Annotated in this window: 58 protein-coding genes and 1 pseudogene (2 of these 59 cut by a window edge); 25 read left to right on the top strand and 34 right to left on the bottom strand. The window is 52.3% G+C overall.

From position 1 onward, the window contains the following. Together G163CM_RS13110 and G163CM_RS13105 are read right to left on the bottom strand one after the other, a co-directional pair. Positions 1-259 carry the beginning of a heavy metal sensor histidine kinase gene (locus tag G163CM_RS13110; protein WP_231825270.1) on the bottom strand. It extends 1199 nt beyond the left edge of the window, so only the first 259 of its 1458 coding nucleotides appear in the window; the start codon lies at positions 257-259; its stop codon lies off the left edge, out of view. A gap of 15 nt (positions 260-274) precedes the next feature. Continuing rightward, complete coding sequence (locus G163CM_RS13105; RefSeq protein WP_023320379.1) at positions 275-955, bottom strand: heavy metal response regulator transcription factor; 681 nt, start codon at positions 953-955, stop codon at positions 275-277. Between the two features lie 262 nt (positions 956-1217). Between G163CM_RS13105 and G163CM_RS13100 the strand changes: the two genes are divergently transcribed. Then, complete coding sequence (locus G163CM_RS13100; RefSeq protein ID WP_420851083.1) at positions 1218-2267, top strand: alpha/beta hydrolase; 1050 nt, start codon at positions 1218-1220, stop codon at positions 2265-2267. Between the two features lie 187 nt (positions 2268-2454). On the opposite strand, the gene G163CM_RS13095 is transcribed toward G163CM_RS13100, so the two are convergent. The 4 genes from G163CM_RS13095 to G163CM_RS13085 all read right to left on the bottom strand — a co-directional run bounded on the left by G163CM_RS13095 (position 2455) and on the right by G163CM_RS13085 (position 5106). After that, entirely contained in the window at positions 2455-3657 is a 1203-nt protein-coding gene (locus G163CM_RS13095) for a multidrug effflux MFS transporter (protein WP_231825269.1), read from the bottom strand. Positions 3658-4042: 385 nt separating this feature from the next. Further along, positions 4043-4183 (bottom strand): putative zinc ribbon protein, encoded by a 141-nt coding sequence (locus G163CM_RS23610; RefSeq protein ID WP_476748433.1) that lies wholly within the window; start codon positions 4181-4183, stop codon positions 4043-4045. Between the two features lie 6 nt (positions 4184-4189). After that, positions 4190-4396 carry a helix-turn-helix transcriptional regulator gene (locus G163CM_RS13090; RefSeq protein ID WP_231828373.1) on the bottom strand — a complete coding sequence of 69 codons (207 nt, stop codon included), beginning with the start codon at positions 4394-4396 and terminating at the stop codon, positions 4190-4192. Between the two features lie 101 nt (positions 4397-4497). Continuing rightward, complete coding sequence (locus G163CM_RS13085) at positions 4498-5106, bottom strand: rolling circle replication-associated protein (protein ID WP_231825268.1); 609 nt, start codon at positions 5104-5106, stop codon at positions 4498-4500. Between the two features lie 800 nt (positions 5107-5906). Here G163CM_RS13085 and G163CM_RS13080 point away from each other — a divergent pair. Beyond that, positions 5907-7046 (top strand): hypothetical protein, encoded by a 1140-nt coding sequence (locus tag G163CM_RS13080; protein WP_231825267.1) that lies wholly within the window; start codon positions 5907-5909, stop codon positions 7044-7046. Between the two features lie 97 nt (positions 7047-7143). After that, complete coding sequence (locus G163CM_RS13075; RefSeq protein WP_231825266.1) at positions 7144-8031, top strand: GTPase family protein; 888 nt, start codon at positions 7144-7146, stop codon at positions 8029-8031. An 83-nt stretch (positions 8032-8114) separates the two neighbouring features. Here G163CM_RS13075 and G163CM_RS13070 read toward each other — a convergent pair whose 3' ends face one another. Next, positions 8115-8501, bottom strand: coding sequence for a hypothetical protein (locus tag G163CM_RS13070; protein ID WP_231825265.1), 387 nt, complete (start codon positions 8499-8501; stop codon positions 8115-8117). Here G163CM_RS13070 and G163CM_RS13065 point away from each other — a divergent pair. From G163CM_RS13065 to G163CM_RS13020, 11 genes and pseudogenes are all read left to right on the top strand, one after another. Then, positions 8500-8937 (top strand): hypothetical protein, encoded by a 438-nt coding sequence (locus G163CM_RS13065; protein WP_231825264.1) that lies wholly within the window; start codon positions 8500-8502, stop codon positions 8935-8937. The genes G163CM_RS13070 and G163CM_RS13065 overlap by 2 nt on opposite strands. 8 nt (positions 8938-8945) lie before the next feature. Beyond that, positions 8946-9374, top strand: a complete 429-nt coding sequence (locus tag G163CM_RS13060) for a hypothetical protein (protein ID WP_231825263.1) — start codon at positions 8946-8948, stop codon at positions 9372-9374. Positions 9375-9446: 72 nt separating this feature from the next. Further along, positions 9447-9998 carry a DUF4234 domain-containing protein gene (locus G163CM_RS13055; protein WP_231825262.1) on the top strand — a complete coding sequence of 184 codons (552 nt, stop codon included), beginning with the start codon at positions 9447-9449 and terminating at the stop codon, positions 9996-9998. A gap of 118 nt (positions 9999-10116) precedes the next feature. Beyond that, positions 10117-10935, top strand: a complete 819-nt coding sequence (locus G163CM_RS13050) for a DUF932 domain-containing protein (RefSeq protein WP_231825261.1) — start codon at positions 10117-10119, stop codon at positions 10933-10935. A gap of 363 nt (positions 10936-11298) precedes the next feature. Continuing rightward, positions 11299-11760, top strand: coding sequence for an antirestriction protein (locus tag G163CM_RS13045; protein WP_231825260.1), 462 nt, complete (start codon positions 11299-11301; stop codon positions 11758-11760). Positions 11761-11771: 11 nt separating this feature from the next. Next, positions 11772-12251, top strand: a complete 480-nt coding sequence (gene radC / locus G163CM_RS13040) for a RadC family protein (protein WP_231825259.1) — start codon at positions 11772-11774, stop codon at positions 12249-12251. A gap of 20 nt (positions 12252-12271) precedes the next feature. After that, a complete protein-coding gene (locus tag G163CM_RS13035) occupies positions 12272-12493 on the top strand; it encodes a DUF987 domain-containing protein (RefSeq protein WP_231825258.1) in 222 nt (73 codons plus the stop codon). A 25-nt stretch (positions 12494-12518) separates the two neighbouring features. After that, positions 12519-12875: a type IV toxin-antitoxin system YeeU family antitoxin gene (locus G163CM_RS13030; RefSeq protein WP_231825257.1), complete on the top strand. Its 357-nt coding sequence runs from the start codon at positions 12519-12521 to the stop codon at positions 12873-12875. Between the two features lie 19 nt (positions 12876-12894). Beyond that, positions 12895-13263, top strand: a complete 369-nt coding sequence (locus tag G163CM_RS13025; protein ID WP_231825256.1) for a TA system toxin CbtA family protein — start codon at positions 12895-12897, stop codon at positions 13261-13263. Positions 13264-13745: 482 nt separating this feature from the next. Next, a complete protein-coding gene (locus G163CM_RS23450) occupies positions 13746-13874 on the top strand; it encodes a hypothetical protein (RefSeq protein WP_255689002.1) in 129 nt (42 codons plus the stop codon). Positions 13875-13895: 21 nt separating this feature from the next. Beyond that, positions 13896-14213: pseudogene (locus tag G163CM_RS13020) on the top strand (GNAT family N-acetyltransferase); the annotation flags it as partial. A gap of 110 nt (positions 14214-14323) precedes the next feature. Here G163CM_RS13020 and iutA read toward each other — a convergent pair. Together iutA and G163CM_RS13010 are read right to left on the bottom strand one after the other, a co-directional pair. Beyond that, complete coding sequence (gene iutA / locus G163CM_RS13015; RefSeq protein WP_231825254.1) at positions 14324-16525, bottom strand: ferric aerobactin receptor IutA; 2202 nt, start codon at positions 16523-16525, stop codon at positions 14324-14326. A gap of 309 nt (positions 16526-16834) precedes the next feature. Beyond that, positions 16835-17227: a hypothetical protein gene (locus tag G163CM_RS13010; RefSeq protein WP_231825253.1), complete on the bottom strand. Its 393-nt coding sequence runs from the start codon at positions 17225-17227 to the stop codon at positions 16835-16837. A gap of 431 nt (positions 17228-17658) precedes the next feature. Here G163CM_RS13010 and G163CM_RS13005 point away from each other — a divergent pair, with 431 nt between their 5' ends. Further along, the gene (locus G163CM_RS13005; RefSeq protein WP_231825252.1) at positions 17659-18003 is read left to right on the top strand and encodes a hypothetical protein; all 345 of its coding nucleotides are present in this window, start codon (positions 17659-17661) and stop codon (positions 18001-18003) included. Positions 18004-18064: 61 nt separating this feature from the next. Here the strand turns inward: G163CM_RS13005 and betA are convergent, their stop codons facing one another. Genes betA through betI form a run of 3 tightly spaced genes read right to left on the bottom strand, consistent with a single transcriptional unit; the run spans position 18065 to position 21816 of the window. Further along, complete coding sequence (gene betA / locus G163CM_RS13000) at positions 18065-19729, bottom strand: choline dehydrogenase (protein WP_231825251.1); 1665 nt, start codon at positions 19727-19729, stop codon at positions 18065-18067. A 13-nt stretch (positions 19730-19742) separates the two neighbouring features. Continuing rightward, positions 19743-21215: a betaine-aldehyde dehydrogenase gene (gene betB / locus G163CM_RS12995; protein WP_231825250.1), complete on the bottom strand. Its 1473-nt coding sequence runs from the start codon at positions 21213-21215 to the stop codon at positions 19743-19745. Between the two features lie 13 nt (positions 21216-21228). Continuing rightward, positions 21229-21816, bottom strand: coding sequence for a transcriptional regulator BetI (betI, locus tag G163CM_RS12990; RefSeq protein ID WP_231825249.1), 588 nt, complete (start codon positions 21814-21816; stop codon positions 21229-21231). Positions 21817-21944: 128 nt separating this feature from the next. Here betI and betT point away from each other — a divergent pair, with 128 nt between their 5' ends. Continuing rightward, positions 21945-23978 carry a choline BCCT transporter BetT gene (betT, locus tag G163CM_RS12985; protein WP_231825248.1) on the top strand — a complete coding sequence of 678 codons (2034 nt, stop codon included), beginning with the start codon at positions 21945-21947 and terminating at the stop codon, positions 23976-23978. A 38-nt stretch (positions 23979-24016) separates the two neighbouring features. On the opposite strand, the gene G163CM_RS12980 is transcribed toward betT, so the two are convergent. Next, positions 24017-24409, bottom strand: coding sequence for a YdeI family stress tolerance OB fold protein (locus G163CM_RS12980; RefSeq protein ID WP_015965708.1), 393 nt, complete (start codon positions 24407-24409; stop codon positions 24017-24019). 140 nt (positions 24410-24549) lie between these two features. Here G163CM_RS12980 and G163CM_RS12975 point away from each other — a divergent pair, with 140 nt between their 5' ends. The 3 genes from G163CM_RS12975 to G163CM_RS12965 are packed head-to-tail and all read left to right on the top strand — an operon-like array spanning position 24550 to position 26042. Continuing rightward, the gene (locus G163CM_RS12975) at positions 24550-25053 is read left to right on the top strand and encodes a hypothetical protein (RefSeq protein ID WP_231825247.1); all 504 of its coding nucleotides are present in this window, start codon (positions 24550-24552) and stop codon (positions 25051-25053) included. A gap of 10 nt (positions 25054-25063) precedes the next feature. Then, on the top strand, positions 25064-25510 hold the full coding sequence (locus tag G163CM_RS12970) for a DUF421 domain-containing protein (RefSeq protein ID WP_015965706.1): 447 nt from the start codon (positions 25064-25066) through the stop codon (positions 25508-25510). Between the two features lie 10 nt (positions 25511-25520). After that, on the top strand, positions 25521-26042 hold the full coding sequence (locus G163CM_RS12965; protein WP_231825246.1) for a 2-oxo-tetronate isomerase: 522 nt from the start codon (positions 25521-25523) through the stop codon (positions 26040-26042). Between the two features lie 88 nt (positions 26043-26130). On the opposite strand, the gene G163CM_RS12960 is transcribed toward G163CM_RS12965, so the two are convergent. Next, positions 26131-26313, bottom strand: a complete 183-nt coding sequence (locus G163CM_RS12960; protein ID WP_231825245.1) for a con-10 family general stress protein — start codon at positions 26311-26313, stop codon at positions 26131-26133. A 440-nt stretch (positions 26314-26753) separates the two neighbouring features. Here G163CM_RS12960 and G163CM_RS12955 point away from each other — a divergent pair, with 440 nt between their 5' ends. From G163CM_RS12955 to arsC, 3 genes are read left to right on the top strand one after another with little or no spacing between them, the layout of a single operon-like run. Next, on the top strand, positions 26754-27089 hold the full coding sequence (locus G163CM_RS12955) for a metalloregulator ArsR/SmtB family transcription factor (protein ID WP_015965702.1): 336 nt from the start codon (positions 26754-26756) through the stop codon (positions 27087-27089). A 55-nt stretch (positions 27090-27144) separates the two neighbouring features. Continuing rightward, positions 27145-28434, top strand: a complete 1290-nt coding sequence (locus G163CM_RS12950; protein ID WP_231825244.1) for an arsenic transporter — start codon at positions 27145-27147, stop codon at positions 28432-28434. A gap of 12 nt (positions 28435-28446) precedes the next feature. Next, positions 28447-28875: a glutaredoxin-dependent arsenate reductase gene (arsC, locus tag G163CM_RS12945; RefSeq protein WP_231825243.1), complete on the top strand. Its 429-nt coding sequence runs from the start codon at positions 28447-28449 to the stop codon at positions 28873-28875. Positions 28876-29072: 197 nt separating this feature from the next. On the opposite strand, the gene G163CM_RS12940 is transcribed toward arsC, so the two are convergent. Continuing rightward, the gene (locus G163CM_RS12940) at positions 29073-29957 is read right to left on the bottom strand and encodes an SDR family oxidoreductase (protein ID WP_231825242.1); all 885 of its coding nucleotides are present in this window, start codon (positions 29955-29957) and stop codon (positions 29073-29075) included. A 376-nt stretch (positions 29958-30333) separates the two neighbouring features. Here G163CM_RS12940 and G163CM_RS12935 point away from each other — a divergent pair, with 376 nt between their 5' ends. Continuing rightward, positions 30334-31887 (top strand): peptide MFS transporter, encoded by a 1554-nt coding sequence (locus G163CM_RS12935; protein WP_015965697.1) that lies wholly within the window; start codon positions 30334-30336, stop codon positions 31885-31887. A 501-nt stretch (positions 31888-32388) separates the two neighbouring features. On the opposite strand, the gene hxlB is transcribed toward G163CM_RS12935, so the two are convergent. The 8 genes from hxlB to G163CM_RS12895 all read right to left on the bottom strand — a co-directional run bounded on the left by hxlB (position 32389) and on the right by G163CM_RS12895 (position 38367). After that, on the bottom strand, positions 32389-32949 hold the full coding sequence (gene hxlB, locus G163CM_RS12930; protein ID WP_231825241.1) for a 6-phospho-3-hexuloisomerase: 561 nt from the start codon (positions 32947-32949) through the stop codon (positions 32389-32391). Positions 32950-32964: 15 nt separating this feature from the next. After that, complete coding sequence (locus G163CM_RS12925) at positions 32965-33717, bottom strand: SDR family NAD(P)-dependent oxidoreductase (protein WP_231825240.1); 753 nt, start codon at positions 33715-33717, stop codon at positions 32965-32967. Positions 33718-33814: 97 nt separating this feature from the next. Then, positions 33815-34459 carry a ribulose-phosphate 3-epimerase gene (gene rpe, locus G163CM_RS12920; RefSeq protein WP_231825239.1) on the bottom strand — a complete coding sequence of 215 codons (645 nt, stop codon included), beginning with the start codon at positions 34457-34459 and terminating at the stop codon, positions 33815-33817. Positions 34460-34484: 25 nt separating this feature from the next. Then, the gene (locus G163CM_RS12915; protein WP_015965693.1) at positions 34485-35738 is read right to left on the bottom strand and encodes a PTS transporter subunit IIC; all 1254 of its coding nucleotides are present in this window, start codon (positions 35736-35738) and stop codon (positions 34485-34487) included. A gap of 20 nt (positions 35739-35758) precedes the next feature. Then, positions 35759-36052, bottom strand: coding sequence for a PTS sugar transporter subunit IIB (locus G163CM_RS12910; protein ID WP_015965692.1), 294 nt, complete (start codon positions 36050-36052; stop codon positions 35759-35761). A 17-nt stretch (positions 36053-36069) separates the two neighbouring features. Further along, a complete protein-coding gene (locus tag G163CM_RS12905; protein WP_015965691.1) occupies positions 36070-36519 on the bottom strand; it encodes a PTS sugar transporter subunit IIA in 450 nt (149 codons plus the stop codon). A gap of 270 nt (positions 36520-36789) precedes the next feature. After that, positions 36790-37755, bottom strand: coding sequence for a sugar-binding transcriptional regulator (locus tag G163CM_RS12900; RefSeq protein WP_015965690.1), 966 nt, complete (start codon positions 37753-37755; stop codon positions 36790-36792). 186 nt (positions 37756-37941) lie between these two features. Next, positions 37942-38367, bottom strand: a complete 426-nt coding sequence (locus tag G163CM_RS12895) for a DUF1398 family protein (protein WP_231825238.1) — start codon at positions 38365-38367, stop codon at positions 37942-37944. Positions 38368-39233: 866 nt separating this feature from the next. Between G163CM_RS12895 and G163CM_RS12890 the strand changes: the two genes are divergently transcribed. Further along, positions 39234-44894, top strand: a complete 5661-nt coding sequence (locus G163CM_RS12890) for an autotransporter outer membrane beta-barrel domain-containing protein (protein WP_231825237.1) — start codon at positions 39234-39236, stop codon at positions 44892-44894. Between the two features lie 144 nt (positions 44895-45038). Here G163CM_RS12890 and G163CM_RS12885 read toward each other — a convergent pair whose 3' ends face one another. The 7 genes from G163CM_RS12885 to G163CM_RS12855 form a co-directional block, all read right to left on the bottom strand. Continuing rightward, entirely contained in the window at positions 45039-45800 is a 762-nt protein-coding gene (locus tag G163CM_RS12885; RefSeq protein WP_420851444.1) for a heme ABC transporter ATP-binding protein, read from the bottom strand. A 10-nt stretch (positions 45801-45810) separates the two neighbouring features. Next, on the bottom strand, positions 45811-46803 hold the full coding sequence (locus G163CM_RS12880; RefSeq protein ID WP_231825235.1) for a FecCD family ABC transporter permease: 993 nt from the start codon (positions 46801-46803) through the stop codon (positions 45811-45813). Next, positions 46803-47624, bottom strand: coding sequence for a heme/hemin ABC transporter substrate-binding protein (locus tag G163CM_RS12875; protein ID WP_231825234.1), 822 nt, complete (start codon positions 47622-47624; stop codon positions 46803-46805). The genes G163CM_RS12880 and G163CM_RS12875 overlap by 1 nt, the downstream gene beginning before the upstream one ends. Further along, the gene (gene chuS / locus G163CM_RS12870) at positions 47621-48649 is read right to left on the bottom strand and encodes a hemin-degrading factor (RefSeq protein WP_231825233.1); all 1029 of its coding nucleotides are present in this window, start codon (positions 48647-48649) and stop codon (positions 47621-47623) included. Before chuS ends, G163CM_RS12875 begins: the two co-directional genes overlap by 4 nt. A gap of 46 nt (positions 48650-48695) precedes the next feature. Then, positions 48696-50681, bottom strand: a complete 1986-nt coding sequence (locus tag G163CM_RS12865; RefSeq protein ID WP_015965683.1) for a TonB-dependent hemoglobin/transferrin/lactoferrin family receptor — start codon at positions 50679-50681, stop codon at positions 48696-48698. Between the two features lie 76 nt (positions 50682-50757). Further along, positions 50758-50937, bottom strand: a complete 180-nt coding sequence (hemP, locus tag G163CM_RS12860) for a hemin uptake protein HemP (RefSeq protein WP_015965682.1) — start codon at positions 50935-50937, stop codon at positions 50758-50760. Between the two features lie 277 nt (positions 50938-51214). Further along, positions 51215-51472, bottom strand: coding sequence for a hypothetical protein (locus G163CM_RS12855; protein ID WP_231825232.1), 258 nt, complete (start codon positions 51470-51472; stop codon positions 51215-51217). Positions 51473-51641: 169 nt separating this feature from the next. Here G163CM_RS12855 and G163CM_RS12850 point away from each other — a divergent pair, with 169 nt between their 5' ends. Then, positions 51642-52631 (top strand): lysozyme inhibitor LprI family protein, encoded by a 990-nt coding sequence (locus G163CM_RS12850; protein WP_231825231.1) that lies wholly within the window; start codon positions 51642-51644, stop codon positions 52629-52631. Between the two features lie 54 nt (positions 52632-52685). On the opposite strand, the gene G163CM_RS12845 is transcribed toward G163CM_RS12850, so the two are convergent. The 4 genes in view from G163CM_RS12845 to fliQ are tightly spaced (at most 6 nt apart) and all read right to left on the bottom strand, a layout consistent with a single transcriptional unit that may run on beyond the window. After that, complete coding sequence (locus tag G163CM_RS12845; RefSeq protein WP_231825230.1) at positions 52686-54782, bottom strand: flagellar biosynthesis protein FlhA; 2097 nt, start codon at positions 54780-54782, stop codon at positions 52686-52688. Beyond that, positions 54769-55905 carry a flagellar biosynthesis protein FlhB gene (gene flhB / locus G163CM_RS12840; protein ID WP_231825229.1) on the bottom strand — a complete coding sequence of 379 codons (1137 nt, stop codon included), beginning with the start codon at positions 55903-55905 and terminating at the stop codon, positions 54769-54771. Before flhB ends, G163CM_RS12845 begins: the two co-directional genes overlap by 14 nt. Then, entirely contained in the window at positions 55905-56678 is a 774-nt protein-coding gene (gene fliR, locus G163CM_RS12835) for a flagellar biosynthetic protein FliR (protein WP_231825228.1), read from the bottom strand. Before fliR ends, flhB begins: the two co-directional genes overlap by 1 nt. 6 nt (positions 56679-56684) lie before the next feature. After that, on the bottom strand, positions 56685-56835 hold the 3' portion of the coding sequence (fliQ, locus tag G163CM_RS12830; protein WP_042289150.1) for a flagellar biosynthesis protein FliQ. 122 nt of this gene lie beyond the right edge of the window; only the last 151 of its 273 coding nucleotides appear in the window; its start codon lies beyond the right edge, outside the window; it ends in the stop codon at positions 56685-56687.

The following is a 56835-nucleotide window of genomic DNA, read 5'->3' as shown; positions in this document are numbered from 1 at the left end:
TCCAGTAGCGAACGCGCTCGCCTTCAGAATTGGTTAATAAGGTGAATTTATTGGCCAGCGTCGACCAGCCGTCAGCCGAGGTTCGGGCGGTGATCCACGGACTCATTAATGATTCTCGGAACAGCAGTTCGTTGTGCATCTGCTTTTGCAAAGAGTCATGCAAGGAGCTTCTGAGCAGGATGCCGATAACGGACACAATCAGCAGCGCGGATAAGGCAAACATCAGCGCCAGGTGAACGGAGATGGAACGCTCAGGCATGTTTATCCCCTTCATTTATTCGGACCGTACTTCGAGGACATAACCCATGCCACGAACGGTATGCAGCAGTTTGACATCGAACGGCGCATCCACTTTGGCTCGCAGGCGTTTAATGGCCACTTCAACCACGTTGGCATCGCTATCGAAATTCATGTCCCATATCTGCTCCGCAATCATCATTTTTGACAGAATCTCCCCCTGATGCCGGGCCAGAAGGCTCAGCAGGGAAAACTCTTTCGCAGTCAGTTCCAGTCGCGTTCCGGCGCGAAATACCCGGCGAGCCAGCAGGTCGAGATGCAGATCGTGAATCTGCAACTGAGTGATGTCTGCGCCATCCGTAGCGCGGCGACGCACCAGTGCCTGAATACGCGCCACCAGCTCAATAAGCGAGAAGGGCTTGGGGAGGTAATCATCCGCGCCAAGGCGAAGCCCTTTAACGCGTTCATCGACCGAGCCGCGAGCCGAAAGCATTAGCACCGGCGTCTGTTTGGCTGCTCGCACACCCTCGAGCACCCGGTAGCCATCCATCCCCGGCAGCATCACATCCAGTATTATCGCGTCGTAGTCGAACTCCAGCGCGTAATGAAGACCTTCAGCTCCGTCTGCAGAGACATCTACCGTAAATCCGGACTCACTCAACGCACGGTTGAGATAGGTTGACGTTTTTTCTTCATCTTCGACTAACAACAGGCGCATAACGGGACTTCCTCTTAACATTTCAACGGTACTTCAATGCCTGAACAACCCTGTTACTGAGACCATTGTGCCTTCTGATTGCCAACATAAAGCTGACGGTTACCTGACAGCGTTGTCAGAAATGCTTCCCCATCCCAGTCTGTTTCCTGACAAAAATGTTATTTCCCTGTCACGATGCTGACAGCCCTCTCCACCTAACCTGAGTCTGCAAATTTGATTCCGCGAGCCTGAATAATCAGGCCGACACTCATCGGGAGAGACCATGAAATTCACGCTTATCAGTGCAATGCTACTCACGGCAATGGCCGGGGTGACCTCAGTCAATGCGGCTGATTACAAACAAAATCCTTTCACACTGGCCTATGACGGTGCCATCACCGAGAACGTCAAAGGCAAGGTCAACATTCATTCGGTAAAATACGATCTGCATGGCATTCAGATTGCCGCAAATGTCTATACCCCTGCTAACTACGATCCCGCCAAAAAATACCCTGCGGTGGTGGTTGCACATCCCAATGGCGGCGTAAAAGAACAGGTCGCCGGGTTGTATGCCCAGCGTCTCGCCGAACAGGGCTACATCACTATCACCGCCGATGCGGCTTATCAGGGCGCTAGCGGCGGAATGCCACGCAGCGTGGATAAACCTGCTAATCGCATCGAAGATATCCACGGGATGGCTGACTACATCAGCCAGTATCCTGGTGTTGATACCGCCCGCCTCGGGCTGCTTGGCATTTGCGGTGGTGGCGGTTATTCACTGGTTGCTGCCGAAACAGACAAACGGTTCAAATCGATTGCAACCATCAGCATGTTTAATTCAGGACTTGTGCGCCGCAACGGTTTTCAGAATTCACAGCTGGATAGTATCCAGCAGCGTCTTCAGCAGGCTTCTGACGCTCGTGCTCAGGAAGCAGCCGGAGGCGAAGTGCTTTACTCCGGCGATGCCAACCTGACTGATGAACAGATTGCTAAGTTACCTTTTGCCTTATATCGCCAGGGCTACGAGTACTACTGGAAAACCCACGCACACCCGAACTCCACGTTTAAATACACCACCAGCAGTCTTCTGGATTTGATGAGCTTTGACGTAACGGACCATATCATTCTCATCAATAAACCACTGCTGATGATTGCCGGTACAAAAGCCGATACGCTCTATATGACTGAAGATGCGTTCGCTAAAGCGACCGGTACGAAGGACAAAGAACTCTTCCTGATCGATGGTGCTACCCACATTGAGACGTATTGGGTGCCTAAATACGTTGACCAGGCGATGCAAAAGTTAGACGTCTTCTTCGATAAGAATATTTAGTTAGCCTCCGATGACACCCCAGCCGTGTAGGCTGGGGTGTGCCTATCTGTTGTAGCCAGTTTCCGCTGTGTTTCACATTGCATATTCACGCGATATATTCAGATTAACGAAGTTGCGGTTAAAGATAATTACGCAGCTTGAATAGGCGCTATGAGCTAAATTCATAAACGTGGCGGATATGTGGTAGTCATTTTTTTAGTTGAACGGTCAGAGCCATCAGGGCGCTGGCTGCTGTAAACAATGCAATTATCCAGCCCATCGTCCATGGCGTGCCATCACTGAACAGAGCAAGAAGAAGTGAAGAGATGATGCCGCTGCCGTATTGTAACGCGCCCATTAGCGCCGACGCAGAGCCAGCCACATTAGGCACTGTGTCCAGAGCGCAAGCCGTAGATGTCGCCGCGATGATGCCATTCATAGAGAAGAACACGAACACAGCGCCGACAATCACGGTAATTCCACCTACACCCAAGCCGGTGGTGACCGCCAGCACTATTGCGGCAATTGTGGCGATGAATACAGCATTCCTGAGCAACGCTTCCAGTGGGTAGCGGTGAACCAGACGTCTGTTAACCATGCTCACCGCCATTAGTCCAACAATGTTTACTGCAAACAGCCAACCGTAGTGCTGCGGATCAACGCCGAAGTAAGTGATGTACACAAACGGGGAGCCGGTGATAAAGGCGTAGGCTGCAACGTAGTAGAACGTCAGGCATAACGTAAAACGCATGTATTTGGCGTTAGTTAGCAAGGCATAGTAGTTTTGGAAAGCTTTGGTTACGGAAGTTTGTGAGCGTTTTTCGGCAGGTAATGTTTCTGGTAACCAGAATAAAGACATCAGCATTAATGTTCCGATAATCGCCAGCAGCCAGAATATGGCATGCCACGAGGTGACTTTAATCATCTGCCCGCCGATCAAGGGCCCGGCAATCGGCGCGATAGCCATGATGATCATCAGTGTCGAAAGCATTTGTGCTGCGCGAGTGCGGCTAAACAGGTCACGGATCATTGCTCGTGCCAACATCGGCCCAGTACAGGCACCTAACGCCTGAAAAACTCGCCAGAAGACAATTTGTACAATATCTGTTGATAACGCGCAGCCCACCGAGCCGATGATAAATAGACCTAAACCGATAAACAGCGGTAGACGGCGTCCATAACGATCGCTAATTGGTCCCCAAATCAGTTGTGCAATGCAAAAGCCGATAAGGAACCCTGTGATCGTCAGCTCTGCATCACCCTGCAAATCCTTTGCCATGACGGGCATAGCTGGAAGATAGATGTCGGTTGATAACGAAGTAACAGCCATTAATGCGCTGAGAATGAGTACAAAAGTAAGTCCGGTATTCTTCGTCATTTTACTTGCCAAAGGCGTTTTAGAATCGAGCATAGCCATCTGTCTGAACACTCATAGGAAAGGACATATTAGCGACTTCGCTCTTGGAGATAATGCCAGGATGCCGGGTAGGCTCTATGAACCTGATTCATTAATATGCTTAGCCATATGATCGATGAAAAAACGTATGGCTTTTTACGGTGTGGTATCAAAAGCGAACCTAATGTTGCTTCAGGGGATGTGGAGAGCGTAATGCGGTTCTGGCACCGGTCAGGCGACCAGCACTGTTGCGGGCCATGAATGATTTTGCGTACATAGTAATAGTCCTTACCGCCATATGACACGCAGGCACAGGCCGTCCCGGTATGGGCAGCGTCATGCGCGGTAACTGGCGGGGTATAGATTTACGTGTATGAGTGGGTAATGCTGAGGGGATGGCTCAGTGAGCTGTGGCGGCTATCACATTGACTGTGCTGTAGCAGTACGGACACATACGCTCACCACAGTACTGGCGATGACACTGCAGACAAATCCAGCGTACCGGGGCCTGCCATGTCTTACGGGTATGTTTCTTCGTCATGCGTGTTCAGCCCCGTGATTCAGCGATACGCAGCTGTAACCAGGCTTCCACTTCGCTTTGTAGCCAGCGAGAGCTTCGTCCCAGTTTGATAGGCTTAGGGAATGCCCCATCCTGAATAAGCTTGTAGAACCATTTATCCGTTAAGCCGGTTAACCGGGTAATAAACTTCATGTCGACGAACTGGTCATTCAGGACAGGGACATCGGTATTCATCATCTTGTTCTCCGTAAAGTGAATGGAGAAGGAATTACGAATGAGATGTGATTCCTTCAGATGATGAGTGCGGGATGTAACTTTTGAACATCCTGTATTAACTATCTACAACAGAGTTGTTGAAGTATATTTTCTGTCTTACAGTATTTCCTTGGCCGACCACGTCCACTGTTTGGTGGAACTATGCTGGTGCCGTAAATAAGTTCTTCAAATTCCTCTTTCTGATCTCCCTTTGCCATATAGCTGAGGATGTACTCAATTTCCCTCTGGCGGGCTCTGTCGTTATGGTGAATCATCTTCGTACCACTTACCTGATGATAGGATTTTCTGTTCGCTATATGGAAGGTCCCTTCATCCTCTGTTTTGGCTATCCACCTCTCACCAATATATCTTGCTATTCGATAACTACTTTTAAAACTCTGACCATCGAGATAGAACATGGCATGGAAATGAAGTCTCTTGCGGGGTGAGTATTCCATCACCCATGAATAACCCACTATTTTTCCATCACGCATTAGCTCCTCAGCAAGGCGATACATATCCCAGTCATCCGGATAACGGTAGAGATCTGTACGTCGATATCCGAAGTCCATACGTAACGGGATCACCTTTGAATATTTGGTAAGTAGTCTGTAGAAGTGTTCGACTAGATCACTGAGTATCTGTTCGTTCATCTGGTATTTGCCATTGGTCTCTATTTCGTAATGCATCTTCTGCTCCTGAGTGTTAGGTAACATCAGAAGAGCGGTGTATGTAATTTATGAGTTTCACGGGAATAGGTGGGAGTATTGATTGTATGGATAGATGATCTGATAAACTAGGTAGGCGATAGTCTGATGGTATAGACTTGTGATATCACTCAAGGAGGTAGATAGCTGTATTGGGTTGATGGCATGTATGAGATAAGCATGGTGATGTATTGTAGGATTAGTAATGAACTGGGAGTTATGATCTTGGATTTAAGAATTGCACTTCCTTATAGTTATATAAATATACCTTATTTAAGACCATCACTAATGTATCTGAACTGATGGCTTAATACATGTAACACCATAGAAGCTTTAACAAAGTACTACCACCTTGAATTTCTTTAATCTACTGTATCTGAAAAGTTTGACATAGATATCATGTCAGGTCATTATTTTTGAGCGAGGTGATATAAATCAGTAGAAGGTCGATAAAATCGTAGAGGTGTCAATCCAGTCAACTCAGGTAACCATATCAGGCCAGAAAATGTCTTCCTGTGCTGGAGTTGTTTTCCGTAGTTTCAGATATCGACCTTTCATGATCAACATCGATACGGGATCTTCAGGTCCGCTGAAAGTGACGTTCAGAAGCTAAAAAAAAACATCAAAAAACATACGTATTTTCAATAAAATATGTATGTTTTAAGACAAAAAACACCACGATTTTGCTTTAAAATACCCCATAAACTCGTTAAGGTTTTACCTCATATGGATAGTAATCTCATTGCCAATGAGAATCATTACTTTTTGAATGGGGTGGCAGGATGGTGGGTAAAAAAAGACAATTAGACATGATGAAGGATTTCATCGCATTTAATTTACGTAAGGAGGATTACGGGTATGAGGCGAAACTAAAATATTACGGTGATATTAGTGAACGATATACTTTAGTTGATCTCAATAGTTCAGGAACATCTGATAAGTCAGTGAGTTTGTCAAATTTGCTCGATGATATCTACGATCTACAACTTAACCCACCATCCTTTCCCCGCAGAGGAAATCCTAATTATCGCTATAGAGATCAAACCGAGATTTTAGTAAGTTTGCCCATTGAACAAAGTAACGGGCGATCAAAATATCTGAGAGAACGTTTGGTTAAATCGATTAAAGACAAAGAAGATACTGAGCAATCTTTGAATGAACATTATCAGCGATTAACATCTCAGCATGGAAGTTTATCCTTATTGCCATTTGCTTTTTATCTTTCTTACGAGTGGGTTGAACAGCATAAAGATCTTGAAAAAAAATCCCCACAGGAGGCTTTGAAATTATCAACAGAAGAACTAAAGCGCCGCTTTGATAAAATCATAAAAAAGATGAAATCCAATAAGAGATACACACCAGTCTGTGGATACTCTCGCCTTATTTTAGTGGATGAGGATTTTCGTCCTTTTTATCTGGTTAATTTTTTCTTTGAGGGTGGTGATTTAAATCATCTGCTTGTTTCTGATATATGGAATCAATGGCTGGAGTCAAGACCAACTAACGAAAGGGAAGATGATCAGTGCGGATGCTTTTATTATTTTGAGTCACAGCACAAACCTTGTAGTGATGATGTTCCCGGATTGATAATGCGCAGCCCGGGAAATAGAATAAGACATTTTGAAAATGAGAGAGATATACTTATAGATGAATTTCCAAGTTTAGTAGGTAGCTATGTATCTAGTTTTAAAAAACGTATAGTAAAGGCTCTAACAAATACACCAAAGGGACACAAGGCATTTTTTCAATTACAAGCAATGCGATTCAATACATTGGGTAATATTCGTGCTATAAGTTTCTCCGATGACTTAACTTATCGTACAGCTAAAGAAAAAAAAGAGAAATCTGAAAAACGAAAAGCAAAGAAAGAAGATGTTACTAATACAGGAATAAAAAAGAAAAACAAGGTAGCTCGGGATTAAAAAAATCTCATGTATATATTACTTTATTGAATAACAGCATAACTTATTCATCAGGCTATCCTCCGGGATGGCCTGTTTTATTTCTGAGGAGTATTCAATGAAACAACCATCCGGATATCAGATTATCCGCCGCCATTTACGCCGCTATCCCCGTACATTACGCCACACGCTGATTAAGGAGCTCAGCCAGCTTATTACTTACGAACCTGTCATTGGTATTATGGGAAAAACAGGTGCAGGTAAATCGTCGCTCTGCAATGCCCTGTTCCGCAGCGAAGTCTGCGCAGTTAATGCCGTGGAGGCCTGTACCCGTGAACCACAGCGTGTACGTCTGCGATTTGGTCAGCATTACCTTACGCTGGTGGACCTGCCTGGCGTGGGTGAAAACCTGCAGCGGGACACTGAATACCGTGAGCTCTATCGGGAGCAGCTCCCGAAGCTGGATATGGTGCTGTGGGTACTAAAGGCGGACGACCGGGCATTCTCCGTGGAAGAGACGTTTTATCAGTTCATTCAGGCCCGGTGCGGTAACACCATGCCGCCGGTACTCTGGGTGCTCAATCAGGTGGATAAAGTAGAGCCATCCGAGCAGTGGAACCAACACACTGCGATGCCATCGCCCGGCCAGCTTGAACACATTAAACGTAAACAGCAGGCCGTCGCCAGTCAGTTGGGTATACAGGAAGATGCTGTTATTCCTGTTTCAGTGAAGGGGCGTTATCACCTGGCCCACATCGTGGAGCAGATGATAAATCGCCTCCCAAAGCAGGTACGCAGCCCGCTGCTGCCTCATCTGCATCAGTCATATCACTCCGCGCCCGTCAGGGAAACCGCCCGCAGCAGCTTTGGCGACGCCGTTGTTGATACCCTTGACTACGTCATTGACAGCGCACCACTGCCACTGCTTGTCCGGCAGGCCCTGCAGGCTGTGACACACACCGTTGCCCATGTGGCCCGCAGCGTCTGGTCCTTCTTTTTCGATTAGTTTTGCACGTCCAGCGATAAAGAGTTTTGCTTGTTCATGATCGATTTTGTCGATCGTTCCGATCTGTTTTATTCATTATCCCTTCACTCACCCGGGTTATAAACTTGAGCTGAAATGCTGCTATCTGATTGAAATAAAACAGATATGGAGACGCACATCCAAACATTGTAAGGAGATGACATGCCACTGGTTTTGTTATGGATTTTTCTGGCCATTGTGCTGGGGTTTCTGGCCAAAGGTGCCGGAAGGTCATTCTGGGGATGGTTTATTCTCGCGATGATAATTGACCCGATTCTTGCCGGGTTACTCTTCTTTCTCATTGTCAGAGACTGAGGTTCCCGATGGCATTCCCGCACCGGCTGGCACGGAAAATCTTCCGCTGCTTCATCATCAACGTTCTGCTCACGATATTCATCGTGTTCGCCATGATTTTCCTCGTCGATACCTTTGCCCCATAAGGAAATAAACATGAAGAAACTGACCCTGCCTGCACTGGCACTTCTGGCTCTCTCATCCTCACCGGCTATGGCCGACGGAGACTGGGGATATGCCAGCGGAGAGTATTACTACACGATTAACCGAAACAGCACGTTTTCCATGGATGACACGCCTGGATATGAATATATCCAGGTGAAGACCAATGAGAGAAACAAGAAGACCTGCCAGACGCCGGAGGCTGAGAGCGTGACACTGACGCTGAATGAACACCCGGTTCAGGGGGAGCGGCATATCTGGCAGAAAAAAGGCGAATGCCAGATATCCCTGATTATTCGGGGTAAAGCCACTCAGCAATGGCTGGTGAATTATCTGCGTGAATATGGCCATGTCGTCACGCTCTCTGATATTACCGGCAAGTTTAAAATCAGCGGGCGTGGCTTTAAAGAGTTCTGGGACGCCAATCAGTGAGGTGAATAATGAAAAGTTTAATGAATGTGGTGTTGAGTGCCGCGATATTGCCCCTGGCAATCCCTGCGGTGGCCGCCACCATCACAACCCAGGTCAGTATCCCTGACAGCACCTATACGCTGGCCAGCACCGTAAACGGGGATGGTCTGTGGTGCAATGGCTGCGGCGGAAAACAGGAGTGGGTCCATATCGACAGCGATGAAATGATGACGCTGGGCGCAGGAACGTCTGTCGCAGCCTCCGGAGGCAAATTCGCTATTCTGCATACCGATATGGGCATGTCCTGCCCGGCAGGCAATATCGCTGTCCTGAACCTTGAAACCGGAAAATACGTCGGCCCCGAAATTGATGAATGTAATGACGAAAAAGTTGATTACAAAATCAGTAACGGTAAATGGTGGGTGAAAGTCCGCAACCACATGTACTCCGGAAAATAACCCGTCTCCATCTGACTGAATACCGTCTCTTTTACTTCCGCTTGTGAAACTTCAACCTTTTAAGGATAAACCATGCCTGCCATTACCGACCTCAGCGCCCGACTGAACACAAAAACGCTGAATTTTGTCTTACTCTCTTTCGTTACCTTCGGTATCTATCCACTAATGTGGCTCTACCGTAAGCAAAGCATCATTATTGATACCACTAAGGTCCCGTTCTCTTCTGACCTTTATGTGCTGTGGATAGCCATCTGCTACGGCATTTCGCGCCAGCTCAGTGTAATGGGCACCACCGACCCGGAACTCTATGGTTATGACCCGACCATGGATGCCATTGCCATGCTCGGCGGCGTGTTATCTATTGCCAGTGCCGTGATGTACATCATCTGGGCATTTAAAGCCCGAACAGCACTGCAGAGTTATGTACTGAACACCTTTAAGTTCGAACTGAAGATGAATGTGTTCTACGTCATTATCTTCAATGTCTTTTATATCACTTACTGCATCAATGCGATGCCGGAGGCTTTTGCTAAACACAAAATTATCCAGGGGGGCTTAACGGCTACGCCTGCTGAAGCCACTTTACCGGCAGAGAATAACCCAACCAATACGGATCCGAAGTAACCACGCGGTAACTTTTGCTGTCACTACAGAATCCCGCCGTTCCCTGATACACCCTCTCTGAAGCCCTGCTCATACGAGCAGGGCTTTTTCGTTTATGTCATCCACAAAGGTAAACCCCATGAAATTAGCCAGCCGCTTTGGTCGCGTTAACCTGATTCGTCGCGACCGTCCCTTAACCCATGATGAACTGATGCAGCATACCCCCAGTGTGTTCGGTGAAAACAAGCATGCCTCCCGCAGCGAGCGGTATGCTTATATCCCCACCATCACCCTGCTGGAGAGCCTCCAGCGCGAAGGTTTTCAACCCTTCTTTGCCTGCCAGACCCGTGTCCGTGACCAGAGCCGCCGGGAACACACGAAGCATATGCTGCGCCTGCGCCGTGCCGGGCAAATCACCGGTCAGCAGGTCCCGGAAATTATTCTGCTCAACTCGCATGACGGCTCCAGCAGCTACCAGATGCTGCCGGGGCTGTTCCGTAGTGTCTGCTGTAACGGCCTGGTCTGCGGGACGTCCTTCGGTGAGGTTCGCGTACCGCATAAAGGCGATGTGGTGGAAAAGGTCATTGAGGGGGCTTATGAGGTGCTCGGCGTATTTGACCGGGTGGAGGAGAAGCGTGATGCCATGCAGTCTCTGTTGCTGCCTCCCCCGGCGCAGCAGGCGCTGGCGAAAGCAGCCCTGACGTACCGTTTTGGAGAAGAGCATCAACCGGTCACAGAGACGCAGATTCTGGCACCACGCCGCTGGCAGGATGAGCAGAACGACCTCTGGACGGTCTTCAATCGTCTGCAGGAAAACCTACAGAAAGGCGGGTTATCCGGTCGTTCCGTACAGGGCAAACGCAGCCGCACGCGGGCAGTGAACGGTATCGACAGCGACATAAAGCTCAACCGCGCGCTGTGGGTGATGGCTGAAGAGATGCAGCAGGTACTGAGCTGATGCCCGTTCTCCCTGAAAATATCCACAAGGCCGGCGTTTATCCTGGTTCCCTGAGCGATGCTGCTTTCTGCCGTTCCATCTCCGATGATGACCTCTGTGCCTGGTGCGCATACCTGCCTGGCGAACTCAGCTTGTGCAGACTGGCAGATATCGGTGGCGTATGGCCCTGCCTGAGCGACATCGATGGTTATGCACATTCGTGTCCCCGGTTATGTCTGCTGTTAATGCCAGACTGACGCGCTGCGGTTTCTTTCTGCACAGCACATCTCCACATATCTGCTCTTCTCCCCCTGATTTTCATTATTACTCACGCCACCGCCCTTCTCTGAACGGCGTACTCACACTCTTACACAAGGAACACCCATGAACATGAATCATTCGTCCGTGACAGCGGACACAGAACAGGTCCCGACCATCACCGCCACGCTGCTGCCTGATACACAGCGACTTCATTTCTGGCCGCAACATTTTGCCGGTATCCCGCAGTGGATACTGCTGGAGCCCCGCATCTTCGCGTGGATGGACCGGCTCTGTGAGGATTACCACGGCGGCATCTGGAATTTTTACACACTCAGCAACGGCGGCGTGTTTATGACTCCGGAGCCGGATGGTGACACCGGTGATAAATGGACACTGTTCAATACCATGAATGGCAACAGTGCTGAAATGAGCGCTGAGGCAGCGGGTATCGCGGCCTGTCTGCTGGAATACAGTCACCATGCCTGCCGCACGGAGTGTGATGCCATGACTGCTCACTATTACCGGCTTCGGGACTATGCACTGAATCACCCCGAATGCAGTTCCATTATGCACCTCATCGATTAAAGGGGATGACCATGAAACAGCAGCTATCGCTGTTTGCCTGTGAATTACCTGCCTCTGCACAGCGAACCATCCTGGAAGCGCTGGCTTTACTGGAGAGACAGTTACGTGAACCTGGCGCGGCCTTTACTTCCAGTCACGCCGTCCGCGACTGGCTACGCCTGCAGCTTGCCCCACTGGATCGCGAGGCATTCACAGTCCTGTGGCTGGACAATCAGCACCGGCTTATTGTCGATGACATACTGTTCCTCGGAACCATCAACAGCATAAGTGTGCATCCACGCGAAGTGGTGAAGGCAGGCCTGAAGCATAACGCAGCAGCGGCCGTACTCGCACATAATCACCCCTCTGGGCATTCAGAACCCAGCGATGCTGACAGACGAATCACAGAACGTCTTAAACAGGCATTGGATCTGGTAGATATCCGGTTGCTGGACCACCTGGTGGTTGGTGGAATGGATATCGTCTCATTTGCTGAACGGGGCTGGCTGTAATTTCAGAGGAAAGCAATAGCATGAAAATTATCAGCAAACGTCAGGCGATGGCGATATACCGTCAGCACCCTAGATCCCGGCTGTTTCGCTTCTGTAAAGGCAAATATAAATGGTCAGGCAGTATCTGCCATTATGCTGGCCGCGAGGTGGAAGATATACGCGGCGTTCTGGCCGTATTTGCTGAACGTCGTCAGGATCGCAATGGTCCCTATGTCATTCTTCGAAGTGTCACTCTCAATTAATCCTTCCCTTTAATCAGGAACAATAATGAATAATCAATCAGAATCCGTTAACAAACCGGAGAATCTTACCTGCCAGCAGTGGGGACTAAAGCGCACGATCAAACCCTGTTTTGGCGCTCGTCTGGTACAGGAAGGCAACCTGGTGCATTTTCTCGCTGACCGAGCTGGATTCAAAGGTGCTTTCAGCGACGATGACGCGCTACATCTGGATCAGGCCTTTCCGTTGATACTTAAGCAACTGGAACTGATGCTCACCAGCGGAGAACTCTCTCCCGGGCATCAGCACTGCGTCACGCTCTATCACAATGGACTCACGTGCGAAGCCGATACTCTTGGTAGTTGCGGCTACGTATACATTGCCATTTATCCCTCTCAATATTAATTAATCTCGCGAGAACAAAATGAAATATCAACCTGCAACAACCCTGCGGGCTGCGAAGCCATGCTTGTCGCCCGTGGCTGTCTGGCAAATGCTACTCACGCGTCTGCTGGAACAACATTATGGCCTGACACTGAACGACACGCCGTTCAGTGATGAAACTGTTATTAAGGAACATATTGATGCTGGTATTACCCTGGCCGATGCAGTTAACTTCCTGGTAGATAAGTATGAACTGGTTCGTATCGATCGCAGAGGATTTAGCTCACAGGGACCAGCATCATATTTGACCGTGACAGATATCCTTCATGCCAGGAGAGCATGCGGATTAATGAACAGTTATTCGTATCGGGAAGTAAGTAATATTGTTCTTAGCCGATCGCGGCAGTGAGGAAGACTTCAAGGGCCGAGAAAATTAGCACGGTCAGTGAAGAAATTGGTGATATTGGCGACTCAATGAAACCTCATTGAGTCGCATGAAAAACAAGCCGGGGGCACAAAAGGGGGCATTTATAAAGATGAAACAAGAGAATGTGTATATTTATCAATGGTTATATGGGTTGTGTTATGTTCCTATTATCGCACCATTTCAAACTCTTTCACCGCGCTAACGCCCCCTCAAAGCCTGGCAACAACCTTTTGTCATTTTTTGTTCCCTTCCGTTAGCCATAACAAATGGCAACAGTCTGAATCTCTGGCAAAGAATTATTTATCTCTTACTCCCGATTGAGTAACAATAACGTGCCGAGAGATACATTCTTGAACTCAATGAGTGCTTGAAATGTATTTATATTTTATATTTAAAACATACTTGTCGGTGCTGTATTATTTTTATTAATTGTTTCAGGTTTTACCGTTATAAAAGGAATTTACATGCTAATTAGAGCCATCGAAACCTCTGATAGAGAGCCCCTGCTTGATATGTTAAACAAAAGTGGTCAATTTGATGATGAAGGATTGCTGCTCGTTCGGGAAACGCTCAATAATTATTTATCTGGTTAATCGGATGAGTTATGGTTTAGTGCCGATCAACAAGGCCTCGCGGGCGTTGCGTACTGTGCTCCAGAGGTGATGACCAGTGATGTCTGGAACTTATTGATGCTCTGGGTGAGTCCTTCTCATCAGCGTCAGGGGGTTGGCAACGCCTTAATTAATCAGGTTGAGAATGTGTTGAAAAATAAACACGCCAGGCTATTGATCGTCGAGACGTCGAGTCTTCATGATTTTAGCGCGGCGCGTGATTTTTATAGCAAGCAGGGTTTTATTAAAGAGGCCAGAATACGTCATTACTATGGTATTGATGAAGATAAAATAATCTTCACAAAAAATATGAAAAAATAATAACGTAGCGGTTTCTGACTAACCCATATTGCTGGAAGCGATATAATCGTGATAACGCCTCACTTTGAATAACAACCAGCCCGGCAAATGCCGGGCTGGTTGAAGAACAATCAAAACAGTAGCGAGTAGCTCAGGCCAAAAGTACGGCCCCGGCCTTTGTAGTCGTACAGTGTTTCCGGCCCATATCCCGGGCTGTAATAGAGGGGAGCCCGTTGACCCCAGACGGTGGTGTAATCACGATCGAGAAGATTCTCGACGCTGAAACTGAGTTTTCCGACGGGGAGTTCATAGCTTCCGAGCAGATCAACGGTGGTGTAACCCTCGATTTTATTCCCCTGATCGTCACTCACGTCAAAGGAGGACGTGCTTTGTAGTCGCAGGCTCCAGGGATCGGGTGCCCAACCGATGTAGGCCGTCGCTTTCGACGGGCTTGCGACTTTAACATCGTACTTTTCCCAGCTACCGTTTACTTTAGACTCGGTTTTCAGCACGTTAAAGTTTGCGCCGGTGCTCCAGTTACTATTGGGAATAAAGTAGTCGACCGCACCTTCTACGCCATAAATACGGCGTTTGTCATCGACCACGCTTATTGTCAGGTCTTTATTTGCCTGCACGCTTTTGTCAGATATCGAGTAGTAAGCCGCGATTTGTGTGCGTAGGTTATCGCCGGTAAAACGCCATCCCAGTTCATAGGAGTCGACCTTAACGCCTTCCAGCTCGCTGTCGTTAACGTTTACGCTGTTGATCAGTGGAAGATGCCCATTGACGGCTGCGCCATAGCTGCCGCGCCCATAATATTTTCCTGGGTCCGGGAGTTCCACGCCCTGAGAGAAGTTAAACCAGGCCTGCTGGCGTTCAGTCAGGTGCACTAACAGACCCGCATTAAACAGGAAGTTGTCATAATCGACCGAACCGCCAGGGATCGCATCGGCGGACAGGGCCTTCCCGGCGGCAATCTGCTGTTGCTGCGCATAGCCGATGAAATCATCAATCTTGTTCTCTGTGTACTGGTAGCGTACGCCGCCGCTAAGCGTGAAGATATCGTTGATGTCGTAGCTTGATTGCAGGAAGGCGGCCAGGTTGGTGATGTCATAGGACGGATAGCGTCCGGTGGTATAAATGTGCTTGTTGTTCATCCCGCCAGAGGCATTTGCCTGTGCCAGATCGAAAAACATCTGATTCGACGTAAAGCGCTCGTGATCCGCATCCAGCCCATAGGTCAGTTGCCAGCCGTCCAGCGGTTGACTATTCAGCGTCAGTTTTGCGCCGTACTGGTCTGTGTCCTGCTGAGAGGCCGAGAACGCGGTCGCTTGCTTGTTGGCATTCACGGTCGGGAAGGGATAAAACGTGAGAGACTCATCGCGATAATAAACCTGACCGACCAGTTCCTGACCGAGGAAGTCGCTGTTTGAATATTGCAGGCTAATAAGGTGACGTTCTGTGCCCGGAATACGGTCTGAACTCAGGCCGCTGCTGACGTAAGGCTTGCTGGTACCGCTAATTGCTGAAAAATCTTTGCCGAGGTTCAACCCATAGTCATCGTCACCCTGGCTTTTATAATATTGAGTGACCAACTGAAGCTGTTGGGTATCATCAATGTTCAGCGTACCGGTGCCCATCACATCCAGACGGTCAGAATACTGAAGTCCTGTCTGGGTGTTATCGAGCAGGGTTGCGTCACCATTACCATCAAACCAGCCGCCAAATTTTTGCCAGGCCACCGATGCGCGCCCGGAGATGCGATCGTTCCCGCCTGAAATCGCGCTGGCAATACGTTCATCGTGATCTTTACTGCTGTTAAAGCCGCTTTTGATCCCCGTCTCAAACTCCATCTGGGTATCCGGCTGGCCTTTCTTTGTCACGATATTAATAAGGCCACCCGTGCTGCCGCCACCGTAGAGTGCAGTGGCGCCAGAGATGACTTCAACGTGGTCGATATTGAACGGATCGATAGAGTCCAGCTGGCGGCTGTCAGTGCGCGACGAGTTCAGGCGAACGCCATCAACCAGCACCACCAGTGGACGGCCACGCACGTTCATACCGTAATTGGTACGGCTCTGGCTACTCACATCGAGCCCTGGAATTAATTGCGCCAGTGCGTCTTTCAGCTCTTTGCCGCCCTGAATCTGTTGTTCCAGTTCCGCATTTTCAATCACCCAGGTGGTTTGGGCCATTTCCGCCACCGTTCGGTTAGTGCGGTTGGCGGAGACCACCAGGGTGTCGTCGGTGGTCTGTTGTGCCATCGCAGGAGCCATGATGGCGAGAAGCAGCGGGTTGAGAGTCCAGAGTGTATGCTTTTTGGCTATCATCATTATTCCTTTATGCGGGCAAAAACTATCAGCCCAAAGATGCAGGTGGTCTGTTAAAGGGCAGCCTCTGGCTGCTATTGATAATGCGAATTCTGCCGATATAACTTCTCATTATCAATAACAATTGCTGATATTTGTAATAATAATTTTACAAATAAACATGTTTTGTAATGTTATTTACCAGGGCAGAGCGCGTTTACGCCAGCTTTCGCTGGCGCTACACAGGGGGGAAGGGATGCTGAAGACTGTGGAGAGTGTTTACGAAATCAAAAGGGGGAGAGCCCCCTTCTGAAATGAATGTTTTGCTTTGACTTATCCGTGAGAGAGTTCTTCGGCCAGCTTTTCTATCTTCCGGCTGGAATACCTGAAAGCGCCTGCCGCGAACAATAGCGCAAACGCTACGCCAGCCATTGGCGATACAAAGTATCCTACCGTAAAGCCGCCAACAATATTCAATATGCAGGCTAGCCAGAAACCTCTTCGTTTGAAGCGAAGCGTTTTGCAGGTCCCCATATAAATAAGATAGATTATTGAGAAGGTGGTAATGAAAATTGCGATAGCAGAGAACGTATGTTTCATGTCTTCGGCGTTATGCACCCCGATAACAGGAATCATTAATATCAAGAAAAGACAAAGTGCGAGGCTAACGGATAACTTCACCCACAGTTTGACACCTAGCCAGAAAAATCCTTTTTTATTCATCATTAAAGAGTCCATGTGAAAGTTAACTGCGCTGTTTGATTTCTCATCACTGAGTTGTGTTCAAACGATGAAGCTATTATAGCGTTGAGCCTGTCATAACCAGGTCAATGCCGTGAAAACTACTGTAAACAATTCTCAGTCACTTTCCGCGTTCGCTCTCATTCATCATCAATACGGGATTTTGTAATTATAGTTAGCGTGCTAATCATCATGACGGGGAGGTAAAATAGTCTTCAGAAAGCGAGCTTAATGAAGAATATAAGAGATCACGCTTTTCTTCTCTGATAGAAAGCGTGCGTAAATTAGTTGATTTTGCTAACAGTTAACCATTCTAATAATGTTGGGTGAAAGGCATTGTCGAAAGAAAATATCGGTTAATTATTAACAAATCCAACTATTAGGTATGAAGCAGTATCATAGCGGATGACCATATTATGGATAAATTATTTGCAGTCCTGAGCCTCTGGCTTCTCTTTGCCGTGTTAACGGTGGTTGTTGATTTTCTGTTCTATAAAAATGCCAGAAAGCGTGACTTAACCCTGGTCTATCAACCTGTCGTTAACCACCCGTTCAGCGTAATTTTTTACAGCGTGTTTTCGCTCATCGCCGCCTATATAACATTTATAGAGAATGTGCCGTATCTCATTTATTTGATGGTCCTGGCGCTGATTTGGTTAATTTCTCGTGAGTATATTGCTCTTAAGCGAGCTGTTTTTCATGAGCGTCAGAAATGGGTGATGTATTACAGGGGAAACGAGGTCTCGAATAATAAATTCTGAGGTGGCAGAGCCAGGAGGATGTCACTATCTCTCCCCCTGCACACGGCAGGGGGAGTGTGGGTTACCGCCTCACCGGCATCCCATTCGCCACAAAATAGGCCGCCAGACTTCTCGGCAGCGCTTCTTGCCCGCGAATCATATCCGCCATTTTCTCGCCAATCATAATGGTCGTGGCGTTCAAATTGCCGGTGATAATCTGCGGCATAATTGACGCATCCACCACGCGCAGGCCTTCCAGCCCATGCACGCGGCCTTCGCCGTCAACCACGGACATCTCGTCGTAACCCATTTTGCAGGTACCGCACGGGTGGAAGGCGGTTTCGGCGTGGTTACGCACGAACTCATCGAGCTGCTCATCCGTCTGACATTCCGTGCCGGGGCTGATTTCGCGGCCACGATACTGATCCAGCGCCGGTTGATGCATGATCTCGCGGGTGATGCGAATTGCGTCGCGGAACTCCTGCCAGTCCTGCTCGTGCGACATGTAGTTAAACAGAATCGCCGGATGCTGATGCGGGTCGCGGGATTTAATCCGCACATGCCCACGGCTTGGCGAGCGCATCGAGCCGACGTGGCACTGGAAACCGTGCTCCTTCACCGCATTCGAGCCGTTATAGTTAATCGCTACCGGCAGGAAGTGATACTGAATATTCGGCCATTCAAATTCCTCGCGGCTGCGGATAAATCCGCCCGCCTCAAAGTGGTTGCTGGCACCAACGCCGGTGCCGCCAAACAGCCACTCCGCACCGATTTTCGGCTGGTTCCACCACTGCAGGGCAGGGTAGAGGGAAACCGGTTCTTTGCACTCATATTGCAGATACATCTCCAGATGATCCTGAAGATTTTCGCCGACGCCGGGTAAATCATGCACCAATGGAATATCAAACTCCGCCAGCAGTTCGGCGTTGCCGACGCCAGAGCGTTGCAGAATTTGCGGTGAGGCAATCGCGCCTGCACATAACAGCACTTCTTTGTTCGCCGTCGCGCGGGTCGGAATGGTGCTGTCGCCTTCCAGCCACTCGACGCCCACCGCGCGTTTGCCGTCAAAAATGATGTGATCGGTCATGGCGTGAGTACGAATGGTCAGGTTCGGGCGCGATTTGGCCTGATCGAGATAGCCGCGCGCGGTGCTGGCGCGACGACCCTGCGGCGTCACGGTGCGATCCATCGGGCCAAAACCTTCCTGCTGATAGCCGTTGAGATCGTCCGTGCGCGGATAGCCCGCCTGCACGCCCGCTTCAATCATCGCTTCAAACAGCGGATTGACGCCGGGTTTGGAGGTGGTGACGCTCACCGGGCCGTCGCCGCCGTGGTAGTCGTTTTCACCAATATCGCGGGTCTCGGCCTTGCGGTAGTAGGGCAGGCAATCGAGGTAGCTCCAGTTCTCCAGGCCGGGTTCTTTCGCCCAGTTGTCGAGATCCAGCGCATTGCCACGGATGTAGCACATGCCGTTGATCAGCGACGATCCACCCAGGCCTTTACCGCGTCCGCACTCCATGCGGCGGTTATTCATAAACGGTTCCGGCTCGGTCTCATAGGCCCAGTTATAGCGTTTACCCTGTAGCGGGAACGCCAGCGCGGCGGGCATCTGGGTGCGGAAGTCAAAGCGATAGTCCGGGCCGCCCGCTTCAAGCAGCAGCACGGTGGTGTTCGGATCTTCAGTCAGACGGGTAGCGAGGACGTTGCCGGCAGAGCCGGCGCCGATAATGATGTAGTCAAATTGCAAATAAACCTCCTGGTTAGAATATGGACTGGAAATTACCCATCTCAACCTGGATGGACTTCACCTGGGTGTAACTCTGGAGCGTCATCACGCCGTTCTCGCGGCCAATACCGGAGTGTTTGTAGCCGCCAACGGGCATCTCTGCCGGGGATTCGCCCCAGGTGTTGATCCAGCAAATACCCGCTTCCAGCTGATGAATGACGCGATGCGCGCGGTTCAGGTCTGCCGTCACGATACCCGCTGCCAGACCGTAGTCGGTATCATTGGCGCGGCGAATGACTTCGTCTTCCGACTCGTAGGTCAGAATGGACATTACCGGCCCGAAGATCTCTTCACGCACAATGGTCATCTCGTCGCTGCAATCGGTGAACACGGTCGGTGCAACCCATGCGCCGTTATCGAAGCCAGCACCTTTCAGTACATCGCCGCCGCACAGTACGCGCGCGCCTTCCTCTTTGCCTTTGGCGATATAGCGCAGCACGTTATCGCGATGCGGGAAGCTGACCAGCGGGCCAAAATTGGTTTGAAGGTCGAAAACGTCGCCCGCGCGAATGCGCTCAACGCGCGCCAGAATCTTTTGCTCAAATGCGGCTTTGCATTTCGCCGGAACGAAGACGCGGGTGCCGTTGGTACACACCTGGCCGGAGCTGAAGAAGTTCGCCATCATGGCGATATCGGCGGCGAGATCGAGATCCGCATCGTCGAAAACGATCAGCGGTGATTTACCGCCCAGTTCCATGGTCACTTCTTTAAGCGAGGAAGCCGCCGAGTTAGCCATCACTTTTTTGCCGCTGGCGACGCCTCCGGTAAACGACACTTTGGCAATGCCAGGATGCTCGGTCAGATAGTGCCCGGTCTCTGCGCCCACGCCCGGCAACACGTTAAATACGCCGTCCGGCAGGCCCGCTTCGCTGTAAATTTCAGCCAGCTTTAACGCGGTAAGCGGGGTGACTTCGCTCGGTTTGAAAATCATCGCGTTACCCGCCGCCAGCGCGGGGGCGGATTTCCACAGGGCAATCTGGATCGGGTAGTTCCATGCGCCAATCCCTGCCACCACGCCCAGCGGTTCGCGTCGGGTATAAACAAATGATGTCTCACGCAACGGGATCTGGCTGCCTTCCAGCGACGGGATCAGCCCGGCGTAGTACTCCAGCACGTCCGCACCGGTAACGATATCGACGGTTGAGGTTTCCGAATACGCTTTTCCGGTGTCGAGGGTTTCCAGTTTGGCGAGTTCATCATTGCGCTCGCGCAGAATATCGACGGCCCGACGCAGAATGCGCGAGCGCTCCATGGCGGTCATCGCCGCCCAGATTTTTTGCCCCTGCTGGGCGCTTTTCACGGCGCGATCGACATCCTCGCGCCCGGCGGCCTGCACGGTCGCCAGCACGTTACCGTTGGCCGGGTTAATGGTCTCGAAGGTGCGACCGCTGGTGGCGGAGGTATAACCACCATGTATATAAAGCTGCTGTTCTGCCATTCGGGACATCACGTCTCCTCGGTTAATCGGTGGGTAGATGCTGAGTGATAAAGTGGCGGGTCAGGGAATTAGCGCGGGTTTTATCCAGCGGTTTGCCGCTCAGAGCCGCGCGCAGCCATAATCCATCAATCAGCGCGGCCAGGCCGTAGCCCGCTTCCTGTGCCTGTTGGCGCGGTAACTCGCGGCGAAATTCGCTCACCAGATTCGACAGCAAACGGCGACTGCTGACCTGCTGTAAGCGATACAGCATCGGCTGATGCATGCTGCTGGCCCAGAAGGCCAGCCAGGCTTTCATCGCCGCGCCGCTCACCTGGGTTTCATCGAAATTCCCGCCGACGATCGCCTGTAGCCGCTGCTCGGCGCTGCCATCAGGAAGCGCGTGCAAGCGGTTCAAAACCGCGTCGCGCAGCTGGCTGGTGATATCGCGCATGGTCGCTTCCAGCAGACCATTTTTGTCCTTGAAATAGTGGCTGATGATCCCGGTGGAAACGCCCGCGCGGCGGGCGATCTGCGCGATCGTCGCATCGTGCATGCCCACTTCATTTATTGCTTCCAGCGTGGCGTCGATCAGTTGTCTGCGCCGGATCGGCTGCATCCCCAGTTTGGGCATTTTTGCCACTCCATTCATCAGCGTTGGTTATACATTAAAGCGGTTTTTGATTGGACGTTCAATATAAAATGTGTCTTAATTGTTGCGGATTTTGTTTTTAATAGTTACAAAAACAGTGGGGATACTGGATGACAGACCTTTCACACAGCAGAGAAAAGGACAAAATCAATCCGGTGGTGTTTTACACTTCCGCCGGACTGATTTTGTTGTTTTCCCTGACAACGATCCTTTTTCGCGACTTCTCCGCTCTGTGGATTGGCCGCACGCTGGCCTGGGTCTCTAAAACCTTTGGTTGGTACTATCTGTTAGCGGCAACGCTCTATATTGTCTTCGTGGTCTGCATCGCCTGTTCGCGCTTTGGTTCGGTGAAACTCGGGCCCGAGCAGTCTAAGCCTGAGTTCAGCCTGCTAAGCTGGGCGGCGATGCTGTTCGCCGCCGGGATCGGTATCGACCTGATGTTCTTCTCCGTTGCCGAACCGGTGACACAATATATGCAACCGCCGGAAGGCGCGGGGCAGACGATGGAGGCCGCGCGTCAGGCGATGGTCTGGACGCTGTTCCACTACGGCTTAACCGGCTGGTCGATGTATGCGCTGATGGGCATGGCGCTTGGATACTTCAGCTATCGTTATAATTTGCCGCTCACCATCCGCTCGGCGCTGTATCCGATTTTTGGTAAACGAATCAACGGGCCGATAGGTCACTCGGTGGATATCGCGGCGGTAATCGGCACCATCTTCGGCATCGCCACGACGCTCGGCATTGGCGTGGTGCAGCTCAATTATGGGCTCAGCGTACTGTTCGACATCCCCGATTCGATGGCGGCGAAAGCGGCACTGATTGCGCTGTCGGTGATCATCGCCACTATCTCGGTGACGTCCGGCGTGGATAAAGGCATTCGCGTGCTGTCGGAGCTGAACGTCGCCCTGGCGCTGGGGCTGATTCTGTTTGTGCTGTTTATGGGCGACACCTCGTTCCTGCTCAATGCGCTGGTGTTGAATGTTGGCGACTACGTGAATCGCTTTATGGGCATGACGCTCAACAGTTTCGCCTTCGACCGTCCGGTTGAGTGGATGAATAACTGGACGCTCTTCTTCTGGGCGTGGTGGGTGGCGTGGTCGCCGTTTGTCGGCCTGTTCCTGGCGCGTATCTCGCGCGGGCGCACCATTCGCCAGTTCGTGCTGGGCACGTTGATTATTCCATTCACCTTTACGCTGCTGTGGCTCTCGGTGTTCGGTAACAGCGCGCTGTATGAAATCATTCATGGTGGCGCTGCCTTCGCGCAGGAAGCGATGGTGCACCCGGAGCGTGGCTTCTACAGCCTGCTGGCGCAGTATCCGGCGTTCACCTTTAGCGCCTCCGTCGCCACCATTACTGGCTTGCTGTTTTATGTGACCTCGGCGGATTCCGGCGCGCTGGTGCTGGGGAATTTCACTTCGCAACTGAAGGACATCAACAGCGATGCGCCAGGCTGGCTGCGCGTCTTCTGGTCAGTGGCGATTGGCCTGCTTACGCTCGGCATGCTGATGACCAACGGGATTTCCGCGCTGCAAAATACTACGGTTATCATGGGGCTGCCGTTCAGCTTTGTGATCTTCTTCGTGATGGCAGGGTTGTATAAATCGCTGAAAGTAGAGGATTACCGCCGTGAGAGTGCCAATCGCGATACCGCGCCGCGTCCGTTGAGCGTTCAGGATCGCCTGAGCTGGAAAAAACGTCTCTCGCGCCTGATGAACTATCCGGGCACGCGTTACACCAAACAGATGATGGAAACAGTCTGTTATCCGGCAATGGAAGAGGTGGCGCAGGAGCTGCGGCTACGCGGCGCGTATGTCGAACTGAAAAGCCTGCCGCCGGAAGAGGGCGAACATCTGGGGCATCTGGATTTGCTGGTGCATATGGGCGAAGAGCAAAACTTTGTCTATCAGATTTGGCCACGGCAATATTCGGTGCCGGGCTTTACCTACCGCGCGCGCAGCGGGAAATCGACCTACTACCGCCTGGAAACCTTCCTGCTGGAGGGCAGCCAGGGTAATGACCTGATGGATTACAGTAAAGAGCAGGTGATCACTGATATTCTCGACCAGTACGAGCGACACCTGAACTTTATTCATTTACACCGAGAAGCGCCGGGCCACAGCGTAATGTTCCCGGATGCATAAAGAAAAAAGCAGGATCTTATCGATCCTGCTTTTCCCCATTATTTTTGCAACATGTCAACTCGCACGACCGGCGGGTCCACTTTTTTGTCCAGGCTACCGTTAATACTGATCATGTTATCAGGTTTCACCGTACGACCATCGAACACGGATTGTGGAATAATGGTGTGAATAGTTCCGGTTTTATCACGGAACACAAACCTGTCATTGCCCTGATCGTCAATAAGATTCCCGCGTAGCGAAATTGTCGCGCCATCATGCATGGTCTTTGCGTGATCCACTGTCATAATCCGCGCGTTCTCCGTTCCGCGATATCCCTCTTCCAGCGCATGGGGGGCGGGAGGTGCGGCATCTTTTTCCAGGCCGCCTTTTTCATCGGCAAAAGCGGAGGGAATCAATAATGTGCAAACGAGAGGAACAAGAGATATTTTCATACTACACTCCCTGCGTGTGATTGGCTTGACATATTAAGCGTGGTTGCTATTCCTTAAACTGGCAACGCGATGAATCTTAAAAGGGGTTTTCTTTAAAAATCATTGTTCTGCTAAAAATAAGCGAAACGGTGAGGTGCGAAATGTCAAAAGACAAACCACAACTGGAAGGCATTCAGGAGAGTGAACGCGCGTTAAATTTTGAAGCCGCCTGCAGAAATGGAGGGTTATTTCTTCTGTTGCTCATTATTTTTCTGGCTATTGGTGGCTTGTTTTCTAAAGGTTATTTGAGTCAGGCAGCAAGGGAGTCTCCTGACCAAAAGTTGCAGATTGAATATGAACGTTTTGGTCGATTACAAACGGAATTTGCATTAAAAATATCAGCAAAATCAGGACCTGGAGGATTATTCATTTTCAGCCTGCATGGTCACTATAACAAGGATTTTGAAATCGGCAATGTTTGGCCTAAGCCAGATAAAATGTACAGCCAGAATGACACGCTATTTTTTGTATATCATACCTCACAGCAGCCACATCCCTTTACCGTCTGGTTATACGCGACTCCACAAAAATTCGGCTATGTCCATAACTCGCTTAGGTTAAACGCTGGCTCAGAAATAGACTTCTGGCAGTTTATCTATCCTTAGGAGATAAAGAATGGAGATGATATTTCGCGCACTTGCAATCTATCTGATTTTATTGGTTGTCTTCAAAATAGCAGGGCGCAGAGCCCTGTTACAGATGACCAGCTTCGATCTGATATTATTATTGATTATCAGTGAGGCAACGCAGCAGGCATTATTGGGAAATGATTTTTCTGTCACCGGTGCGATGCTAACAATAATCACGCTGGTGGTGGTGGATATGCTCTTTGGTATTATGAAAAAGTATTTCTCGGGCGCGGAGTCAGCGCTGGATGGTTCGCCGGTTATTCTGGTTGAAAACGGTACACTGTTGACAGAAAAGCTTAAAAAGGTGGATGTCTCTTGCGATGATATACTGGTCGCCGCGCGCCAAAATCAGGGCATTACAGAGCTGGAGAAAATTAAATATGCCATACTTGAACGCAATGGGCATATCTCGATTATCCCGTTAGAAAAATAAGGAACAGCTGATGGAAGAAACCCTTTATCACGACTCAAAAACCACCGGTGAGCTAACCCAACTGGCTGCAAATGCTCTGCTGGAGCGTGGCTGGCGCTTAACCACCGCCGAGTCATGTACGGGGGGCAACCTTGCTGCGGCACTCTGTGCAGAAGAGAATACCGCAGCATTTTATGATATCGGGGTGGTGACTTTCAGCGATGAGGCAAAGCAAAAAATGCTGAATGTTCGGGCCAGCACATTGGAAAAGTGTAGTGCTGTTAGCGAGCAATGCGTGCGGGAAATGTCTGCTGGCGCACTGGCTCAGGCTGAGGCTGATGTCAGTATCGCGATTAGCGGTTATGCCGGCCCGGATGGCGGAGACGATGGTACCCCGGCGGGGACGGTCTGGTTTGCATGGAACTTTCGTGGCCGAATAGAAACAGCACGGGTAATGTTTACCGGCGAATGCCAGGATGTCGTCGAAAAAGCGGTTCGCTACTCTCTTGCCATTTTGGTTGAACAACTCTCCCTTTCGACGTCATCCCGGTGATGAGGGGGTTAAGCGCCTTTTACCGAATAATAAAAAGCCACGAGTATAAGACTCGCGGCTAATTACTCTTATTTATTAATAAGCGAGATTACTTTTCAGCCTTGCGTCCACCGCTATGGCTATTCTGGCCGCCTTTTTTACCGGCTTCAGACGCACGCTGCGGGTCATTTTTGAAGTTACCGCCGCTTTGCTGACCACCTTTACGGCCTGCGTCAGAGGCTTTATCTCGATCTTCTGCGAAATTACCGGAACCACCACGATGCTCTGCCATATTCAATACCTCATATTTTGCTATGTCAGGATGATGCAAAATTTTATTTCGCATCTCATGTTGTTCAGGAGTTAACTCTAGTGGTTACTCGATAAAGATCAAACGATATTACTGGATTGTAACCGTACATTATTGTTTTATCATCAAGGCTTACGCTTCGCTTAAATGTTAATGTTTCCCCTGGAAATGCGATTAAATTAGAAAGATAGAAGCGTGTGCTTATTTTACTATTAGGTATTTTATCCGAATTTATAACGTGGGAGGTTTACCGTTCTTTACGTTTATTTTTTGTTCGCATCGCTGTTTATTAAAAAGACATAAGCTTAATCTGGGGAAATATCCTAAATAAAAATATGCTAATAACAAATGTGGTTTTCCATATGTATTGTTGCTTTTTTATCGATAAAGCGTAGTCTTACCCCTATCTGACAGGAGGATGAATGCCTTTAAACGCGCTAACTGTTTTCAAACTACTTTCCGACGAAACGCGGCTGAATATCGTTCTGATACTCAGGGAGTTAGGTGAGCTTTGCGTCTGCGATCTCTGTACCGCGCTCGAACAATCACAGCCAAAAATCTCGCGCCATCTGGCTATGCTGCGTGAATGCGGCCTGTTGTTAGATAGGAAGCAGGGAAAATGGGTGCACTACCGTCTTTCTCCCCATATTCCGGCGTGGGCGGCGCAGGTGATTGAACATGCCTGGTCAAGCCAGCACCATGAGATCCAATCTATTTCACGAAAACTGACAGCAGACGGTGCAGCTCACTGTTGCTGAAAAATTTTAGCTTAACATATCTGTTTTTTCATATGTATTTATTCAGGGAGGTTGTATGTTACTGGCAGGCGCAATTTTTGTCCTGACCCTGGCTTTGGTTATCTGGCAGCCAAAAGGGTTGGGCATTGGCTGGAGCGCAATGCTTGGCGCGGTGTTGGCGTTGGGGTTTGGCGTGGTGCATGTTGATGATATTCCGGTGGTGTGGAATATCGTATGGAACGCGACGGCGACCTTTATCGCAGTGATTATCATCAGTCTGCTGCTGGATGATTCGGGCTTTTTTGAATGGGCCGCTCTACACGTTTCGCGCTGGGGCAAGGGGCGCGGGCGTTTGTTATTCACGTATATCGTACTGCTCGGCGCGGCGGTGGCGGCACTGTTCGCCAATGATGGCGCGGCGTTAATACTCACGCCGATCGTCATTGCTATGCTACTGGCGCTTGGATTCAGCAAAAGTACAACGCTGGCATTTGTGATGGCCGCAGGTTTTATCGCCGACACGGCCAGTTTGCCGCTGATAGTCTCTAACCTGGTCAACATCGTTTCAGCCGATTTCTTCCATCTGGGCTTTAGCGACTATGCTTCGGTGATGGTGCCGGTAGATATCGCCGCCATTGCTGCCACGCTTGGGATGCTACATCTGTTTTTCCGCAAAGATATCCCGGCTAGCTACGACCTTGAACGCCTGAAAGAACCCGCTAAAGCGATTAAAGATCCGGCAACGTTCCGCACCGGCTGGGTCGTCCTGCTTTTGCTACTGGCTGGTTTTTTTGTGCTGGAGCCGATGGGTATTCCCGTCAGCGCTATTGCGGCCGTTGGGGCGTTAATTCTTTTTGCAGTAGCGAAAAGGGGCCATGCGATTAATACCGGGAAAGTGCTGCGCGGTGCGCCGTGGCAAATTGTTATCTTCTCGCTGGGCATGTATCTGGTGGTCTACGGCTTACGTAACGCGGGGCTGACGGAATACCTTTCCGGTGTATTAAATGCGCTGGCGAATAATGGTCTTTGGGCGGCTACGCTTGGAACGGGCTTCCTGACCGCGTTTCTCTCCTCGGTTATGAACAACATGCCGACGGTGCTGGTCGGCGCGCTTTCTATTGATGGCAGTAGCGCATCCGGCGTCATTAAAGAGGCGATGATTTACGCCAACGTCATTGGTTGCGATCTGGGGCCAAAAATCACCCCCATTGGCAGCCTGGCGACGCTGCTGTGGCTGCACGTTCTTGCGCAGAAAGATATGACGATCGCATGGGGGTATTACTTCCGCGTCGGAATTATCATGACCTTGCCAGTGCTGTTGGTGACCTTATCCGCATTGGCATTGCGTCTCTCACTCACACTGTAACGAGATACTGAAATGAGCAATATCACCATTTATCACAACCCGGCCTGCGGCACGTCGCGTAATACGCTGGAGATGATCCGTAACAGCGGCACAGAGCCAACCGTTATTCTTTATCTCGAGAATCCTCCTTCGCGTGATGAACTGAGCAAATTGATTGCCGATATGGGTATCTCCGCACGGGCGCTGCTACGTCAAAATGTGGAACCGTATGAAACGTTGGGTTTGGCAGAAGAAAGGTTTACTGATGCTGAACTTATGACGTTCATGCTGCAATACCCTATTTTAATCAACCGCCCGATCGTGGTGACTCCGCTGGGAACGCGCCTGTGCCGCCCGTCCGAAACGGTACTGGATATTTTGCCGGATGAGCAGAAACACGCCTTCAGTAAAGAGGATGGTGAAAAGGTGGTTGATGAACAGGGTAAGCGCCTGAAACCCTAAATTGTCCGGTTGTGTCGGGTGGCGCTTGTCGTCGGGTGGCGCTGCGCTTACCCGACCTACGGATTATCTACGGTCCGTAGGCCTGATAAGCGCAGCGCCATCAGGCAACGGCGCTTGTCGTCGGGTGGCGCTGCGCTTACCCGACCTACGGATTATCTGCGGTCCGTAGGCCTGATAAGCGCAGCGCCATCAGGCAATTACAGTGTTCCGGTTCCGCCATCTGAACACCATACCTGCCCGGAAGCATACGAACACTCGTCGGAGGCAAACAGCACATACAGCGGCGCAATTTCCACCGGTTGCCCAGGACGTCCGAGTGGCGCATCCGCACCAAACTGCTCTACTTTTTCCTGCGGCTGCCCGCCGCTGGTTTGCAATACCGACCAGTATGGCCCCGGCGCGACCGCATTCACCCGAATACCGCGCGGCCCCAGCTGCTTCGCCAGCGATTTGGTCAGCGCCACCAGGCACGCTTTGGTTTGCGCATAATCGACCAGAATGGGGCTGGGTTTGAACGCCTGGACCGACGTGGTATTGATGATAGACGCGCCCGCCTTCAGGTGACGAAGTGCGGCTTTGGTCAGCCAGAAAGCAGCATAAACGTTGGTTTTGAACGTGGCGTCAAACGCTTCGGTAGTGAGATCTTCCAGTGATTCACAATACTGCTGTCGCCCGGCGTTGTTCACCAGAATATCCAGTTTACCCAGTTGTTCTACCGTCTGTTCGATCAGCGAATGACAGAAATTTTCATCCCGCAAATCACCCGGGATCGCCACCGCTTTTACGCCTTCCGCTTTCATGACTTCAATGGCGCTTTTTGCGTCTGACTCTTCTTCAGGCAGATAGTTAATAACGACATTCGCGCCTTCTCGGGCGTAAGCAATGGCTACCGCGCGACCAATCCCGGAATCACCGCCGGTGATTAAGGCACATTTACCTTTCAGACGTCCGTTACCGCGATAGCTTTTTTCGCCATGATCGGGTTCAGGGATCATTTTCGAATCAAGGCCTGGCGGTTGCTGGGTTTGCGTCTGGAAAGGGGGGCGTGGATATTGCGGGTTAAGTGTGTCGCGATCGGCCATAATTATCTCCTTATCGCTCTGTGTCATTGTGGGTGTTTGAACGTGTCCCTGTGGCATGCAGGGAAAATAAATATCTCGAACTATTAAGGGTATACGCTATGCAGACTTCTTAATTGGGTTTCAGATATTTCCGGTCTTTACGCCGCATGGGTGTCAATCCCCTTATAGGGATATTGCGACATAAAATCTTTAAAACTAGACAGTTGTCGAGTTTTTATCTTAAAGTTTTGTGTTATCAGCCGGACAAAATTAGTATCCGGTTGCTAAATAGTTAAATAATATTTTGCCTTATGTAAATGACTGACCCGTCTGATAAAGGGCCAGCGAGCATGACGGCGCTTGCAAGCAAGACAACACACCTCTTTTGGGAGAATCTATGCGTTCCTCTGTGAATAACACTGAAAGCCGAACTTTCTTCGGTCATCCTTATCCGCTCGGCTCACTCTTCTTTACGGAGATGTGGGAGCGTTTCTCGTTTTACGGTATTCGTCCGCTGCTGATTCTGTTTATGGCGGCAACCGTATACGACGGTGGGATGGGGCTGGCGCGTGAAAACGCCTCGGCGATTGTGGGGATTTTTGCCGGTACCATGTACCTGGCGGCATTGCCGGGCGGCTGGCTGGCGGATAACTGGCTCGGCCAGCAAAAAGCGGTTTGGTATGGCTCGATTCTGATCGCGCTGGGTCACCTCTCCATCGCGCTGTCGGCGTTTATGGGCGACAACCTGTTCTTTATCGGCCTGATGTTTATTGTGCTGGGTTCCGGCCTGTTCAAAACCTGTATCTCGGTGATGGTCGGCACGCTGTATAAAAAGGGCGATGCGCGTCGTGACGGCGGCTTCTCGCTGTTTTATATGGGCATCAACATGGGCTCGTTTATCGCGCCGCTGATTTCCGGCTGGCTGATTAAGTCACACGGCTGGCACTGGGGCTTTGGTATCGGGGGCATCGGGATGCTGGTGGCGCTGATCATCTTCCGCGTCTTTGCCGTTCCGTCGATGAAACGTTATGACAGCGAAGTGGGCCTGGATTCCACCTGGAATAACCCGGTGGCGAAGAAAAATGGCGTAGGTGCGTGGTTGCTGGCGCTGGCGGTTGGTGTGGCAATTATCATCACCCTGATTGCGCAGGGTGTCATTGTGATTAACCCGGTTGCGGTCGCCAGCGTGCTGGTGTACGTCATTGCCGCGTCGGTTGCGCTCTACTTTATCTATCTGTTCGTCTTTGCGGGCCTCAACCGTAAAGAGCGCGCGCGCCTGCTGGTGTGCTTTATCCTGCTGGTTTCCGCGGCGTTCTTCTGGTCTGCTTTTGAGCAGAAACCGACCTCGTTCAACCTGTTTGCCAACGACTACACCAACCGCATGATCGGCGATTTCGAAATCCCGGCGGTATGGTTCCAGTCAATCAACGCCCTGTTCATCATCCTGCTGGCCCCGGTATTTAGCTGGGCGTGGCCGATGCTGGCGCGCAAAAACATCCGTCCGGGCAGTATCACCAAGTTTGTGATTGGTATTCTGTGTGCGGCAGCGGGCTTTGGCCTGATGATGCTGGCGGCGCAGAACGTGCTGAGCAACGGCGGGGCGGGCGTATCACCGTTCTGGCTGGTGGGCAGTATCCTGATGTTGACGCTGGGTGAACTGTGTCTGAGCCCGATTGGCCTTGCGACCATGACCCTGCTGGCCCCGGAAAGAATGCGCGGCCAGATGATGGGGCTGTGGTTCTGTGCCAGTGCGCTGGGTAACCTCGCGGCGGGTCTGATTGGCGGCCATGTGAAGGCCGACCAGCTTGATATGCTGCCCGATCTCTTTGCACGCTGTTCCATCGCGCTGCTGATTTGTGCGGCGGTTCTGATGGTGCTGATCGTGCCAGTGCGTCGTATGCTGGCGAATGCCCAGACACCCAATGAGCAGAAACCGGCAACCAACGCCTGATTCTGTAGGCCCGGTAAGCGCAGCGCCACCGGGCATTGTGCGCAATTGCCGGATGGCGGCGTAAACGCCTTATCCGGCCTACGACCTGCCTTTTGTAGGCCCGGTAAGCGCAGCGCCACCGGGCATTGTGCACAGATGCCGGATGGCGGCGTAAACGCCTTATCCAGCCTACGGCCTGTCTTCTGTAGGCCCGGTAAGCGCAGCGCCACCGGGCATTGTGCGCAATTGCCGGATGGCGGCGTAAACGCCTTACCCGGCCTACGACCTGCCTAATGTAGGCCCGGTAAGCGCAGCGCCACCGGGCATTGTGCGCAATTGCCGGATGGCGGCGTAAACGCCTTATCCGGCCTACGACCTGCCTATTGTAGGCCCGGTAAGCGCAGCGCCACCGGGCATTGTGCGCAGATGCCGGATGGCGGCGTAAACGCCTTATCCGGCTTACGAACTGCCTTGTGTAGGCCCGGTAAGCGCAGCGCCACCGGGCTTTTTTAACACTTAAAGCTACTCAAAATCCGCATGACGTTTAAACATGCTCTCGCTGGCTTCACCCAATTCTGACATCAGCTCCAGCACTATCGCGTCATAGGCGATGAAACAAAGCTGCTCAAACGCCGACCCCATCGGCTGCGAAAAGGCGTTCGCGTCGCGAGCGTTATCGTCCTTTACGGTGCCGGGCAGGACCAACACGCTTTTGGCTAATTTACCGATAGTGGAATCCGCCTTCATGGTTACCAGCGCCACATCCACGCCGCTGTCGACCGCTTTTTGCGCCAGGCTTTTCAGGCTGCCCGTTTCACCGCTTCCGGAGCCAATAATCACCAGATCGCCCGGTTTAGAGCGCGGCGAAGAGATTTCACCCACAATACTCACCGAAAATCCCAGGTGTAATAGCCGGTTGGCAAAGCCTCGAATGGCAATACCACTACGCCCCGCGCCCTGTAAAAAGATGTGCTTCGCGTTTTTAATCAGCGCAATAAATTGCCCGGCCTGCCCGTCGTCGATTTTTAACGCGTTATGCTCCAGCTCTTTTAAAATATTGACCGTGTTTTCCTGAATGCTCATTTCTCGTCTCCCTGATTACGCAATGGTGCGCCCGCCGTCCATCAGAATGGTTTGCCCCTGAATATAGGAGTTGGCTTTGTCGGCTAAAAAGATGGCCAGATTCGCCACGTCATCAATGGTGCCGAGACGGCGGACAGGGATTTTTTCCAGCACCGCATCCAGGTCAGCCTGGGTCGGGTAGTTGACGCGCATCATCTCGCCGGTATCAATCAGACGCGGGGCGATAGCATTAACGTTAACGCCTTTCGGCCCCAGTTCTTTTGCCAGCCCGCGAATCAGACCTTCGCCGCCCGCTTTACTGGCCGGGTAACTTACGCCGCCACCGGTGCCGGCGAGCGCAGAGCCGGAAGAGATATAGACGATGGACCCCTGATTAGTGAGGAAGTCAGCGTAGAACGATTTCACCGTATTGAATAAACCGGTCAGGTTAATCGCCAGCGTTTTGTTCCACTCTTCAAATGTGATGTCATTCACTTTATTTGCAAACGCGACGCCCGCGTTCAGCACCAGAATATCGATGCGACCAAACGTAGCAAATACCTGCTCACGGACGTTATCCAGCGCTTTTGGATCAGAAACGTCGGTTTTAACAAACAGCGATTTCACGTCGCCGAAGGTCAGTTCCGCCGCCGTTTTTTTACCGTTCTCTTCGTTATAATCGACAATTACCGTATGCGCGCCGCGCTCGGCAAACTGTTTGGCGATGCCTTTGCCAATGCCATGCGCGCCGCCGGTAATTAATGCGACTTTTCCTGTGAAGTTACTCATTATTTTTCTCCTGACTTTTCCTGTTTTGAGAACGCAGTTTCCCTCCCGACGATATGTCGGAAACTACGTTCTCTTTTGTCTTTTATAAGGTAGTTCGTTATTGCACGACAGCTTTTAAGGCCTGATAGCTCTCTTTTGGTGTGCTATTAAATAACGCACCGCCAACCACAATAAGATCTGCCCCAGCCTCTTTTACCTTTTTGGCAATTTCAATATTTACGCCGCCATCTACTTCAATTTGAATATTTCGCCCGGCGACCATTTTTTTAGTATTGCGGATTTTCTCCAGACTTTTCTCGATAAAGGTTTGCCCTGGCTGACCGGGGTTAATGGTCATAATCAACACATAATCAATACCATCAAGCAGATATTCGATAACGCTTTCAGGTGTTCCGGGGTTCAGCACCACGCCGGCTTTGCGTCCGGCCTTTTTAATTTTCTGCAAAATATAGTGCACATGCGGCGTCGATTCATAATGTACGGAGATCATCTCTGCGCCGGTTTTGATGACATCGTCAATATGTCGTTCCGGGTTCGCCAGCATCATGTGAACATCAAATACCATAGCGCTGGCCTTTTTCATGGCGGCAATCTGGTTGGGGCCGAAAGCAATATTACTGACGTAGGTACCGTCCATTAAATCTACGTGTAATATTTGTGTTTGCTCTTGTTCTAAGAAAGTAATTTCATCTCGCAGACGTAAAATATCTGCACCAAATATTGATGGTAATATCTGTGCCATTTGAGTACCGCTCCATTAAAATTGACTAGTGAAATACTGTGCTTAACCAGTAGGTGAGAATTTCCCAAGGTCCGGTTAAGACAAAATCGGTTCCCTGGCCGTTTAAGCCAACACCTGCGCCGTTGAGGAATTGGGTTGCGCCGGGAGCGACATAACCGCCTAAATACATCACCACAATGCAGAACAGCAGGGTGGAAATAATTGAGCGAATCACGTTACCATTGCTGACCATGACCGTCATGGTGGTCATGTAAATAATCGACATCAGCACGCCAATCGGGAAGATTTTGATATCCGGTAGCACCAGCGCGCACAGCATGGTTAACGGAATAGTAATCACTGTGACGGTAACCGTTGCCGGGTCGCCAAGGGCTAGCGCGCAGTCCATACCGATATTCAGCTCAGCATCTTTCCCCATCTGCTTTTGCATAATCTCTTTTGCGCTTTTGCCAATGGGGTTCAGGCCTTCCATCAGGATGCCAACCACTTTTGGCAGCAGCACCATGACCCCGGCGATGCCCATCGCCATCGGGACAATTTTGGTGATGTCTTGTTTGGTCAGTAATCCGAGCAGTGCGCCGACAATCACGCCGATAATCGCCGGTTCGCCGAATACGCCTAAGCGTTTTTGTACACTCTCCAGGTCAACGTCCAGTTTGTTGAGGCCCGGAATATAGTCGATGACTTTATTGACCAGCCAGGCGAAGGGCAGCGTCCAGCCGATGTGGATCATGGTGGTACAGGTTGTGCCTTCCAGCCCGTAATATTTTTGCCAGCGTGGGGCAATCAGGTCGCCAATAAACAGGGCGATGACGCTCAGGGCAACTGCGACGCCAAGGCCAATAAAGAAGCTATCAAATACAAAGTAAGCCAGGGCGCCGGGAACTAAGAAGTGCATGTAGTTCCAGATATCGACGTTTAATGTTTTGGTTAATTTCAGTCGCACCAGTACAAGGTTTAAGATAATCCCAATCGGAATAACCATCGCGGCGAATGGCGCTACCCATGCAGCAGCGCCTACCGCAGGCCATCCGATATCCGCAACGGTAAAACCACTGCCGATTTTTGAATAGTATTCAATGGCTGGGTGCAGTGCCGTATTCAACAGGCCGACGACTAATCCGAGGCCAATAAAACCGATTCCGACAGTGATACCGGATTTAATCGCCGCACCGACCTTCATGCGAAAAACCAGACCTAAAATAAAGATCACCAATGGGAGAATGGCCGTCGCTCCCATGCTGGTGATGGTTTCCATTATACTTTTTAATGTTTCCATCTCTGCTGCCCTCTCAGGTTTTACGCGTTGGCCAGACCCTGTAACAACTCGCCTAATTTCTTACGCAGCGCGCCTTCATTAATGCCGGTAATAAATCCGGCAACGCTCATATGCGGTTTGCCGATATCACCTTTGTAGTTGTTGGTGGTTAACACCACGTCGGCATTCGCCATCTCTGAAGAGAGTTCGCTCATGCTGCATTTATTAATTTTGTACAAGGAAATACCGTACTCTGCACAAACGGATTTCACTTCATCAGCAGCCAGTGTGGAGGTGGCAACGCCGCTACCGCAGGCAACGAGAATATTGATCATAAAACGCTCCGAAAGAGTTAGTGGATGATGGTGGAAATAAACAGCGCTTCGGCTTCCTTTGCAGGAAGGTTCAGTAGTTTCTGATAGAAATCTTCTATCTGAAGATGGTTAAAAAGTGATTTCAGCATTTGCAGCTGATCCGCCGGATCGGTCACCACCAGGCTGATGATCAGATTTACCCACAGCTTGCCGTCGCCATCGGCTTCATCAACCTCTACCGCTTCCGGTACCCGGACAATAAACACCGCGGGGCGGTTGGCGTTTTCGCTGGCGCAGTGGGGGATGGCAACCGCATACCCATCAAGCGCAATCCCGGTGGGATACTCCGCTTCGCGTTCGCGCAACGCGTCCAGCCAGGAGGCTTTCACGATGTCTTGCTCACGAAGGCTGTTAAAGATGAAGGTCCGAACCTCGTCATAGTTTTTGCACGATGTTCCATCCGTCACGCTGATAGTAAATTCGCTCACCGCTTCTCCTTACCGTGTAACCAGTTGCTCATATGAGCGTTAATGTTGTTCATATGAGTATGGTATAGCGCAGCGCATCAGGCGCGAAAACGGGCAAGATCCAGAAGTGAAATCCGGATCACAGAAAACATCATTAGGGCGAAAATATTCTCGCTCATATGTGCAAACGTTAAAATTGAAATGAATTAAAGGCGATCAAGCAGGATCAAAGCAGATGGCAAAATACCGGGTGGTCAGCCCGGTATTATTGATAACAGGAATGGCTGGTGGTTAGTCGAGAAGCTTAATTGCGGTGTCGAAATCGGTGATCAAAACATTAAGCAGGCCCGAGCGCAGCGATGCGACGATGCCATCATACTTCTCTTCGCCACCGGCCACGCCGATGACGGTTTTGGTTTTGCGTAGCTGATCGGCGGTGATCCCAAGGCCGAGACGATTCATCGGACTGGATAACACATCTCCTTTGCTGTTCACCAGCGTGATACAGATATCGGCGGCGATATCTTGCTTGTAAAGTGTCTCGCACCACGATTCGGGAAAGATTTTACACAGACTGGATGAGCCAGATTTCCACGCACCGATCCCGGTGATCACCACGTCCAGCTGTGGGTAGTATTGGCGCGTATCGACCACCGCAGGATCCTGCGCCAGTTTGTTCGCCAGGCTTTCGTCTTCCACCCACATCGGCACATACATGGGATGTGCTTTCCCCTGCGAGATGGCGGCAATTTTATGAATGATATCAATTGGGCCCTGGCTAAACTCAATGCCCGGATGTACGCCGGAGAGCTGAATAACGTCCAGGGGAGGAAGTGAAGTGAGCTGGCTAACCGTCTGTGACAGCACTTTGCCCCACGCGATACCCACCTTCATTCCCTCTTTAAGCGTTTCACTGAGAAAGGAGGCGGTGATGCCGCCCAGCTTTTCGTTCAGCTCATCCTGACCGGACCACGACTCTGAAACTGACAGTACAACCGCGCTTTTGAGCTGATATTTGGTACACAATTTTTGGGCGATCTCTTCATCCAGCGCCTGCTGTTTTGGGAAGATGAACTTCACATACTCTTTCTCAATCGCCTCATCAATCAGACGAGCAACTTTAAAGCGCGAGACGCCAATCTCCTCGGCGATTTCGATTTTTGTTTTCATTTCAGCGAAATAGCGACGTACGACGAGAGAGTAGATGATGCGAGGGTCAGCATTAAGCCATCGGTTATGCTTGTCTGTTTTGGTCATGCTTTTTCCATGCGACGTTAAATGAGTGCCCACAGAGCCGGAGAAACAGGTTCTAATCTCATAGGAGTATACATTTATACGCTCATAAGTAATGCGTAAGATCTCGCTTTTACCTATTCTTTGCAAAAAGAGGCAAGCTCCACGCTTTCGCAGTGAAGCTCACACACGCATGAGGGTGAAAAAGTGCTACTTTTCCAGTTCGGTCTGAAGCGTTGCTTTGGGGACGGGAAGAACATTTTCGCAGTAAAGCAGCCGGTTATCCTTTGACCAGTAAAATCGCATATTTTCATTTAAATCAACGATCCACTTAAACACACCCGCGTTCGCTAACTCTAAACAATACTGTTCATACGATGTTCTTCCCGCGAAGTGTCTTTTCGCCGCCACGCGTGTTAAAAATTTACTGGCATTTGCGCTTATTTTGATAATCCCCTGGCGACCTTCAACGGATACGTAATTATCTGATGTCGTTATCACCTTGACGTTTCCTGTCGCCACAAAATAGATGTAGTAGGAAACGTTATTGCGCTGGAGCTCTGTTAAAAAAGTAAGGAAATCTGACTTGCATCTGACCTGCTCGAAATACGATTTGAGCATTACCCTAAATTCCATTTTGCCCCTGCTATAAGTTCGTAGTCTTAAGTGTTGTTTAAGTGTTATGGGTTGTAAAATAATTGATTAGTTAACTAATTAGGATTCTTATAGTTAACAATGCGCATCTTAAGTGCAATTTAAGAATGGGAATAGCATTTCATTTGTTACTGAATATTGCTAACAACCCAGGAATGGCGCGCTCTGACGGTAAGCGGGCGGTGGCAAGATTGCGCAATGTTGAAATCTGTCTGCGCAAACAAACATTTTTACTCGGAAGCTAATGTTTCTGTAATTCGAAAGTCGCAGAAAAGCGACTCATTCTCATGACTAATCAATAGTTGGTCGTTAATTCGCCATATTTAGCAATTTGTGCTGTTGGTAAATGTTGTGAAAATAGTATTTTTAGGTGTGTAAATCCTAAATGCGCATTTAAATTTCTGAGTGCTAGTTGTAGCGATTAATGTGCTAAACGCAGCGCTTGCTTTTTATAAAAGTGAAGGATGAGAATTTTTCTTCTAAATGGTTTCTTAATGTTATTAATTCAATGTTTTCTTCGTTGTGGCTATGTTGACAGCTTTTTTTGACGATGTGAAACTGGGTCGTCATTTTTATTAACAGGTTAAGTAAGTCGCCGCCTTCTGAGGGGGAGGTTTCGTATTGAACTGAAATAAAAATCTCACCACTCTGGAATGAGTATTAATACTCGTTCTTTCTTATTGTCTTATTTTGATGTGGCGTATTTATAAGATAAATAAGTAAAGGGAATGAATGCATTGCACTGAAATATAACGCTTTTAAGCGTTTTCGGCTTCTGCTCGCCTGTCAAAAGGTCAGTGGACTTGCTGGTATTGCCTGTGAGAGCAACAAAACAAGGAGTAATAATAATGAATAAGATCTACCGCGTTGTCTGGAATTGCACCTTACGTGTTTATCAGGTTTGCTCGGAGCATACTCGGCGACTGGGTAAAACCACATCTGTTCAGCAAGCAGTAACAGTTTCACCGGGATACGCTGCGCTGAGCGTTAAATCTTTTCGTCCTCTGTCACTGCTGGTCATGCTGGCGCTATCCGGCACAGTGCAGGCTGAAGTTCTCACGATCGATAATGGCGATAGTCACACCTATAGCGATGCCCTGACGGTTGAACGTGTGGTTGTCGGAAGTAATAGCGCCGGGACAATGACCATTAATGATAACGGTGCCATAACCAGTATTAACGGCTCTTCTACTATTGGGGCAAATGCCAATGCAGTTGGCACAGCGACGGTAACTGGCTCAGGTATCTGGGAGCTGGGGCAGAATGAGTTTTCCATTGGTAATAGCGGCACCGGAACGTTGAATATCCTTAACGGCGGCACGGTAAGCGCAGGCCGAACTATCCTGGGATATCGTGACGGAGGGAATGGAACCTTAAACGTTAATGGAAAGGGCTCCCAACTTAATACCGAAGCGATGATTATTGGTTGGCAAGGCAACGCCATGATGAATATTCGTAATGAGGGAAATATAACCTCTGCGCAGAATGTCATTATTGCGTCTGAGGCTGACGTCACGGCGCTGGTTACCGTGACGGATAGCGGCAGCTGGAATCTGATTAACGATGCGAGTCAATTACAAAGCCTGAATATTGGTTATAACGGTACGGCGAATCTGGATATTCATTCAAACGGCAGCGTTACATCAGGTGTGATGACACTTGGAAGCTTTGAGGATGGCAAGGGCACAGCCACCGTGTCGGGGAGCGGTTCCGTACTCACAACCACCTCCCTGCGCGTCAGTGATTATGGCGAGGGTGAACTGACCATTTCCGATTCCGGCGTTGTCTACAGCAATGGCAACAGCACTATTGCCCGCAGCGCAACGGGAACGGGCACTGTGACGGTGTCAACCGGCGGCGAGTGGGAGGTGCTTAATAACCAGCAGTTATTAGTGGGGGAGCGGGGTTACGGCACGCTCAACATCAACAGCGCAGGGAAGGTCATCGCGGGAAATACCTTCATTGGCTCGCGAGCCGACGCGCAGGGCATCGTTACCGTTGACGGCGAAGAATCGAAAATGACCACCGCCGAACTGGTTGTTGCCGATTCTGGAACAGGCAACCTGTCTATCTCCAACCTTGCCGTCGTGCAGAGCACTGGCGCAAGCGCGATCGGGCTTAATGGCGATTCTGTCGGCGTAGTCAGTGTTACAGAGAACGGTCAGTGGAATCTGACAAATGCTAGCGACAGCGCGCAAACGCTGGTCGTCGGCACTGGCGGCAACGGTACGCTGAACATTGCCAGCGGCGGTAAAGTGGATGCCGGAGACGTCTCGCTGGCGCGCTGGGAAATGGCCACGGGGAAAGTGGATGTCAAAGGCGAAGGCTCCCAACTCAATACCGCTGAAATCATCATCGCCGAGAGAGGCGCTGGAACCCTCAATATCAGTGATGCCGCTGAAGTGAACACGTCCTCGACGGCGACCATCGGCGATGTGGATGACAGTGTCGGCGTCGTGAACGTGGGCACCCAAGGCCAATGGAATGTCGTCTCGGCGGGTAACAGCCCGCAAACCCTGATGATAGGTGATTGGGGGAACGGCACGCTCAATATTGCGAGCGAAGGCACGGTTACCGCAGGCGGTACCACTGTGGGGGTCAATAATACCGGGGTCGGACTGCTGAATGTGAACGGCGCGGGCGCGGTGATGAACTCTGCTGCTTTACGTGTGGGCCATGCGGGGCAGGGAACCCTGAATATCACCGATGCTGGCGTCGTTAATACTGCTTCTACCGGGCAGGTCGCAACCTATTTTGACGGCACAGGCACGGTCAACGTGAATACCAAGGGACAGTGGAACGTCGCGAGTAACTTACAGATAGGTGTAACGGGCAACGGCACGCTCAATATTGCCTCGGGTGGCCAGGTTAACGGCGAAGATGCGATTAGCGTCGGGACTAACGATCGTGCTTTGGGCCGCGTGAATGTGGATGGCGAAGGTTCACTGCTGCGAGGCACCACCATCGATATCGGCGCACACGGCGATGGCGCAGTGACGCTCAGCAATGAAGGCACGCTGGCGTTGACGAATGGAAGCGTCTTGCTGGGTTTGGCTGAAGGAAGCACCGGCTCGCTCAACATCGGCGCGGCGCATGAGGATATCGCGGCGGTCGCCGGGCATCTCACCGGCACCGACAGCGTTGAGTTTGGTGACGGCAACGGTTCGCTGGTCTTTAACCACACCGATGATTCTGCGACGGGCTATGTCTTTAATCCGCTGATCTCAGGCGAGAATGGCGCGGTCATTCAGGACGCGGGTCACACTGTCCTTACCGCTGAAAACAGCTACGGCGGGCGCACGCAGGTGAACGGCGGCACGCTTACCGTGGCCTCGCACTCCAGCACCGGCAACACCGGGCTGGGCAGCAGCGCGGTGAATATTGCCGACGCGGGTACGCTATCGGTGACGGGCGCCAGTGAAGCTTCTGGCGACTACACCCTGAGCAACGCGCTTACCGGCAGCGGCCTGCTGCAGGTTGACCTTGCCAGTGCGGATAACGCCTTTAACTTCGCTGATACCACCGGCAATGCGTATACCGGTACGGCAGAACTCAAAAACAGCACCTTCGATCTTTCTGGCGATAACACTCTGGCGCTGACGCAGGCGACGCTGAAGCTGGATGCGGGTAACACCACCACCGTCGGCGACGGCGTGCAGCAGATTGGCGGCCTGCATCTCAACGGCGGCAAACTGATTTTCAACACTGAAATCCCCGCCAGTACCCAGGCGCAGGGCGCGATTCAGACCGGCATGTTGACGGCGGATACGGGCACGGTACAGGTCACGGTGGCGAACCCGTGGAACGATCCGGGCGCGGCTAACCCGGATACCACGCTGAATCTGCTGGAGCAGGATGACACCAATGTGAGCGTGCTGCTGGTGCATGCGCAGGAGGTGACCGGCTCCGGCGGTGCGCTGACGCTGACGGACCAGAACGGCGACCCGGTGGCGGAAGATGAACGCATCGCCATTGCGCAGAACGGTGATGTGGTGGCGGACGGGGATTACGGTTTCCGCCTGACCACCGCGCCGGGCGATGGCCTGTACGTCAACTACGGCCTGAAGGCGCTGGATATCCATGCCGGGCAGACGCTGGTGCTGGCAGAGCACGCCGGGGCGCAGGGGGCGGCGGCAGATATGTCGGCGGCTATCTCCGGTGAGGGGAATCTTGGCATCAATACCGCCGGGCTGGTGTCGCTGTCGAACGCGAGTAACCGCTACAGCGGCGAAACGCAGGTGCAGGCGGGCACGCTGCGTACCGATGCGGACGGCGCGCTGGGCAACACCTCGGCGCTGGTTATCAGTGACGGTGCTCTTGCCGACCTGAACGGCACCACGCAGACGGCGGGCAGGCTCACCGGAGAAGCAGGCTCCACGCTGGCGCTCAACGGCGGCAGCCTGACGCTGCAGAACGGCGGCACCAGCCAGGGCAGCCTCACCGGGGCGGGTAATCTCGGCGTGGCGGGCGGCGTGCTGACCATTGACGGGGCGAACGCGGGTCTGAGTGCCACCACCACCATCGAAAATGCAGCGGAAGTGGTGCTGAACGATGCGCAGGGCGTGGGTAGCGGCAACGTGATTGATGACGGCACCCTGACGCTGAATGGCGTCACCGGGACGCTGCTCAACAGCCTGAGCGGCGCGGGCATTGTTGACGTGGCGCAGGCCTCGGCTGTGGCGGTGTCCGGCGACAACCAGAGTTTCAGCGGTCAGTTCCGTATCGAGGCGGACAGCGCCATGACGGTCACGGACGCGGCGAACCTCGGTACGGCTGGCGTTACGGATAACGGCCTGCTGACGGTGGCTACCGACAGCAACTGGACGCTGAGCCATGCGGTCTCCGGCAGCGGCAATCTGAATAAACAGGGCAGCGGTACGCTGACGTTAACGGCAGATTCGGCGGCGTATTCCGGCACCACGGACATCGCCGGCGGCGTGCTGGCGCTCGGCGCGGATGCAGACGGCGCAGTGGCGATGGCGAGCCAGCAGGTGAATATCCACGACGGGGCGATGCTCTCGGGCTTCGGCAGCACGGCGGGGGATATGGATATCCGTCAGGGCGGCACGCTGGCGGTGGCGCAGACCACGGTGGGCGGCAACCTGCATAACGGCGGCACGGTGCTGATGAACCAGCCTGGCGCACAGCCGGGCAACCAGTTGGTGGTGAACGGCAACTACACGGGCAATAACGGCCTGATGGCCTTCAATACCGAGCTGGGCGATGACCAGTCGGCCACTGATAAGCTGACGGTGAAGGGCGACACTTCAGGAAATACCCGCGTGCAGGTGAACAACGTCGGCGGCCTGGGGGCGCAGACGACCAACGGTATTGAACTGGTGAACGTGGGCGGCAACTCGGCGGGTAACTTCGCCCTGACCACCGGCACGGTGGAAGCGGGCGCATGGGTGTACACGCTGGCGAAAGGGCAGGGCGATAACGCCGCGAACTGGTATCTGACCAGTAAGTGGAGCGGCGTCACGCCGGCACAGCCGCCGATTGTCGACCCGACCGGGCCATCGGTACTGCGCCCGGAAGCGGGGAGCTACATCAGCAACCTGGCGACGGCCAACAGCTTCTTCACGCACCGTCTGCACGACCGTCTGGGCGAGGCGCAGTACACGGAAGGGCTGCATGACGAGGAGAGCTTCGCGGGCAGCCTGTGGATGCGTCACGTCGGCGGGCATGAACGTTCGCAGGCGGGCGACGGTCAGCTGAAAACGCAGAGCAACCGCTACGTGTTACAGGTGGGCGGGGAAGTGGCGCAGTGGAGCACCAGCGGGCAGGACCGTTTCCACCTGGGCGTGATGGGCGGCTACGCCAACGCGCACAGTAACACCCGCAGCGATCGGGCGGGCTATGACTCTGACGGGCGTATCAGCGGCTACAGCGCCGGGGTGTACGGCACGTGGTACCAGAACGAAGCCGACCGCAGCGGGGCGTACGTGGACAGCTGGCTGCTGTACAGCTGGTTCGACAGCAGCGTGGAAGCGGACAACCGCGAGCGCGACGACTACCGGTCGAAGGGGCTGACGGCCTCGCTGGAAGCGGGGTACACGCTGAAGGCGGGCGAGTTCAGCGGCAGCGCGGGCACGCTGAACAGCTGGTACGTACAGCCGCAGGCGCAGGTGACGTGGATGGGCGTGAAGGACGATGCGCACACCCGTCATGACGGCACGCGTATCCGCAGCGAAGGCGACGGCAACGTGCAGACGCGTCTGGGCGTGAAGACCTTCCTCAACAGTCATAATAAGCTGGATGAAGGGAAAGGCCGCGAGTTCCAGCCGTACGTGGAGGCGAACTGGATTTACAACAGTGAAACCTACGGCGTGCGGATGGACGGGGTACGCGTCAGCCGCGACGGCTCGCGCAACCTGGGCGAAGTGCGCACGGGTGTGGAAGGAAAGCTGAGTCAAAACCTGAGCGTGTGGGGCAACGTGGGCGTGCAGATGGGCGACAAGGGCTACAGCGACACCCAGGGGATGCTGGGGGTGAAATACGGCTGGTAAGGCCGGAAGTACAGAAGGGAGCCATTCGGCTCCCTTCTGTTTTTTGCCTGATGGCGCTTCGCTTATCAGGCCTGCGCGGTCTCTGCAATATATTGCATTTGCATGATGTTGTAGGCCGGGCAAGCGCAGCGCCTCCCGGCAATGTCACCGGGCTAAAAACACCTGCGGCGCATCGCATTCGGGATGCGTCCGTACCTGCACCTCCGCGCCGTACCAGCGCGCCAGCGTCTCCGCCTGTAACACCTCATCAGGCGTGCCCTGCGAAACAATCATTCCGTCATACAGCAGCACAATTCTGTCGGCCCACAGCGCGGCCAGATTTAAATCATGCAGCACCACGCACACGTGAAGATCGCCTTGCCGGGTCAGCCGTTTTAACAACCGCAGCAGATGCTGTTGATGGAACAGATCCAGCGCCGAGGTGGGCTCATCCAAAAACAGCCAGCCGCGTGGCGAATCCTCACTCCACAGCTGCGCGAGCGCTCGCGCCAGCTGTACGCGCTGCTGCTCACCGCCGGAGAGCGACGCATAACGCCGGCCCGCCAGCGGCAGACATTCGGTTAGCTGCATCACCTGCTGAATCACGGCGTTTTCCGGCTGCGGTGTCCACGGTATGCGCCCCATGCCAATCACCGCTTCAACCGGCCAGTCGAAGCCCATCTGCGTTTGCTGAAGCATCACCGCACGCTGGCGTGAAAGCGTGTTAGCCTCCCAGCTCTCCAGCGTTTTTCCAGCCAGCCAGCGCTCACCGCCCGCAGGCGCAAGATACCCGGTCAGCAGGCGCAGTAGCGTCGATTTTCCCGCGCCGTTGGGGCCGATGAGCGTCAACAGTTCACCGCGTTCAAGGCTGAGCGACACATCACGAATGATCAACCGGTTTGCCACGCGGTAGTGGAGATTTTTCACGCTCAGTGAATCAGCCATGTTGCCCTCCGCGACGGAAAATCAGCCATAAAAACCACGGCGCGCCGAGAATACTGGTCAGCAGGCCGACCGGCATCTCCGCAGGTGCCACCAGCGTGCGGGCAAAGGTATCGGCAATCAGCAGCAGTAAAGCGCCCGCGAGAACCGAACCGGGGATAACGGCACGGTGATCGGCGCCGAGCCACATGCGGATTAAATGCGGCACCACCAGGCCGATAAAGCCAATTACACCACTTACTGCCACGGCGGCGGCAACCAGCAGGGCGCTGCATACCAGCAACAGTCGTTGAACCGATTGCACGTCCACGCCGAGATAGTGCGCCTCTTCTTCGCCGAGCTGGAGCAAGTTCAGCGCGGCGGCGAGACGCCAGATAACAAACACGGTGGGCACCATCAGCGAGGCGACTGTCAGCAGCGTTGACCACTGTGCCTGGCCCAGGCTGCCCATCCCCCACAGAGAAAGCTGGCGCAGCTGTGCATCGTTGCTCACCCACGACAGCACGCCGACTGCCGCGCCGCACAGGGCGTTAATGGCGATGCCGACTAACAACAAGCGCGACAGAGAACTGTCGCGCTGGCGACTCAGCAGGAAGATAACCACCGTCGCCGCCAGCGCGCCAAAAAAGGCCGCGAACATGGGTGCGTAAAGCATCATCAGCGGCGGCAGCGTCAGCGGTAATACCACCCACAGCGCCACCGCGAGCGCCGCACCGCTGCTGATACCGAGCAGGCCCGGATCGGCCAGCGGATTGCGGAACAGCCCCTGCATCACGCAGCCCGCCAGCGCCAGCGAGCCGCCGACCACCAGCGCCAGCAGTACGCGCGGCAGGCGAATGGTGAACCAGATTTGCCGCAGCGCGTCATCGCTGTTATTCCACAGCAGGCTGAGCGGCAGGCGCAACGCGCCAAAACCGCTTGCCGCCAGCGTCCCCACCGCCAGCATCAGTGCCAGCGTAATGAGAGAGAGGGTGATCCGCCGTGACATCAGGGCAGCGACTCCGCTTTGGTACGCAACTGCTGAATCGCCTGCGGCGTACGCACGCTAAACCCGAGCAGTGCCATATCGTCTATCGCCAGAACCTGTTTATGCTTCCCGGCAGGCGTTTGCGCCAGCCCCGGCAGCTTCCACAGATTCGCTTCGCCGCCAATCGCCGCTAAACCGTCGGCGGGGATCACCACCAGATCGGCCTGGCTTGCGATCACGCCTTCCTGCGACAGCGGCTGATAGCGGGCAAAGCCCTGCATCGCATTCGTTAACCCGGCCGCGCGAATCGCCGCATCGGCCGCCGTCTGCTGCCCGGCGGCCATCGCGTTCATGCCGCCGTGGTTGAGAATAAACAGCACTTTTTTATCGAGCGGCGTGGTGGGCAGCGCAGCAATGGCCTGACGCACGCTGTTGCGCAGCGTTTCGCCTTCGGCTTCACGGTGCGTGGCTTTGGCGATGACCTGCACTTTTTCGTCAATCACGCTGAGTGAGTTACGGCTCGGCACGCTGATCACCTGCACCTTATTCTGCTCAAGCTGTTTGAGCACCAGCGACGGTTGTGCCTGCTGGCTGGCGAGCACCTGCGTTGGGCGCATCGCCAGAATACCTTCTGCATTGAGCTGGCGCAGATAACCCACATCCGGCAGTTTGGCCGCTTCCGGCGGCCACTGGCTGGTGCTGTCACGCGCGACAAGCGAAGATTGCGCCCCGAGTGCGTAAACAATCTCGGTCACGTCGCCGCCCAGGGCGACGATCTTCTCCTGCGGAGCTGCCAGCGCCGCGACGGGCAGGGCGACCAGCAGAGCGAGCCATTTTTTCATGCTGCCAGCCCTTCCGCCGTGAGTGCATCAATCTGTTTGCGCCACTGTGTCTGTTCCGGCTGGCCTTCGGTTCGCTGACCGTAAAGCTGGGCAATCTGCGTGCCGTCGTGGGCGAAAATTTCCAGGCTGGTGACGTGGCCGTCAGCGGTCGGTTTGCGAGTGACCCAGCTTTCGGCAATATGATCTTCCAGCAAATGCAGCGTGAACGTTGGGTTGAAAATATTCAGCCAGCCTTTCATCGGCACCACTTTTTCCACCACGCCGGTGAAGATTTGCACGCAGCCACGGTTGCCGACAAACACCATAATTTCGTTGGCGTCCTGACGCGCGTTATCGAGAATCTGTGCCAGCGCGCTGTTAGGTACTTTGCAGGCGAGATCGTCGCCGACCAGCGAAAATGCCTGCTGACGCGTCAGGTTGTGGCGCTTCAGCAGAGTGAAGAACTGGTGCACATCGGTCATCGCACGCCACTCGCTATCAACGGTTGCGGCGTCGGCGTGGCTTTCACTGGCGGCTTCTTCTACGGGTTTCAGCACCAGAGTTGCATTGTCGCTAATGACAAAGCGCGCAAGCACATCGGCCCATGCGGTCATGTCGGTGCGCTCGGTGGCGTAGACTTTCAGCAGCGCATCGCCCTGATGGTCAAAGAACTGAATGCTCTGGCGTTCGCCGCGCGCGGTCATCTCTTTGATGTGGAAAACGCTGGCCCACTGGTGCAGGAACAGGCGCAGGTCAAGGGCGCGAGGGTTGAGGATCAGCCCCGCATGGCCGCTCAGGTGCTGGTTAGTGAATTCGCCAACCTGTTCGTGTACCGCGTATTCGTTACGGCAGATGCACTTGGTTTCGCCAACGGCTTCCAGCGCGGCAAGAATGTCGCGCACGTCGCTGGCAAGACGCATCGCGTCATGGCCCACGCGGGCAAAGGTTAACTCTGCCTCGCTGATATTCATTAATGCTGCGATGTCACGCGCGTACTTACCTGGGTTTTGTTCTTTTAGCTCAAGCCAGCGTGTGTAGTGATTCATTGTCTCTTCCTTCCAGATGAAGCCCCGGCGAACCGGGGCGATGTCGTTACCACTGATAACTTACGAAAATTTTCCCGTTGCGCCCGTCCTGCGGAATGCCCTGCGGCGACCAGTACTCTTTATCAAAGGCGTTGCCCAGCACCAGCGTGGTGGTGACGCCTTTCAGTTGTTGCTGGCCTTCATAGCTGACGTAGAAATCGTTAACCGCATAGCCTGGCTGCTTGCTGTAGCTGCTGCTGACGTGGGTGGAACGGTCGGCAAACGTCCCAATCCAGCCGACCGAGAAACCGCTGTGCGCCACCGGAATATTCAGCTTGCTGGTCACCGTGTCCGGGTTGATGCTGGAGATATACTCCCCGGTGTCAGTGTCTTTCCCGCGCGTGCGGTTGTAGGCCACGTCGAGGCTGAACAGGTCCGCGCTATATTTGGTCATCACATCCCAGCCCCAGATTTTGGCGTTTGGCACGTTATAGGACATCGTCGTTGCCGCCGCGAAATCGACCGCCGTAGAGATGTAATCCTTCGCTTTGGTATCAAAGTAGCTGGCTTTGAATTCGAGGGAATCGTTGGCCAGCATCAGGTCGTCGAAGCGCAAACCAAAACCGTACTCCTGCGTTTCGTTGGTCTCCGGGCGCAGGTTCGGGTTCGGTACCCAGTAGTTAGTGTAGAAGCTACCGATGGAGAAGTGCTTCGAGTCGTTGTACATCTCGCCCATCGTTGGCGCGCGGAAGGCCTGGGCGTAAGAGCCGAACAGCATCAGCCAGTCGGTTGGGCTGACGGTCATGCCTGCGCGGGATGACCATTTATCGGCATCCACATCGTCGTAGCCGTCGCTGCTGCCGCGATAGTTGTCATAACGCGTGCCGCCGAGCAGGGTAACAGGCAGGTCGCGAAGGGTGATTTCGTCCTGGATCCAGCCGGAGCTGAAATCGATTTTCGCTTCCGGGAAACCGGTGGTAACGCCGCCGGGTTCCTGCTCCTGGCGATAGTATTCCCCGCCGTAGGTCAGCAGGTGAGAGGCGAATGAGTCGCTGAACAGACGGCTGCGGTTTTCGACTTTGCCGCCTTTAGTGGTTTGCTTGCGGAATTCCCCGGTGTTATCGATGTTCTGTGCGTTAATCCGCGCTTCCGACCAGTAGATTTTTGCGTCGGCGTTCAGCCAGTCGTTGCCCTGCGGCGCAAGTTTATAGGTGAGCTGCGCATCGCGCTGAATGGTGGAACGATCGGTCATCGGGTTGCTGCTGTCAGAGGCTTCACTGCTCTGCGGATTTTTCGGTTCCTGCGATTTGTTATTGTAGTAGCGGAACGATCCGCCTAACGTCTGCGCATCGTCGATTTTCCAGCTACCTTTGGCCAGCATGTTGTTGATCGATTCGTCGTTTGGTGCGGTAAAGCCATCGCTCTGGCGCAGATCGCCCCGATCGCGGCTCGACCAGGAAACGATGCCATCAAGCGTATCCGTGCGGCCAAAGGCGCTGGCCCCCATGCCGATGCTGTGATCGCCCGTCGCCCCGGTGCCAAAGACGCGGTAGCCGCTGTTCTGACCTTCGCGCAGCAGATCTTTGGCGTCTACCGTGTCGTATGATATGACCCCGCCCAGCGCGCCGCTGCCGTACAGCAGCGCCGACGGGCCGCGTACCACTTCGATACGTTTGATTAGCATCGGGTCAAGAAAAGTGCTGTTGAGGTGGCCGGTATCGGTGCCCTGGCGCACGCCATCCACCAGAATCAGCACGCCGCGGCGGTCGTAGCCGCGCATGTTGACGTCCTGACCGTTGGTGCGGCCTGTGCCGTCGAGCGTAATCCCCGGCACGCTGCGCAGCAGGTCAGCCGCGGAACTGGCGGTTTGATTTTCAGGCTCGGCGGTATCGATGACGCTAACCATCATGGGCGCTTCAAATGCGCTGCGGGCGTTACCGGTGGCGGTGACGGTCATTGTTTCGCCGGCGGCGAAGGCGGTGCCGGGCAGAATACCGGCGATGGTCAGGGCCAGCAGCGTCGGGCGCAGCGGGGCGGATTGCGGGCGTAGCATAACAACTCTCCATAAGGAAAATGAAAAATTGCTGGCTGCCTGGGAGTCACCTGGGTGGCTGGCGAAATAGGATGATTTATTTAGTCAGGATCAATTTGCCGGATTGCGTCTGGCGCAGTTGATAGTGTTGGCCATTGTGCTCAATCAGCACCGAACCCTCGTCGCCGAGCAACAATTTGCTGCTAATCAAGCGTTTCTCGTGCGAAGGGTACGGCGAGGCGCTGTGCTTTATCCGGTCTTCTTCTGTGTTATTCATACCAGGCGCGTTCCGTTATGAAAATGATAACTAAGTCGATAACGATAATCATTATCGTTATGTGTTGATTTGTATCAAGCACTTTTTTACGAAAAACAGTGGCTGGATCAATTTTTTACATTTGACGCTGCTATGTTCTTCAGGGAGGTGGTCGGTCAGATCGTCCTTCTTCTTTCCGCCCGGTGAGGACAATTATGCGCAAAAGGTCCATCATCCGCTTTATCTGTCAGAATAAACTAAGGGAATATTACAAATAATTGTAATATTCGTTGTTCATTTAAATGTCTGTTTCTTTACTCATATCATATTCAATTAACGTCCACTTAACAGGTGCGCCCTGATAATAAGGCATCATCTCTCCTTTTTTTAAATTAACAATGGCAGAGATCGCCGTGCTGGAGAGTTGCCAGTAACCGCTTTGCGGGCTGTACTGACCGCTGTTTCGCAAAATGCCTAGTGGCTTCCTTTTTGTATCATCTTGTTGAAGTGTAGAGGAAAGTACTGAGAGTGTGTAATTGCTGCTATCAATTTTCATAACATAACGTTCCAACTATGAATACATACAATTAATAAGCGGCAAGCTGGACTGATGACTTAAATGATGACGTGCGTTATTTGTTTTTTGAATTAATTTGTGTGACTTATTGCAAATAAAAGCAGTATTCGCCAAAATGGCCGACAGTTTTGGTTAAAGAATATTCAAAATGATTTGTCGTCTGATTAATTGCTTACTGTTAAGCCTCTCGCTTTTCTCTACCAGCACGTTTGCTGTGAACTGCCTGCGCGCATCGACGCCGCTTGAAAATACCATTTGCAGCAACGACAACCTGCACTGGCTCGACAGCACAATGAGCGTGATTTATCGTACGATGCTGGTACACGGCGATACCAGGGATGTCCAGAAACGGTATACACAGTGGGAAGATTCTCTGGAAAACTGCACCACAGACGCCTGTATCGAGCGTGCCTACTATGAAGGTATTAGTACCGTTTCTGATGTAGCAGAAGATTTTGACTGGGAAGGGCGCTGGTGGAACACCAGTGTCTCCAACATGAGTGGTGGTACTATCCAGTTCAGCCGGAGCGCAGAATGGTCGGTTACGACGGATATTCGCGTGTGGTCCGGACTGAATAAAGATGAATTTACTGCAGAAGCCCGCAAGGTTAATGGAATGGCCCTTGTCGAGCGTATCGCAGACACCAGCAACTGCCGTCTGCTGTTTATTCCACGTAAAAGTGGTGCGCTTCAGGTATTCAGTAATGCAGACTGGAGCTGTGGTCTTTCCATGCCGAGCGGCGCGTTTATTGACGGGCGTTATATACGTGCCGACAGCGATCCGCGTCCAAAAGCGACGCTGTTATCGCTGGCGATTTTTGCCGATCCTAAGATGGACGAGCGTTTCCGAACGCTGGTTGGCGAGGATTATCAGCAGTTTGTCGATACGGCGAATGTGTACATCTATCAGGAAGATATCGATAACATTGGCGCGACAGTGGTCTCAATGTGGGTACGAGGTGCGGCAAACCGTCAGACGGCGATTGTGATGTATACCAAAAGCGATATCTGGGCGGCGCGAGTTGCGCCGGATAAAGACGGTAAGCTGGTACTGAAATATTTCAGTACCAAAGGAAATGACCTGCGTACCATGACCCGCACGATTGCCGGGTGGAAATTGCGGTTTATGGATAAATAGATTGTGTTCCGGCGCGGATGTCGTTGGGTAGCGCTGTGCTTACCCAACCGACACTTATCCCAATGTTCCCACCACATTCAAATCTGCATCGTCAGGCACTTCATTGTACGAAAGCACATGCAGCCCGCTGGCAAAAAGTCGTCCATAGCGCGAAATTACCGGGCGCAACTGCGGTGTCACCAGCAGCAGTGGTGGCAGACTTTTTGCCTTCATCTGCTGGTAGATCATCGGCATCGTATTCTGCAATTGCGTCAGAATATTGGGATCAACCGGGAAGCTATCGAGCGCCACTTTTCCGGCCTGCTGTGCCTGATTAAGCGCGCCGAGTAGCATATTCTCCAGTTGATTATCAATGGTATACGCCACAAGTTGCGGGCGATCGCCATTGATATTGTGGACAATGGCCCGGCGTAGAGCAAAGCGCACATCGGATGTCAGCAGGATCGGATCTTTCGTCACCGCCGCACTTTCCAGCAGCGTTGAAGCGATAGTGACGATATCCTTCAGCGACACCTGCTCCAGCAGTAACTGACGGTATATACGTAACAACTGGCTGTAGTTGAGCGCCGCATTCAAATCTTCCGCCAGCTTCGGAGCCTGTTGTGACAGGCGGGTGTGGAGATGAGTGATATCATCGTAATTAAACAGATCGGGCAGGTGTTCGCGGGCGATTTTATTGACATGCGTGGCCACTACGCTTGCGCAATCCACCACCTGATACCCCAGATTTAACGCTTTGGCCTTTTGTTCCGTATCAATCCACACAATCGCCATCCCGTATGCTGGGTCAATGTCCAGCACGCCATCGATCTCTCCATAGAGTTCCGCCCCCGGGATAGCCATCAGCTTGTCGGCATGGACTTCGCCCAGCGCGGTACGAATACCGTTGATGTGAATGGCGTACTGCGCCGGTTTCAGGCGGAAGTTTTCGCGCACACGGATTTCAGGGAGCAGGACCCCGCAGTGTTCGGAAATAACCTGCCGCACACCGCGTATACGTTGCGACAGTGGACTTCCTTTAGTGTCATCCACCATGCTGACCAGTTTGTATCCCAGGTTGAGGCCAATGGGCTCAACCAGCGGAATACTGTCCCAACTTATCGTTTGTGTCTCATCCGGTATCAGCGCATCTGAAAGTGCATCCATTTCGCTTTCGGGCTGTGCGGGTTGAACCACTTTACTCTGTCGCCAGGCGGCAAACAGCAGCAGCGCTGTAAAGCTCAGGAAGGCGATATGGGGCATTCCCGGCACGATTGCGAGCACGAACATCACAAAGGCGGCGGTATACAGCACCTTAGGTTTTGACAGCAACTGGGTCTTAATTTCGTCGCTGACGTCGTTCCCTTCGCTTACGCGGGTAACGATTATGGCTGCGGCTGTCGCCAGCAGCAGGGAGGGGATCTGCGCAACAAGGCCATCACCAATGGTCAGCAGAACGTACTGACGAAACGCATGACCGGCATCCAGATCGTATTTAAAGATACCGATGCAGATTCCGCCTATCACGTTGATGATAAGGACCATGATCCCGGCAATTGCATCTCCGCGCACGAACTTAGACGCACCGTCCATTGAACCGTAGAAATCAGCCTCTTTCGAGACCTCCTGACGGCGGGTGCGTGCCTGCTGCTGATTAATCAACCCGGCATTCAGATCCGCGTCGATCGCCATCTGTTTACCTGGCAGAGCATCGAGAGTAAAGCGCGCGGAAACTTCAGAAATACGCTCGGCGCCTTTGGTCACGACCACAAAGTTGATGATCATCAGAATGATAAACACCACGAAGCCGACCACGAAATCACCGCCAATCACCACCTGGCCAAAGGCTTCAATCACCTTACCGGCGGCCCCTTCACCTTCATGACCGTGCAGCAGCACTACACGCGTTGAGGCAACGTTCAGGGTCAAACGCATCAATGTCGTGATAAGCAGCAGCGTCGGGAAGATAGCGAAATCCAGCGGACGCTGCATATTGACTGACACCAGCAACACAATGACCGCAAGGACAATGTTGAAGGTGAAGAAGATGTCCAGCATCAGCGGCGACAGAGGCAGTATAACCATTGCCAGCACGCAAAGAAGCAGGATCGGTACGCCGATGTGCCCCTGACGGAGCACCCCGAGCGCATTGCGCAATTTACTGTTCGCCATTGGCTTTTACTATCTCCTGAGGAATGATTATCTGCCTGTTCAGATGGGGTTTTTGCTCAACGTTACCTGCCCGCCAGGACTTCAGTTGCATGACGTACGTCAGAACGTGGGCGATGGCACGGAATAACGGGGCCGGGATCTGTTGGTTTACGCGCGTGGTGTAATACACCGCGCGTGCCAGCGGTGGAAACTCCACCACTTCAATATGGTTTGCGCTACCGACTTCACGTATCCACAGCGCCACGTCGTCAATCCCTTTGGCGACGATGTAGGGCGCTTCAGCTTTCTGCGGATCATATTTCAGCGCCACCGCGTAGTGAGTCGGGTTGGTGATGATCACATCTGCCGTCGGAACGGTGCGGCTGATTTGCCCCATGGCCATCTGTCGCTGGAGCTGGCGGATGCGGCCTTTAATCTGCGGGTTACCGTCGTTGTTTTTATGTTCCTCTTTAACTTCCTGCTTAGTCATGCGCATTTTTCGGGTGAACATGAATTTACTGAGCGGAACATCAAGCAATGAAAATACGACGATAACGGCGACGAACCAGGTGACAACGTGGCGGAAAATGTCAAAACCCTGGGTAATCGCCTGTCGCAAATAAAGACGTTGCAGATACAGCAGTTCGTGCATGGAGTCATGCACCATTGTGTAGATAACGGCCAGAATAATGCCACATTTGAGCAGCATCTTGCCGACATCCGTATAGTGACTGGCGGATAAAATACGCTTAAGGCCGCTAATGGGCGACAGCTTTTTAAAGTCTGGTTTGAGCTTGTTCGGTGTAAAAATCCACCCGCCAGGGATCAGGCTGGCAATAATGCAGGCGACAGGAATGGGCGTCAGCGTGGCAATAAAGCGCAGTAGTATCCAGACATTCAGCAGCAGAAACTGATTAATCGCCCCAGGATCGTCAATTTTCGCACCCATTTCACCCACGGCGGTAAATGACTCGCCGATCAATTTCTGGTAGTAAGGCAAAAAGGTGGCAAGCGTGAAAAAGGACGTCACCAGACCCACCGCCATGGTGAGATCTTTCGAACGGGGAATATCGCCCTTTTCGCGCGCTTTTCGCAGCTTCCCCGGTGTGGGTTTTTCGCTTTTATCGCCACTGGAAGAAGACATTAATGCACCCTCACAGCGTCGAGTTTCGCCAGAATTTCATTGGTCAGGTTCAGATAGTGATCGGGAATATTGCTGACCAACATCGAAATACACAGCAGCCCAAACAGCATGCTGATAGGGAAGCCCAGAGAAAACAGGTTAAGTGTGGGAGACACGCGGTTGAGCAGCCCGAAACCGCCCTGAACAATCAGCATCACGAATGTTGTGGGCAGGGCAATAAGCGTTGCGGAGGCCATTATCCAGCCCAGCCCCTGAGCGATAAGCGCGAGCGTGGGCTGATTGATAGCCTGACCAATAGGCCAGTAGCTGAAGCCCTTAAACAGAATCGTCACCAGCAGCAAATGCCCGTCCATAATGAAAAACAGCAGGCCGCAGAAAATATAGATAATCTGCGAAATGACGGTGGTGGAGTTGCCATTAATGGGGTCATTCATCATGGCCATGCCCAGCCCCATATTCATCGACAGAATGTGCCCGGCAGTTTGCAGGGTGACGAACACCAGTTGGAGCGCGCTGGCAAACAGAATGCCCCACAGCACCTGTTCACCAATCAGCAGAATGCTTCGCATCGACAGCAGTTCGCTGAGCACGACATTGTTGGGCAGCATTGGCGTGATAATCACCGACAACGCAAGCGCGGTGGCTATCTTAACCCGGCGGGAAAACGCTTTGTTATCCAGTACTGGCGCAAACTGGATAAACGCCAGGATGCGAATAAACGGTAACACGAGGGCAATTAACGGCGTCAATAGCGTCTGAATATCGATTCCCATCGCGGTTTAGCCTACCAGCCCCGCCGCCTGATGGAAGATCTGCGTGGTGAAGTCTACCAGCTGTGTCAGCATCCATTTCCCGGCAAAAATCAGCACGCCCAGCGTCACGACCAGACGCGGCAAAAAGCTCAGCGTCTGTTCGTTAATCTGGGTGGTT

Source organism: Pseudocitrobacter corydidari, assembly GCF_021172065.1.
Taxonomy (GTDB): domain Bacteria; phylum Pseudomonadota; class Gammaproteobacteria; order Enterobacterales; family Enterobacteriaceae; genus Pseudocitrobacter; species Pseudocitrobacter corydidari.
The sequence above is the reverse complement of the archived record's forward strand: the minus strand, read 5'-3'. Positions and strand labels throughout refer to the sequence as shown.

Excerpts from the sequence above, each read along its gene's own strand:
- G163CM_RS12970 (WP_015965706.1), top strand. The coding sequence starts at position 25,064 with ATGGAGATGATATTTCGCGCACTTGCAATCTATCTGATTTTATTGGTT.
- G163CM_RS12955 (WP_015965702.1), top strand. The coding sequence starts at position 26,754 with ATGCCTTTAAACGCGCTAACTGTTTTCAAACTACTTTCCGACGAAACG.
- G163CM_RS12950 (WP_231825244.1), top strand. The coding sequence starts at position 27,145 with ATGTTACTGGCAGGCGCAATTTTTGTCCTGACCCTGGCTTTGGTTATC.
- G163CM_RS13030 (WP_231825257.1), top strand. The coding sequence starts at position 12,519 with ATGAATAATCAATCAGAATCCGTTAACAAACCGGAGAATCTTACCTGC.
- G163CM_RS12940 (WP_231825242.1), bottom strand. The coding sequence starts at position 29,957 with ATGGCCGATCGCGACACACTTAACCCGCAATATCCACGCCCCCCTTTC.
- G163CM_RS13095 (WP_231825269.1), bottom strand. The coding sequence starts at position 3,657 with ATGCTCGATTCTAAAACGCCTTTGGCAAGTAAAATGACGAAGAATACC.
- G163CM_RS13025 (WP_231825256.1), top strand. The coding sequence starts at position 12,895 with ATGAAATATCAACCTGCAACAACCCTGCGGGCTGCGAAGCCATGCTTG.
- iutA (WP_231825254.1), bottom strand. The coding sequence starts at position 16,525 with ATGATGATAGCCAAAAAGCATACACTCTGGACTCTCAACCCGCTGCTT.
- G163CM_RS13105 (WP_023320379.1), bottom strand. The coding sequence starts at position 955 with ATGCGCCTGTTGTTAGTCGAAGATGAAGAAAAAACGTCAACCTATCTC.
- G163CM_RS12910 (WP_015965692.1), bottom strand. The coding sequence starts at position 36,052 with ATGATCAATATTCTCGTTGCCTGCGGTAGCGGCGTTGCCACCTCCACA.
- G163CM_RS23610 (WP_476748433.1), bottom strand. The coding sequence starts at position 4,183 with ATGACGAAGAAACATACCCGTAAGACATGGCAGGCCCCGGTACGCTGG.
- G163CM_RS13085 (WP_231825268.1), bottom strand. The coding sequence starts at position 5,106 with ATGCATTACGAAATAGAGACCAATGGCAAATACCAGATGAACGAACAG.
- G163CM_RS13070 (WP_231825265.1), bottom strand. The coding sequence starts at position 8,501 with ATGTTTATTTCCTTATGGGGCAAAGGTATCGACGAGGAAAATCATGGC.
- G163CM_RS12975 (WP_231825247.1), top strand. The coding sequence starts at position 24,550 with ATGTCAAAAGACAAACCACAACTGGAAGGCATTCAGGAGAGTGAACGC.
- G163CM_RS13090 (WP_231828373.1), bottom strand. The coding sequence starts at position 4,396 with ATGAATACCGATGTCCCTGTCCTGAATGACCAGTTCGTCGACATGAAG.
- G163CM_RS12960 (WP_231825245.1), bottom strand. The coding sequence starts at position 26,313 with ATGGCAGAGCATCGTGGTGGTTCCGGTAATTTCGCAGAAGATCGAGAT.
- rpe (WP_231825239.1), bottom strand. The coding sequence starts at position 34,459 with ATGGCACAGATATTACCATCAATATTTGGTGCAGATATTTTACGTCTG.
- G163CM_RS12890 (WP_231825237.1), top strand. The coding sequence starts at position 39,234 with ATGAATAAGATCTACCGCGTTGTCTGGAATTGCACCTTACGTGTTTAT.
- betI (WP_231825249.1), bottom strand. The coding sequence starts at position 21,816 with ATGCCCAAACTGGGGATGCAGCCGATCCGGCGCAGACAACTGATCGAC.
- betB (WP_231825250.1), bottom strand. The coding sequence starts at position 21,215 with ATGTCCCGAATGGCAGAACAGCAGCTTTATATACATGGTGGTTATACC.
- betT (WP_231825248.1), top strand. The coding sequence starts at position 21,945 with ATGACAGACCTTTCACACAGCAGAGAAAAGGACAAAATCAATCCGGTG.
- G163CM_RS13060 (WP_231825263.1), top strand. The coding sequence starts at position 8,946 with ATGAAAAGTTTAATGAATGTGGTGTTGAGTGCCGCGATATTGCCCCTG.
- arsC (WP_231825243.1), top strand. The coding sequence starts at position 28,447 with ATGAGCAATATCACCATTTATCACAACCCGGCCTGCGGCACGTCGCGT.
- G163CM_RS13080 (WP_231825267.1), top strand. The coding sequence starts at position 5,907 with ATGGTGGGTAAAAAAAGACAATTAGACATGATGAAGGATTTCATCGCA.
- flhB (WP_231825229.1), bottom strand. The coding sequence starts at position 55,905 with ATGTCTTCTTCCAGTGGCGATAAAAGCGAAAAACCCACACCGGGGAAG.
- G163CM_RS12965 (WP_231825246.1), top strand. The coding sequence starts at position 25,521 with ATGGAAGAAACCCTTTATCACGACTCAAAAACCACCGGTGAGCTAACC.
- G163CM_RS12895 (WP_231825238.1), bottom strand. The coding sequence starts at position 38,367 with ATGGAATTTAGGGTAATGCTCAAATCGTATTTCGAGCAGGTCAGATGC.
- radC (WP_231825259.1), top strand. The coding sequence starts at position 11,772 with ATGAAACAGCAGCTATCGCTGTTTGCCTGTGAATTACCTGCCTCTGCA.
- G163CM_RS23450 (WP_255689002.1), top strand. The coding sequence starts at position 13,746 with ATGCTAATTAGAGCCATCGAAACCTCTGATAGAGAGCCCCTGCTTGAT.
- G163CM_RS12880 (WP_231825235.1), bottom strand. The coding sequence starts at position 46,803 with ATGTCACGGCGGATCACCCTCTCTCTCATTACGCTGGCACTGATGCTG.
- G163CM_RS13065 (WP_231825264.1), top strand. The coding sequence starts at position 8,500 with ATGAAGAAACTGACCCTGCCTGCACTGGCACTTCTGGCTCTCTCATCC.
- G163CM_RS12875 (WP_231825234.1), bottom strand. The coding sequence starts at position 47,624 with ATGAAAAAATGGCTCGCTCTGCTGGTCGCCCTGCCCGTCGCGGCGCTG.
- G163CM_RS13005 (WP_231825252.1), top strand. The coding sequence starts at position 17,659 with ATGGATAAATTATTTGCAGTCCTGAGCCTCTGGCTTCTCTTTGCCGTG.
- G163CM_RS12865 (WP_015965683.1), bottom strand. The coding sequence starts at position 50,681 with ATGCTACGCCCGCAATCCGCCCCGCTGCGCCCGACGCTGCTGGCCCTG.
- G163CM_RS12915 (WP_015965693.1), bottom strand. The coding sequence starts at position 35,738 with ATGGAAACATTAAAAAGTATAATGGAAACCATCACCAGCATGGGAGCG.
- G163CM_RS13075 (WP_231825266.1), top strand. The coding sequence starts at position 7,144 with ATGAAACAACCATCCGGATATCAGATTATCCGCCGCCATTTACGCCGC.
- G163CM_RS12925 (WP_231825240.1), bottom strand. The coding sequence starts at position 33,717 with ATGAGTAACTTCACAGGAAAAGTCGCATTAATTACCGGCGGCGCGCAT.
- G163CM_RS13010 (WP_231825253.1), bottom strand. The coding sequence starts at position 17,227 with ATGATGAATAAAAAAGGATTTTTCTGGCTAGGTGTCAAACTGTGGGTG.
- hemP (WP_015965682.1), bottom strand. The coding sequence starts at position 50,937 with ATGAATAACACAGAAGAAGACCGGATAAAGCACAGCGCCTCGCCGTAC.
- hxlB (WP_231825241.1), bottom strand. The coding sequence starts at position 32,949 with ATGAGCATTCAGGAAAACACGGTCAATATTTTAAAAGAGCTGGAGCAT.
- G163CM_RS12850 (WP_231825231.1), top strand. The coding sequence starts at position 51,642 with ATGATTTGTCGTCTGATTAATTGCTTACTGTTAAGCCTCTCGCTTTTC.
- G163CM_RS13055 (WP_231825262.1), top strand. The coding sequence starts at position 9,447 with ATGCCTGCCATTACCGACCTCAGCGCCCGACTGAACACAAAAACGCTG.
- G163CM_RS13050 (WP_231825261.1), top strand. The coding sequence starts at position 10,117 with ATGAAATTAGCCAGCCGCTTTGGTCGCGTTAACCTGATTCGTCGCGAC.
- G163CM_RS12855 (WP_231825232.1), bottom strand. The coding sequence starts at position 51,472 with ATGAAAATTGATAGCAGCAATTACACACTCTCAGTACTTTCCTCTACA.
- fliR (WP_231825228.1), bottom strand. The coding sequence starts at position 56,678 with ATGGGAATCGATATTCAGACGCTATTGACGCCGTTAATTGCCCTCGTG.
- G163CM_RS13045 (WP_231825260.1), top strand. The coding sequence starts at position 11,299 with ATGAACATGAATCATTCGTCCGTGACAGCGGACACAGAACAGGTCCCG.
- chuS (WP_231825233.1), bottom strand. The coding sequence starts at position 48,649 with ATGAATCACTACACACGCTGGCTTGAGCTAAAAGAACAAAACCCAGGT.
- G163CM_RS12845 (WP_231825230.1), bottom strand. The coding sequence starts at position 54,782 with ATGGCGAACAGTAAATTGCGCAATGCGCTCGGGGTGCTCCGTCAGGGG.
- G163CM_RS13035 (WP_231825258.1), top strand. The coding sequence starts at position 12,272 with ATGAAAATTATCAGCAAACGTCAGGCGATGGCGATATACCGTCAGCAC.
- G163CM_RS13100 (WP_420851083.1), top strand. The coding sequence starts at position 1,218 with ATGAAATTCACGCTTATCAGTGCAATGCTACTCACGGCAATGGCCGGG.
- G163CM_RS12980 (WP_015965708.1), bottom strand. The coding sequence starts at position 24,409 with ATGAAAATATCTCTTGTTCCTCTCGTTTGCACATTATTGATTCCCTCC.
- G163CM_RS12935 (WP_015965697.1), top strand. The coding sequence starts at position 30,334 with ATGCGTTCCTCTGTGAATAACACTGAAAGCCGAACTTTCTTCGGTCAT.
- G163CM_RS12900 (WP_015965690.1), bottom strand. The coding sequence starts at position 37,755 with ATGACCAAAACAGACAAGCATAACCGATGGCTTAATGCTGACCCTCGC.